Origin of the sequence: Haloplanus sp. C73 (genome assembly GCF_051195115.1) — an archaeon.
Lineage (GTDB): Archaea > Halobacteriota > Halobacteria > Halobacteriales > Haloferacaceae > Haloplanus.
The window spans coordinates 223,810-272,251 of sequence record NZ_JBNTJZ010000004.1; the positions used below are offsets into that span (position 1 = coordinate 223,810).

The following is a 48,442-nucleotide window of genomic DNA, read 5'->3' on the forward strand; positions in this document are numbered from 1 at the left end:
TCACCTCGAATGTGTTGACGAACAGTGCGTCTCTCCGGTGGACGAGATTAGTAGGTAGGCGTAACAGGCTGAGAAAAATAGTTGTCGAACGCGTCTATTCTCCCCTGCTAGCGTTGCGGAGGTGTCATCACTGTCGGGTTTCGGTGACGACAGATCGGCAGTCTTCCGTCGAACGCTTCGTGAGCATCAGGAGGATACGGCGGTCACACCTAAGGTGGGTTGCTCCGTTGTGGGGACATCTCCGTCAGCCTCTACACGATTCCTTCGGTGAGCAACCTTCACCCGGATTATGATGATGAGGTCTAAGCAGGACGGCTGACAACTGAGCCACCAATGACAGAGTCTGGCGACCAAGACGATGAGGAAGAGGTCGCATCAGCCGAGGAGCTGATGGAACATATCGAAGAGAACTGGCAAGAGAAGGTCGAAAAGGCCTCACTCGACGACTGCAGGCAAATTCGCACAGCGGGCGAGTATGTCCGAGCGGCGGACAGTTGGCAGGACGCCGTCGACCGGGTTGCCGACGGACTAGACATCCCAGACGAACGGGCAGAATGGCTCGTCGGACTCTACATCAAGATATTCACTGACCCGTCGAAGAGCATCACGGGATACGGCCTCAACATCGGCGGACGCTACTTCAGCACGGAGAAATCCGTGGAGGAACTCCAACCGAATACGAAGATAGACTCCGTGGAGGAGGCCGAGGAATACCTCCGGGAGTACGTCGGGGCACACGCCGAAGAGGTAGACATAGTCGAGTTGACGTTCACCGACGACTTACCAGATGAACCTCCGTACCCCTCCATCGATCTCGACATCGAAATCCCGACTCCGCAACTCACAGGCCTCTCGGAGGCGTTAGAGACCATCACCAAATCGTACCAGCAGCAATTGGCCACCCAAATCGCCACATCGTTCGACTTCAGCAGCTACTTTAACTCGTTCCTGCGCGACGCATTAGAGCCGCTCTCAGACCTCACCGAGCAGTACCGTGAGATCGAGGAGTCGGAGTTCGAGTTCAAGTGGCTCTCCAACGTCAAGCACGGCGCCTTCATGCAGCTCTACCGCGAGTACCGCGAGGAGGGAAACGAGGCCGCAGCCGAACTCCTCGCTGCTCAGCTCCGGGACGAGGAGGACATCGAGGGCTTCAAAGAGTATTTCCAGTCGTTCGACGAGTACGAACAAAGGCAGGCAATCATTGACGAGGCCCTTGACGCCCACGCCGAAGGCCGGTATGCCCTCAGTATTCCTACCCTCCTTACCCAACTTGACGGCGTCTTCATCGACACCGCTCTCGACATCGGCCTCTGGCGTCCCGACGCCGACGTGACCGGCGTCGCAGTCGTCGGAAAAGGTGAAGGAAGCCCACGCCACATATCCGAGATCGACGAGGAGTTCCGGGACTACTACCGGAGCCGTCTCTGGCCGAACCGCGTCGACATCCTTCACGGGAAACGCGCGGACTACGCCGACGACGAACTCCTCTCGGCGAAGCTCATCTGGCTCCTCTTCCAGACTCTCCACACAGTCGAGAACATCCGTTCAGCTGAGGACTTCGGAGACTATCACATCCTGCACGCAGTCGAGAGCGACGTACAATCCATCACGGCAGTCGCCGACCACCTCGACTACCAAGTGGACTATGTCGAAGATCGATGTGAGTCACTTGAAGAGCAGGATGCACTCAGCGTCGCGGAGGACGGTAAGGTATCTATCACCGAGACCGGTCACGAGTACCTCGAAGGCGAACGAAGTCTCACGGACTAAGACAAAAAGGTGATGCCCGGTATCTCCCAGCTTCGCAGCGTGACTGCCTACGAGCCAACCAAATCGACTTGAGGATTGTCGGGCGTGACGTGGCAGGAGAGCGAATGGATAGTCGTCTCCGGGTTTGCGGCGAGGATGTCCGCGACGGCGTTGGTGTCAGGCACGTATTCGAGAGCGAAGACGAGTTCCCGCATACGATGGTATTTCTATACCACTGGGGAAAAGATCTGTAGGACTGGCCACTCGACTATCGATGCCAGCCGTTAACAATCAAGTATCTCATTTCTCGATCTCGACTGCCGGGCACGCTGGAAGATGCTCAGAGTATCCACGAATAGTCTCTCCACACCAATCACACGTCTGTTGTTGCTCAACCGTCGCTTCCTTAGTGAGGTGTTGGCGACAGTGAATGCAGTTTTGTTTCTCGCGTGGCGTTTTCTGGTGACATCGAGGACACTCAATAGGAGCAGTTGGGTCTGGTTCTTCATCTGCATCAACGTCAATTCCGTGGATCCTAGCAACTTCCCGATCGGTGTCTTCGGCGAACACCGAAACGTATCGCGAGGCGACATCGCTCCCACGCGTCCATCCATGGTGATCTTCGATGTGTGCCTGATTCATCCCTCGGGAAGCCAGATGAGACGCGCTTGATTTCCGGAAGTTCGTGAATGTGACTGGCTTATTGATGTCTGCACGTTCGGCTGCGTCCTTGATTGCCGTCCGAAGAGCGTTGTAAGTCGGTGCCGTCGGTTCCTCCAACTTACTCCACAGCGGATCATCGAGTGCATCACCGGGGTGGGCCTCCAGCCACCGCTGAAGGAACGGAACGCTTGGAACTAACCCGACCGACCGCTGTCCCATTTTCCCACGTACCGTTACCTGATAGCCGTGTTCGTAATCTGTGACGTCTCCAAGCGTGAGGCTTCGAAGCTCTCCTGAGCGAGGGCCAGCATCCCATGCAACAGCGACCAAAGCCGCATCACGTGGATTTCGTGTTTCCTCGATCAGAGGGAGGACATCGTCTTCCCATTTCAGCATATCACTAGGCTCAGGAGCCGGATCATACGTACTGGGAGTGTTTGACGGAATCCACTCCATGGTCTCCGGTGGAGAATCGCCATTTACCTCTGTAGCTCGCCGGCCGAATTGCTTCAAAGCTACTCGGTAATCTCGATTTGTCTCTGGATTATCGTAGGTTCGATGAATCCACCGAACGATCTCTTTCGCTTCGTCTTCATCTTCTAAAGCATCAACCAGACTTCCAGCGTGTTCCGCCATTCGGACATTGTGACGAAGAAGTTTGAGATGCCGATGATCGCCGACTTGACTCGGGATGAGCATCAGCTCATCGCTAAATTTCAGCAATGCATCTCGATTCGCTTTGTCTACCTCTCGGAAGCCGTTCTGTATCTTATTGCGGAGGGTCTCCAATTGTTGGCTGATGTCCTTCGTCATATCGGATTTTAGCCCAGTTATAGAATGCTGTTTGGCGAGTTTTTCTATCTTCGCCGTCTTGAGGATACCTCGAGGGTTTTGGGACTTGATGATCCCAATAGATTGTCGCGGATGAGATGGGGAGATTCGCGCCGAGATCGAACGACGTGTGGCAGAATTGTTTGACGAGGTGATCGCTCGATAGCGACTACCACAACGCACAGATGTCTGGCAGCAAACTCGTTTAACCTTAAGAATAAGGATAACCATATGATTAACACAGAGAATGACCGACCAGTTCACCGCGGTGCTGGACGAGACCGAGTCGGCACAGCGGGCGTACGCGGAGCAGCTCGGAGTTGAGTCCGAGCGCATCCCGTTCACCGCCGAGACGCTTCCTGATGCTCGTATCGCCGTCCGCGCCAACCAAGACCTCTTGCAAGAGGTCGCGAGTCACCTCATTAACCGCGCTGGCCACGTCTCGATCATCGACGAGCGCGGTGCAGGGAAGAGCCACTTCCGCGACCTTGTCTACAACGCACTCTCCGACGGCCCGCGAAGCGACGAGTTCTACATCGCCCGCATCCGCGAGGTTGAGAGCCTGACCACGCGCCGGGCCTATGTCCGGCTTCTCGACGCGTTGGCCGAGTACGACGACTTCGACATTCCCGACGAGTACCCCCACGCGACCGACGACGTGCGCCAACTCGTCGAGGATGTCGCCGAGCAACTTGAGGCGCAGAACAAGGCGTGTGTTGTGCAGGTCGACCAGCTCGAGGACGCCGCCCGCAACACGCGGACGTTCCGACAACTCCTCGCGGCGCTACAGTCCGTGGGCGATCTCGGAGACTCCCAGCCCGTGTTCGTCCTCTTCCTGTTTGGAACGCCGCTGGCCAGCGAGCGTATCGACGAGCTGCGGGAGACACTCTCCTCGCGGCTCGTCGCGAAGAATCGGTCGCTGGAGCGGTTCGGATTCGCGGAGACCGACGAGCTGATCGCTCGCTGGCTGGCATGGGCGCGGGACGAGGAGTACGAGGAGGGATACCCGTCCGACCCGTTCGCGGCGTCGGCGATCGAGCGGATCGTCAAACGGAGCGACGGCACGCCCCGGAGCATCCGGCAGAAGTGCTACCACGCTTTCCGTGCCGGTACCCACCAGTTCGCGGACGGTGCGGGCGTCGAGATCACCGCTGAAACGATCGAAGAGTACACCGAAGACTAATCTTAACATTATCCTCAATCTTAACACACAACGATGAGCGAGAATCCATTCAACGACGCCATGGACGAGGCCGAAGGAGATGCGGACGACAGCGGCGACACGGAGTCCGAGTTCGATCTCGACCGGTATTACGACGCGCTTGACGCTGGGCCGAAGGAGAAGACCATCGGGATCGCAGTGAACGAGGAGATGCACGCCTTGTATCACGAGCTACAGGACGCCGACGAGGTCGAGGTCGACGTCTCGCAGTCCATCCGCGACCACATCGAGAAGCTCGCCCATCGCCACGAGCAGGTCTTTGAGCGGGCGATGCGCAAGCTCGAGATCGAGAGGGAGTACTGAAAATGGAGTGCCAGCGCCTGCTCGTTATGGGCGACAACCACGGCGACACGGAGTCACTTGAAACGGTGGTCGAAGAGACTGAGGGCACCGAGTTCGACTACATCGTTCACACTGGGGACATCACGGACGCACACCGGCGTGGTGTCGGAACTGCAGCCGACCAGCTTCGAGCAATCGAACCCCTGTTCGCGGATCTAGCCGAGCGCGGCGAGTTGGTCTACATCTACGGCAACCGGGATAGCGAGCGCGGCGGCAACAAGCACGTCACCGACCGGTATGAGCTGTCCCCCGGCACCCAACTTCCGAAGGGTGGTGCCGTCGAGGTCGCCGGTCAGCGGTTTACGGCCGATCCCGACGATGTCGGCAACGACGACGTGCTAATCACGCACGGCCAGCTTCCGGAGCCATTCTACTCATTCGACGGTCGAGCCTACTTCTGCGGGCACACGCACCGTGGCTGGCACCGGGGCCGGGCGCTCAACTCCGCCCACCTGAAGAAGGTGCGGAAGGGGTACTTGGGGGCCTACTTCATCGTCGAACTGAACGGGGATGATCTGGAGGTCGAGTGCCGAGGAATCGACGAGCCGTGGACGGCGATTGAGTGTCCCGATCACGGCTGGTACGGGACGCAGTTCCAGCCCGAGAAGTTCGGCTGCCGGCTCTGCAAGTTCGGGCCCGCAGAGGCGCTTCGAGAGGTGGCGTGGACGGCGTACGCGTCTCACGTCGACGAACCGGGTGAGGACGTAATCGACGCGACCGATCTCGTGTCTGGTGTCCTTGCGCTCCTCGAGGGTGCGGACGACGCCGAGGAGCAGTTCCGCGCGTACCTTGATAACCTGTTGGAGCAGCCCGGCCCGCACGACCCGCTCCAGCCATCCGACGGAAACCCGACGACACTTGTCCCGCGGTGAACGGTTAGCCGTAGATGTGGTGCTTCCACTGTCGCTACGCTCGGTGCCACCGCCACGCAATCGAGATGGCCCCAACGCCTGTCACGACCGAGACAAGCATCGAAAGGCTGAGGAACCCGAACAGGTCAGGCGCGACGAACCGGAAGACGAAGGCGAGGTCGCTGACCATCGCGTAGTCCATCACGAGGAGAAGGAGCCCGTACCCCGCAGCCTGTAAGAACTGGACAGGGCGGACGACTCCCAGATGGGCGAGTCCGCCCAGCAGGAGGAGCCCTGCGAGGATCGCGGTCGTCAGCACTCGAACGCCGTGAACGAAGGCCGCAGACTTGTTGTGGCGGTAGTCCCCCACCGCCTTCCGGAGGAGACTCGAGAGGCTCACGTACGGCCACAATCTCGTCCGATTGATAATCTGCTTTGCGGTGGTTGCAGTGGATCACCGACTGGCCATTATGATCCCACAGACCGCGGTGCTTCAAACGGACTCTGGTGGATGCAGAGATGGAGTGGGTGCCGCTCAACATGGTAACGTCGGAGTAAGCCGTTTACGCCGCTCCATCCCGTTCTTCTGAGCTATTGGCGTCGAGACAACCCTGTAGCCTGTCGTCCGTTCTTCGTTCGCGTCGTTCGGTGGATTTCCCGCGCAGATACCGTATTTCTCTAAGATTTTTCTAAATAGGGAAATCTATGTCTCTAATCAGAGCAAGATTTATGGGCGTATATCCTCAATACAGAGTTGAAGGTTGGACGCGGAAGAGATGAGACGACGCACAAGAAAGAACGGAGGTTACCAGAATGACGTACTACCCTGACCGCAACGACGAGATCGAGGAGAAGAGAGAACTGGCCAAGGCATTCCTTGAGAGCCCGACGCGCGACGCCTTCGCAGAGCTGGTCGCCCACGACGGCTTCTGGGCGACCGAGCCTCGCCGAAGCATCGACTACTACGTCGACGACATCGTCTTCGACGACCAGACGCCCGACGAGGTCGCCGCCGCGGTCGAGCAGGCTCTGGATGACACCGACGCGCTCGAGGAGGTGCTGGAACTCGACGGCTTCGGCTGGGCCACCGCGACCGAGCTGCTCCACGTCCTCGCCCCGGACACCTACGCGATTCTCAACAAGCGGGCCGTGCTCGGAATGGAGGCGCTTGGCTACGATGCTCCCAACAAGCAGACGGCGTCTGTCGAGGAGTACTGGGACTTCGTCGACGACGTGCGTGACGCGTACGAGGAGTACAACCTTCGTGCGGTGGTCAACGAGGCCGAGTCGACGCCGGACATTCCTGACGATCACACCGACCTCGAGGCGGCCGACGCCGCATTCAACGCCCACTACGACGAGGACGCGTACGACATCGATCTCGAGGCGCTGCAGGAGGCGCGGACGGGCGGCCGACAGGTCGAGGTGCCGGAAGACCTGTGGCAGATGATCGAGGAGGAGGTCGAAGGCGACCCGATGTACCGGGACGCGGAGGACTTCCTCTACTCGGCGGTGCGGAACGAGTTGGACAGGTAAGCGTCCGGTCTGACACTCATTCTAACGGCGAGCCGAACCCTGACCGCCCCGCGTCGTGAATGAAAACCGATGGCCAGAGGAACGCTCGAACGGTGGCATCGTGGATTTACCTTTGCGATTTCACCGCGAGGTGAGAATCACCTCTGAGACTCGCATCATATCCTCGTTCCGCGTAGCGACTCGCCCGGCGACCGTCGACGCAGTCGAGACTGGGTTGTGCTTGAGGTCATCGACGAAGTCGCGCATATCCGAGGGCTCTCGCACGCCGCGATCGATGAACTCCGCGATGGCCTCTGCGAACCCACACGTCAGCGACTCCTCAACCACGGATGCGTCGACATCGTCCACGTCGTACTCCCCGATGAGCGCGGATGCGATGGTCTCCATCTCCTCGAACAGCTCGTCAACGAGGTTCTGGGGGACATCGTACTCCTCGACGAGTAGCGTCTCGGCTTCGTCGGTGTTCTCCACTCGTGTCATACTCTGAGAGCGCCGTTTCAGTCAGATAAATGCCGGCGTGCAGCCGGTCTCAGATAGTCCTACTACACTTCATCGAGGAGCACGGGGTCGCGCTCGACCACGCCGAGGTCGACCAACCGGCGGTGGAGTTCGCGCTCTTCCTCGGTGATCGGGCCGTCGGTGTAGGTGCCCTGCTTGCGGTGTTCTTCCTTCGCCTCCTGCTGGAGCTTCTCGGCGGTCGCTTGGGCCACGAACTCGTTGACGGTGTCGAACTGGTCGTAGTCGGCGATCTGTTCCTCGATGAGATCGCTGAACTCCTGTGGGAGCTCGATGGATGCTAGCGACATCGCGATGGGCCCCGCAGCAGCGGACGTCCTAATAACCATCGGATAGTTGATGTATCTCGACATTTCCCACCCCCCTCGGTTCCGATGAACTGGCACCTCGTCGGGAATGTCGACGAGTGGCGGGATTTGGAGGAGAACCTGAAGCGTTCGTGCGGCGGACGCAGCCCCCAGATCGTGTCTTTATCACGGATGATTGAATACCGGGGAGTTGACGATGGATACGTCAACTGATGACGCCACGGAAAAACAGCAGAACAACGTGTTTAGCCCCGTGGAACCCGAACACTTGTTCCGACTCTGCGAGCGTGACCGCATCCGTGTCCGGACGGAGTACTTCACTCTCGACGGTTACGCGACCGAGGAGGGCGATTTGGAGAAGTCTAAGGAGGGTGAGACCTACTCCAAAGTCCGTGTCCGAATTGCGACGAGGGATGGTGATGAGCGGTACGCTACGCTGTTCTGTTACATCGATCCTGAACTTGAGGACTACACCGACCCGTCCGAGGAGGGGATAGTGGTGGACGTTCTTGGAGCCGAGTTGACGGTCGCGCGGAAACGTCGTTTCTCGAGGTGGTCAACGGCGGCGAGTCGGCGGTAGACTGTCAGTAGATCCACGTTCGAGTTCGGTACCCAAGATATAGCACTTCTTCGCCGAGGTCTGGTTCTCGGACGAGTGCTTCTGCTAGGGAGTTGTTGACGTTCGCAAAGAAAGACACCGCCAGAGTTGGTGGGATTAACCCACCCGTTTAAACAGAATTTTAATCTGATCCAAACATCTGGCGCATCATCGGATGCATCTCCATCAACTGCTCTTCTGCAATCTCCTCGTAGAGCTTGTAGGTGATGGAGACAGTTAGCAGGAGGCCGGTACCGGACACCTGCCCGATGGTACCGAGCATGTTGGCGCCGACGGCGAGGAGACCGACGAGCGCACCGCCGATGACGGTCACTTGCGGGATGTACCGCTCCATGACCTTCTCGATGACCTGCGGGTTCCGCCGGAACCCGGGAATCTGCATCCCGGAGTTCTGAATCTGCTGGGCAGTCGCCTCCGGCCCCATGCCGGTGGTTTCGACCCAGAAGATGGCGAAGATGGCGCCGCCGACGACCATGATGGTGAGGTCGAGCCCCACCCGAATCATGATTTGCCACGGCTCCGCGGAGGTGCCCGCGAGCCACCACATCCAGTCGTTTCGCGTCTGGATGGGCGCCAGATAGTAGAACAGCCCGGAGATGGGCTGGCCGTTGCTGTACGCGCCGAGCCATCCCGGCATCTGATTCCACGTGCTGTTGAGGATGCGCCCCGCGAACTGGATGTTCGCCTGCAGGGCGCGCACGAGAATCATGGGCAGGACGCTGGCGTAGATGAGTTTCACCGGGAAGCGACCGCGGGCGCCCTTGACGCGGGCGTGTGAGAGGGGAATCTCGATGCGGACGCTCTCGGCGTAGACGACGATGGAGAAGATGAGCACCGTCGTCACGAGCGCGAGCAACTGCCCCTGACCGAGCAAGAGCGCCTGCAGCCCTTCAGCGGTGAGCGGCGAGGCGATGTCCTGTGCGCCGGTCAGGATGGCGAACCACGTCGGGAAAAAGCCCGCCGTGCCGCCGAGTCCTTCCCACGCGAACAGGCCACCGACGAGTTGCTGGCTCACGCCGGCGATGATGAACAGCCCAACACCGGACCCGACGCCCCACTTGCTGACGATCTCGTCCATGAACAGGATGAGGATTCCGCCGACAGCAATCTGGAGGAAGAGCAGGCTCTGCACACCGGTGAGACCGATGCCGAGCGCCTGCCCGACCGCCGGGTCGGCCGGAAGGAAGTTCCCTGCAAACACCATCGGTAGCCCCGTCAGGCAAATCATCGCGACCACCAGCAGCTTCTGGAGGCCCTGATACAGCACCTGATCTCGGGGGTCGTCGGTGTCCAAGCCGAGCAGGTCAGCCCCACCCAGCAGCTGCAGGACGATGCTCGCCGTGACGATTGGCCCAATCCCCAGCTGGAGAATCGAGCCACTCGACCCGGCGAGAATCGACCGGAAGCGACCGAACAGGTCGCTCTGTGTCCCAGCGTCCAGCCCGAACAGCTGGACGTTCGTCAGGAAGAAATACAACACGAGGACGCCTGCGGTCCAGCCAAGCTTTCGCCGGAAGGGGACGTGCCCCTCCGGCCGCCTGACTGTCGGCATCCGCGTCAGCACCGGTTCGGCGGTCTCCTTCCATCCCATGGGTTTACTCCTCGTCGGTCTCTTCGGTGTCGTCCGCCTCGTCGGCTTCGGCCTCCTCGGCTCGCTCCGAGAGGTCCGCGCTGCCGCCGGCGGATTCGATCTTTTCGACGGCGCTCCCGGTGAACGCGTCGGCAACGACCGAGAGGTCGTTGCGGACCTGCCCGTCACCGAGCACCTTCACGACGTCCGCCTCGTAGCCGTCGTCGGCCACGTCGCGGGCGTCGATGTGGTAGCCGTCGTCAGTCTCCTCGGCGAGTCCCTCCGCCACGTACAGGGCGGCGTTCTCGTCGAGTTCTTGGACCGTCACTTCGCGCACGTCGTCCTGAACGGAGTCGGGGCGCGTGAAGCCGTGTTTGCCGAGCGGTTCGTAGTTGTGGAACTCGTGTTTGTCGCGGCCGGCGCGACCACGACCCCCACGGTGTCCGGCGCCGCGCCGGTTCTTGTGCGTGCCGCCGCCGTGCGTTCGCGAACCACGCTGGCGATTTTTCTTGCTCGTCATCGCATGGCCTCCAGCAGTTCGTCTATCTGCTCGGTCGAGTGCTTGCCCAGCTGCCCGCTCTCGATGGTCGGGTGCTTGATGCCGTCGTGACCGCCACGCGGCGGGTGCAGTCGAATCGAGGGCGCAAGCCCCACGTCGCTGAGCGTCGTCTCCTCGTCGACCAGCGCTTCGGCCAGCGCGTCGACGTCGGCGTAGTCGGTGTTGTCAGCGACCCACTCGTCGTCGATGTCGGCCGACCCCGTCTCGGGCTCGGCGCGACTCCGGATGAGCGTCGCGACGACGTCTGCCGACGGCTCGCCGTGGGCAACGTAGTCGTTGACCTTCGTAATCATGCCGCGGTAGGTGTCCGTCTCGGGCACCAGCGTACACTGGTTGACGGCGTGCAGGTTGAGCATGTTGAGCGTGTCCTGCACGTCGCCCGAGATGTTCACCTCACCGCGAATCTGAACGAGTGCTTCCATTACTCGTTCACCTCCGCTTCGTTCTCGCGTCGCTTGCGACGCGCCCGCTGGGGCGTCCGCGACTGCGAGGCGTTCTGTAGCGCGTTGTACGTCGCTTTCGCGAGGTTGACCGTCGTTCGAGTGTTCCCCGTCGACTTCGTCCAGGCGTCCTGCACGCCGGCGAGTTCGAGGATGTTTCGAACGGTCGGGGCCGCGGCCAGACCCAGCCCCTGCGGGGCGGGGATGACCTCGACGGTCACCGAGCCGGCCTTGCCCGTCGCCTTCCGCGTCAGGGAGTTGACGCCGCCGGCGCGGTCCTCCCAAGACCCGGAGCCACGGTCGACCTCGATGATGTTCAGCTTGGCCACGTCGATGGCCTTCTGGATAGCCGAACCAACCTGGTCGTCGCGGCCCTCGGCGTAGCCGAGGTAGCCGTCGCGGTTCCCCACCGCGACGACACACCGGAACTTCACCCGGCGACCGGAGTCGGTCATCCGCTGGACCATGTTGATGTCGAGCACCTCGTCGTCCAGCCCCGGAAGGAGCTGGTCGACGAGCTCTGCCTCTTTCAGCGGCAGCCCGGATTCGAGCGCCGCCTTCATCGACGTGATGTCGCCGTCCTGTACCTTGCGGCCGAGCCGCGTGCGCGGTTCCCAGCCGTCGCCGTAATCGTTACTGCTCATTGTCCTCCATCAGTCGTTCGCGCACTTCGTCGAAGTGCTCGGGGAGGTCCGTCGCGTCGAAGTCGCCGCTGTACAGCGGTTCGTCCAGCTGTGCAGCGTAGTCGGCGATGTGCTCGCCGCGGTTACGCGACCAGTCCGCGAGGACGCTCTCGCTGTGCGGGATTTCGAGTCCCGCGTCGATTGCGCCTTCCTGTACTGCGAACACCTTGTTGCCCGGTGTCGCGGTGTTGAGACCGATGTCGAGGACGGCCTCCGTGAGGCCAGCCTCGATAGCCCGCATCCCCGCGAGATACCCCGTGAGATACGCGCTGGGAAGGTTGCCCGTGGGGGCGTCCCAGCCGTACTCTGCGAGGTCCTCGGAGGAGGCGGCCACGTGCGTCTCGTCACCGTCGGGACCGGGTGTGATCAGCTGCGCCCTGACGTGTCGGTTGCTCACGCGAGCAACCAGACGCGGCTTACCGGATTTCAGCAGGCGCAACCTCTGGTGGTAGTCGGTTCGGTCCTCGCGGCGACGCCGCATCGGGACCTTGTATCGTGGGCCTGTAGCCATTAGTCGCTCACCTCAACGTCGTAGTTGTTCTCGATGTACGCTTCGAGTCGCGCCACGCTGTCGAACTCCCCACCGCCAGCCTTGTTGTAAAGCTCGCGGTACTGGGTGCGGTCGAGCGGGCCGTCGTCGCGCAGCTCGCGCAGACGTCGGCGCTGGGCGCGGATGCGACTCGTCCAATCCTCCTTGCTGTCCTTCCGGGCGCCGGCGGTCCCACGGCGGGAGCCGGCACCGGTCTGGTGACCGTACGCTCGCTTGTCGGCCCGTTCGCGGGCGCGACCACGCGAGTTACCCGAGACGTCTTTCTGCTGAATCGTGCCCTGGTCGATCAGGTCACGGATGTCCTCCCGGGTGATTGCGTCCGAGATTTCATCCTGCGCCTCCGGGTCGAACCACACGCGGTCCTTGCCCACGTCGAGGACGTCGGCAGCGAGCCGCTTCTGTGCGCTCAAGTCAGTCATTCGGCATCCTCCTCGACTTCGACTTCGATGTACGTCGGGTTGAGGACGCGGATTTCGCGGTCCTCACAGACGTCTTCGATACGTTCGCGCTTGCGCCCGCCCACGCCGCTCGCGATGCGGACGGCCTCGGTGTCGGGGTCGACCCCCTCGAGGTCGTCCGTGTTGTGGACGCGCACCTCTTCGAAGCCGCTCGGGTGCAGGCCGCGAGCCGCCGTCGGCGAGCGGTAGCCCGCCTCGACGACTGCGCCCTTGCCCTTGATACCGCGGCGCTGCTTCGAGAGCGTCCCCCGCGGCTTGCGCCACGACGGGTCGACGCGCTTTTTCTTGTGGTGGTCCTGCCGGTTGAACTTCGGCTTGCCCTCACGGCGCTTCTGGACCAGTGCACGCGCGGCTTCGTCGTCGAGGTCCGGGGTCTTGTCGGCGTGGCCGCGGGGACGGAGCTCCGTCTCCACTTCCTCGCTCTCTTCGACTTCCTCGGTCTCCTCTTCGACTTCGGCCTCGGTCTCTTCGCTGACTTCGAGGCCACCGACGTCGGCCTTGATTCGCGCGGCGAGCGCGTTGCCGACGCCGTCGATGTCGGCCAGTTCCGACTGGCTCGCGGCCTTGAGGTCCTCGATGGACTCGTAGCCGGCCGCTCGGATTGCTTCCGCTTTCGACGGGCCGACGCCACCGATGTCTTCGATGTCTTGAATTTCGTCGTCGCTCATCTACGCCCCACCTACCTGCGGTTTCTGCGTGATGTAGACGCCGTCCTGGAAGACGCGGTTGTCTTTGTCGTTGACCCGCGTCAACTGCTCGATGTCGGCGGCGGTCTGTCCGACGGCCTCCTTGTCGGAGCCGGAGAGGGTAATCTCCTCGCCGTCGACCTGTACCTCAGTGTCGCCGCGAATCTGCACCGTTCGCGGCGCGCGTTCGCCGAGGAAGTTCTCGATGACGACTTCGTCGCCCTCGACGGTGACCTGCATCGGGAAGTGGGCGTAGAAGATTTCCATCTGGTACTCCCACCCCTCGGTCACGCCGTGGAACATGTTTCTGACGTGGCTCTCGAAGGTGCCGAGCGTTGCGCGCGTGTTGGCGTCGTCGGCCTCGCTCTCGATAACCACGTGCTCGTCGTCGACGCTCACCGACACGTCGGGGTACCAGAGGCGTCGCGTGACGCTTCCGTTCGGTCCCTCGACGGTCAGATCCAGGTGGTCCACCTCGGCGGACACGTCGTCCGGAATCTGGAGTTCTGTTCGATTCATTGTTAGTAGACGTACGCGATCACTTGGCCACCGATGCCCTGTTCGCGGGCCTCGTAGTGGCTCATGACGCCGTGGCTGGTCGTGACGACGAGTGCCCCGTAGTCACGGGCGGGGAGATACCGTTTCTCCCACTTTTCGAACTCGTCGGCACCCGCAGAGTAGCGGGGCTTGACGACTCCACAGCGGTTGATCGCACCTTTCAGTTCGACGTCGAAGTGTCCGGACTTACCGTCATCGACGAACTCGAAGCCGTCGATGTACCCGCGGTCGTAGAAGACCTCGAGTACCGATCCGATGACGTTCGACGCGGGCTGTACCGTGTAGGACAGATGTCCTACGCTTTCGGCGTTGTCGAGTCCCGAAAGCGCGTTCGAGAGGGGATCGTTCCCTGCCATTGTTATCGATACTTCTTGAAGCCCATGTCGCGCGCGACCTCTCGGAAGCACTGCCGACACAGGAAGATGTCGTACTTGCCGACGAGTCCCTGTTCGCGGTCACATCGACGACACTGGTGTCGGTCGTCGGTCCGCGGCGAGGCGTGCTCACCGGTCACGTCGCGCTCATCCTGGGTTGATTCACTTTCGCTCATTGCGTTACCTCCACGTCGAACGCGGATTCGACGAAGGCGACTGCGTCGTCTGCGTCGAGTCGGTGGGACGACGGAATCTTACGCGACACCTTGTCACGCTTCGTGACGCGGTAGCCCGGTCGAACCAGGTTGACGGTCACGTCGAGTCCGTAGATACCGATGTTCGGGTCGTACTCCTGGCTCGGGAACTCCGTGTGTTCCTCGACGCCGAAGCTGAAGTTACCCGTGTCGTCGAACTGCTGGGGCGAGATGTCGGCCACCGCGAGCGCCGTTTCGAGGAACTCGACTGCGTCCTCGCCACGGAGCGTCACCTTGGCACCGATGGGATCGCCCTCGCGGATGTTGAACTCCTGAACCGTCCGCTGGGCCTGCGTCCGCACGCTCTGCTGGCCCGTGACGTCTTCCAGGATGTCCTCGGCGTCCGCGAGTTCGCGACCACCTTCGCCGACGCCCATGTGGACGACGACTTTCTCGATACGCGGTTCGCGCATCTCGTGGAACGACTCAGTCTCGCTCATTCGTCATCACCCTCGGTGAAGTTCTCGTCGATAACGACGACGTAGTTCTCGATGGTTTCGAAGCCATCACCGTCGTCTTGGGAGACGGTGACGACGTTGTCGCCGCTCCCCGGCGTGACGGTTATCGTGTCGATTTCGCCGATTTCGCCGGCGTGGCTGCCAGCGACGGCGGTCACGAGTGCGCCCTCTTCGTAGACGAAGTGGGCCACGATGTCCTTGCTCTCGTTGTCGATGACGAGCGAGTCACCGGTGGCGTAGTCCGTGCCCTCGTCGACGCGAATGTTCGCGCCGTCGTGGAGCGTCAACTGGACGTCGCCGCCGGAAACCTGCGTCTTGCGAGCGATTTTGCCGAGGCGGCTGTCTGCCGCGTCGGCGTCGATGGGGGTCAGCGAGAGCCGACCGCCCTCGTCCGGGAACACGCGGTAGTGCTCGTCGCGCTCGACAAAGGAGAGGATGTCGAACATCCCGATGGGGCGCTCGACGTCAGACGGGGCGTCCCCGTTGACGAGCACGCCGTTCTCGTTGAGCGCGTAGTTGGCTTCCTTCCGCGAGTCGACGTAGCCGAGCACGTCCCGCAGGACGATGAGCAGGGGAACCCCTGCCTCGCCGTGCGGACCGGCACCGGCCTTGACCGTCCACGTCGCGGTCTTCCGTTCGACCGGCCAGGACTTCGGTACTGAGAGTCGCTTCTGATGTCGCGTCATTCGCTACCTCCTTCGAGGCGCGCCTGCCGGCGCTCGTCCTCCAGGTCGAGTTCGGTCACGCGAAGGTTGCTCGCGTCGAGTGGCCGGGGCACCTCTTCGCCGTCGGCCTTCTCGACGGTCACGTCCTCGACGTGGACGACTTCGTCCGCGAGGTCCACCGCGACCACGTCGGCTTCCTCGCCGGCGTGGTCGCCGCGGAGCACCTCGACGGTGTCGCCCGCGTTGACGCGGACCGAGCGCTGGTCGTACTCCTCGCGGAGGTCGTCGGCCAGCGTGGCTCGAACCTGGTCGTGTCGCTCGTGCAGGGGCGCGTTCCGCTTCTGTGTGCGCTGTTTGTGTGGCTGTCGAGTCATACGATCATCGTCGCCGTGGATGCGATGCTCCCGAAGCGTTCAGCGACTTCGCGCGCGACAGGACCCTTGATTTCGGTCCCGCGAGGCTCTTCCATGTCGTCGATGACGACGGCGGCGTTGTCCTCGAACTTGACGCGCGTTCCGCTGGGACGGCGAATGGGCTTGCGCTGGCGGACGACGACCGCCTCCAGCACCTGCCGGCGCATTTCCGGCGTGCCCTTGGTGACCGAGACGGTCACCTTGTCGCCAATCCCCGCTTTGGGGTGTCGGTTCTTCGTTCCGGAGTATCCCGCGACACTGATAACTTTCAGTTCGCGAGCCCCGGTGTTGTCTGCGCAGTTGATGAGCGACCCCTTAGCGAGGCCACGGGTGACGTCGGCTTTCAGCGCCTCCATCACTCGTCACCTCCCAGTCGCTCGACGACCACGTGTGATTTGGTCTTCGAGAGGGGTCGCGTCTCCGCGATACGGACCGTGTCGCCTTCCTCGAGACCCAGGCACGGGGGTGCGTGGGCCGGAATGCGACTCCGGCGTTTCATGTATCGGTCGTACTTCGGAACGCGAACGTCGTATTCGCGCTCGACGACGACCGTCTTTTCCATTGCTGTGGAGGCGACCGTACCCTCCAGCGTCTGACCGCGCACGGACAGTGCGCCGTGGAACGGGCAGTGCTGGTCGGTACAGGCGTCCTCCGGTTCGGTTACGTTCAGTCCTATCGCCATGTGGATACACCTGCCTTCTCGGTTCGCAAGGCGGGTCGTGAGAGCAGTCGTGTGCCATCCACCGTAACGTAGGCCACGCCCTCGCAACCGCCAGACTGACCGGCCCGGAGGCCGGCAGTTTCCGACGGAAGTTCGAACGCGGTCCCCGACGCCTTCTCGGCGCCGGCGGCTTCATCTGTGCACGGAATCGTAAATTCGAAGGTCGTCCCCGATTTGGGGAGGCGTCGCACCCGAGACCCGTCCGACAGGCAGAGCGTCCGCATCGTCTCGCTGACGACGCGGCCGCTAATCCCGACTGCGTCGGGGTTTGCCGACTCGGCGACCCGCGCGTGCAGGCCGACGAGTTCGTGTCGGAGCAGGGTTTCGGGTGTGAGTGCCATCAGATATCGCCTTCTTCGCGCTGAATCGTCTTGATTCGCGCGATTGTCTTTTTCAGTTCGCCGACTCGGGACGGGTTGTCGGGCATCCCACCAGCGGCCTGCACGGCCTTGGCGTTCAGCAGTTCCGTCTCGAGCTCTTCGAGTTCCGCCTCGCGTTCGGCGGGCGTCATGTCACGAATCTCTGCGGAGTGTAGAATCGCCATCTACGTGTCCTCCTCGTCGACGTCGACGTTCGGTTTGTCTTCGGCGGTCTCTTCCATCTCCTCGACGAGGTCCGCGGCCTCCTCAGCCAAGTCCTCGTCGAGTTCTTCCTCGTCCTCGATGCCCTCCTCGGGCGTCGCGGTGTCGACCGGTTCCTCGGGGGAGACGTCGGTCGGCGTCTCGCCGACTGCCGTGTCCTCCGTCTGGGACTGGGTCTCTTCCACGACTTCCTCGACGATTTCCTCGTCGATTTCCTCGTCGATGACGTCCTCGGGACCCTCGGTGGGCACCTCGACGTCCTCGCCTTCGCCGACGTCCGGAATCTCCTCCGGTTCCTCCTCGAGGAGGTCCTCGACGCCGTCGCCCGTCTCCGCGGCCTGCTCGACCGGTTCGACGTCGGCGTCCTCGGCGATTTCGAAGTCGTCGGGGAGTTCGGCGCCCGGCGGGATGATTTTCACCGTCACGCCGATGGTGCCGAGCTTCATCACGGCGACGCCCTGCCCCTCGTCCACGATGGATTCGGCGGGTTCGCCGTTGTGCTTGATGTAGCCGCGGTTGAACTTCTCGACGCGCGAGCGAGCGCCCGTAACCTTCCCGGAGAGGACGATTTCGGCGCCGAGGGCGCCGGCTTCCATAATCCGGTCGATGGTCGTGTGGCCCGCTTTGCGGAAGTACCAGCCACGCTCGAGGGCGTTGGCCAGTCGGTCCGCGACGATGCGGGCGTTGAGGTCCGGCTCGTCGACCTCCTGAACGTCTATCTGGGGGTCGTCGAGGTTGAACCGCTCTTCGAGTTCCGTGGTCACCTTGCGGATGTTCTTCCCACCCTTGCCGATGACCATGCCGGGCTTCTCGGCCTTGAGGACAATCTGGGTCCCCATCGGGGTCTTGGCGACGTCCATGCCGCCGTAGCCCGCGCGGCCGAGTTCGTCCGCGAAGAACTCGTCAATCTGCGAGCGCTGAAGTCCGTTCTCGATGAACTGGTGTTCGTCAGCCATTAGTTGTCATCCTCCTCGATGATGAGTTCGACGTCACAGAGCGTGGTGTTCCACGGGTCTGCACGACCGAACGCACGGGGCTTGCGGCCCTGTCGCTCGCCGACCTTGTGGGCGGCGACGTGCGAGATGGTCATGGATTCGCCGTCGAACCCCTGCTCGTCGGCGTTGTTTCGAGCGTTCTCCAGCAGCTTCAGGAAGTCCTCGCTGGCCTTCTCGGGGTAGCGACCGGCGTCCCAGCCGTCGATGTCGCTCCGGTGACCGACACCGGAGTTGTGCTGTTTGAACGGAACCGACTGCTTCTCGTCGACGACGTCCTGAAGGTAGTCCTCGGCGTCACCGACGACCATACCCTTGATTTCGCGGGCGATGGCCTTGCTGTGCTTGATGCTGATGGGCCGCTCTCGGAGCATCGCCTTGGCGGTCGTCTCCGGGTCGGCCTCGACGCTGTAGTTGATTCCCATGTGTTACTTGAGTGGCACGAACTTCGAGGACCGGGTCGCGCCGATGCCGGCCTGCCCGTGCTCGACCGAGGTCCGCGTAAGCTGGAACTCGCCGAGGTAGTGGCCTATCATCTCGGGTTCGACCTCGACGCGCTGGAACGCCTGGCCGTTGTAGACCGAGAAGGTCAGGCCCACGAACTCGGGCACGATTGGCATGTCTCGGAGATGCGTTCGGAGCGGGTCGTTGGCCGTCTCCTCTTCGCCGGCCTCTCGTGCGGCTTCGAGCAGTTTCTCCTGCTCGGCCGTGAGTCCTCGAGTGATGGTTCGCCGCTGTCGAGCGGGGAGCAGTTCCGCAACCTCGTCGAGCGACATGGACTGCAACTCGTCGAGCGTGTGGCCGCGGTAGGTGAACTCACCTTCACGGCCGGTTCGGTATTCGGAACTCATTATTTGTTGCCTCCGCGTCCGGTTCGTTTCGAGGCGATGTCACCGACCTTCCGTCCCGGCGGGGCGTCCCGCGAGACGGACTTGGGCTGGCCCGGATGCTGTCGACCGCCGCCACCGAACGGGTGGTCGACGGCGTTCATCGCGACACCACGAACGCGCGGCCACTTCGTGCCACGCGATTTCATCTTGTGGTGCTTGTTGCCGGCCTTGACGAAGGGCTTCTCCGTCCGACCGCCGCCCGCGACCACGCCGACCGTGGCGCGACACTGCGGGTTGAGGCGCTTGACCTGCCCGCTCGGCAGCTTCACGACCGCCACGCGCTTGTCGTGGGTCATGAGCTGTGCGCTCGTCCCAGACGCGCGGGCGAACTTGCCGCCGTCACCGGGGCTGCTCTCGACGTTACAGACCGGGACCCCTTCCGGAATCTCGGCCAGCGGGAGCGTGTTCCCCGGCTTGATTTCTGCGGAAACGCCGACCTGAATCGTCTCACCGACCGTCACGCCCTCGGGGGCGAGAATGAGTCGCTGGTCCCCGTCTTCGAACTCGACCGACGCAATCGGCGCCGAGCGAGCGGGGTCGTGTTCGATGTCGACGATTTCGCCGCTAATCGTATCGCGCTCTTCGTCCTTCTTGTGTTCGAGTTCGGCCTTGTAACGGTGGCTGGGGGCACGGAACGTCGGCCCACCGCGACCACGTCGCTGGCCTTGAATTCGTCGTCCCATCTTAGAACACCCCGATTCGCGAGGCGATTTCCTGTGCGTCGTCGTCGTCCGAGAGCCGCACGACCGCCTTCTTCTCGCCCTGAGCGGTAATCTGCGTGTTCACCTTCGTGATGGTCACGTCGTAGCGCGACTCGATAGCCTCGGTGATGTCGTCTTTGGTGGCGTCGATGTCGACGATGAACTGGAGCTTGTTGCCGAAGTCCATCTGGTCCATCGCCTTCTCGGTCACGAGCGGGTGCTCGATGACTGAGCTCATCGGTCGCTCACCTCCGCGAGGGCGCTCTCGGTCCACAGCGTCAGTCGACCGGCGTGCGTGCCGGGCGCGAGGTCCTCCGCGTTGACCTCTTTGGCCGTCGTCACGTCCGCGCCGGCGAGGTTGCGCGCCGCCTTCGACGGCTCCTCGCTCGTCACGAACAGAATCGACTTCGGCTCGCGGTACTTTCGGCCGCGGGTCTTCCCCTGACCGGCCTTGATGCTTCGGCCCTCGTCGGCGCGCTCGATGTCCGCGTGGACGTCGAGGGCTTCGAGCAGGTCGACGACCTCGCGGGTCTTGACCAGGTCCTCGAAGTCGTCGCTGACGACGAGCGGCAGTTCGAGGTCCGAATCGAACTCGTGCCCGCGCTCGGCCACGAGTTCGGCGTCCGCCGTCGCGGCGACCGCAGAGCGGACCGCGAGTTTGCGCTCCTTGTCGTTGATTCCCTTGCCCTGGTCCTTCTCGGCTTTCGGCGGGTGCGCTTTGCGCCCGCCGACCGTCTGGGGCACGCGGCGACCCTGCCCGTTCGAACGGGGCACGTGGGCCATACCGCGGCCGCTACCGAAGGACTCTGCCGGGGTTCGCAGCCCGGCGTAGGGGTCGGCACCGTACGCCTGTTTTCGGTTCGCCTGTGCGGCCAGGACGGCACGCTTGATGAGGTCCGGCCGGTAGGCCGTCTCGAAGACCTCGGGGAGGTCCACCGTGCCCGCATCCTCGCCGCTCAGATCGCGTACTGTTGCTTGCATTGGTTATCCCTGGTTGGATGCGGTTGAAACGTACCGCACCTCGGGGTCGAGGCGCGGTTGGTCGGTCGGTCGGATGGCGGGTCGGAAGCGCAGGAGGCGCTGGTCCGGGCCCGGCAGCGAGCCCTTGACGAGCGCGTACGGCCCGTCGACCTCGCCGTAGTTGACGAAGCCGCCGTCGACGGTGGCTTCGTCGTCGTCGCCCATGTCGATGAGGCGCTTGTTGAGCTCCGTCCGCTGGTGGTAGCCCATCTGGCCCTGCTGGGGGACGGTCGAGCGCACACGGGACGGGTTCCACGGCCCGAGGTTCCCGATGCGTCGCCGCCAGCCCTGACGGGCGTGTTTGCCCTTCCGCTTCTGGACGCCCCAGCGCTTGACGGGGCCCTGAGTACCTTTCCCTTTCGTGATACCGCTTGCGTCCATGTACTCGCCCGCGCGGAACACGTCAGACATGGCGTGTTCCCCGCCCTCCTCGAGGAGGTCGAGGGCGAAGTCGATGCGCTCGTCGACCGAGCCACCGCCGACGCGCGTCTCCATCACGTCGGGCTTTTTCTTCGGGACGTTGGCGAGTTCGCTCGGCACCGTGTGCGTAATCATCCGCAGGTCGTCGACCGAACCGTCGGCGACGGCCTCGCGGAGCGCCTCACTGTCGTCCTCGAAGCTATCTTCCGCCGGCAGGTCGAGCGTGCGGTCGAGTTCCGGATGGAACTCGTCGGTCCACACTTCGGTTGTCGGCTTCAGTCCGTACGACGTCTGTTCGTAGGCTCGGAGAGCAACGGCGCGCATCGGTGGCGTCTCGACGACGGTCACCGGCACCGACTCCTCCATCCCTTCGCGGGGGGAGTTGGATTCGTCGTTGACCATGACGACGTGGGTCATGCCGGCCTTGTAGCCAGCGAAGCCCTGCAGCGCGGGTGCGCCGTCGTCGTCGGGCCACGAGCGAATGCGCGGGACTTCGTCAGTCGCGCGCTTGCGCGGGCCGAAGCCCATCGAGCCTTTTCGTGGTCTGCTTGGTTGTGGCATGGATTTACTCCGTGAGTGTCAGGGGCGCGAGCGACGCGAACATCGCTTCTTCGGTTCGCACCGTCTTGCTTCCCTGTCGCGGAATCGTATTCAGCCAGAGGTCGAACCCCGGATCGGGTTCGACGGTCTCGCCGCCGGCGTCGGCGACGTCCTCGACGTCCAGGTCGAGGATGGCTGGAAGCCCTCGCCCGGGCGCTCCGAACGCGACGGTCAGATCGCCGTCGTCGATTCGCCCGACGAGATTCGTCAGGCGACCGGTCGACAGCGGCGCCCCGTGACGGGACGCGGCGATCCGAACCCCGGCGTCGGGGCGGGCCAGCACTTCCGGCAGGTCCGCGCGTTGGACCTCGAACCCCGGCAAGGGGTCGTCGACAATCCGTGCGCGGACGGGTTCTCTCGAAGAGATCCTGATGGCGACGCGCTCTCCTTCCGACACCTCCATCCCATCCGGGAGGAGGAGGGAGACTGGGTGTTGCAGTCCGCAATTGACCCGGACGCGGCCGTCAGGTCCGACCTCGGTCACGATTCCCTCTTGTAACGACTCCGGACTTTCACATCCGGAGCCGGTCCGTGACGAGACGCGGAGGGGCGGCAACACGCCGACGTACTCCAGTTCGTCCCGCGTCCCCCACACCTCCTTGCGAAGATAGGGTGGGGTCGCGGCGTACCGAAGGACGGTTTCGACGAACCCGCCTCCCCAGCGCCGTTCGCCTTCCCCATCGGGGAAGACGACCAGGCGGTCCGCCCGGAACACCGTCGCCGCGCGGGCGACGTAACCGAGTTTGCGAGTTGCCTCGCGTTTGTCCTCGGCTTCCCGGACGAGGGAAGACGGCACGAGTACGGTGAACGTCATGCCGAGCCTTTCCGCGTCACGTCACTAGACTGTAACGGTGCTACCGCATCCTCCGGTAAAAGGGTAGCGAAACTCACGAGGGGCTGTGAGCGCCTCACACGCCTCAAAACGCCGATTCGTGGGGTTCGGTCACACGGTAGTTGCCCCCACGCCATCGGTCAGTTCCCGACGATTTCGGAACCCTTAATTATCCATCCCGGCTTGGTGTGAATGCGAAGGGCGCTGGTAGTGTAGTGGTATCACGTGACCTTGCCATGGTCACAACCTGGGTTCAAATCCCAGCCAGCGCATTTTTCCCGAACATTACGAACGAGGAGCGAAGCGACGAGTGAGCCGTGAGGGAAAAATCGTTCCTGCGGATTTGAAGTAGAGAAACGCGAGCGGAGCGAGCGTTTCGCGTGGTTCAAATCCCAGCCAGCTACGAGCCGCCGCTTCCGCTACTGCCGCCGCTCCCCGAGCCCGCGTTCGTCGCGAAGACGGCGACGACTTCCCTCGAACGAACCCTTTTGCCCGTGACCCCACACCGGCAACTATGGACCGACGTGCGTTGCTGGCCGCCACGGGAACCGCTCTCGCCGGCCTCGCGGGGTGTGGCGCCGATGGGTCGTCCGAGACGCCGACGGCGACAACCGAACCGACCCGGACACCCACCGCCACGGCGACGGCGCAGCCGACGCTTTCGCCCCCCGACCAGAACTATCGCCCGCAGTTGCTCGACGTGGCGCTCGTCTCGACGTGGTCGGAAGCGGGCGATTTGGAGGCGAACCGGACCGAGCAGGTTCGGCGCGGACAGCCGGCGGTCATCGCCTTCCGCTATCGCATCCGAATTCCGGAGGGGACGGTCAACCTGAAGGAGGGTATCGACATCATCCACGACGGCGAGTTGGTGGTGCGAGAAAACACCGAAGTCGACCGCTACGTCGACAGCGCGGGGCTACACACGTGGGAAACCGCCATGACCCTCGAAACGGGTGACTGGCCGACCGGTGAGGTGACGGCCTCCGTCGCCATCGGCGAACTCCAGTTACACCGCACCTCCAACACGGTGGCGACGAGGTTCGAAGTTACGGCCGAGTGAGGCGGGCCAGTGGCCTTTTGCTCGCTGGGCGCTAGAGATGCGTATGCACAGACGGTTGGTGCGCCGTGACGAATGAGCCGTCGGGTGGCGTCTGCGAGCCAGCGCCTCTCGACTCGATTTTCGACCGCGTGACCGACGGCGTGTTCGCCCTCGACACCGAGTGGACGTTTACGTATCTGAACGACCGGGCTCGCGACGTCGTTCGTGACGCGAGCGACGGCGCCGGCAACGAACTCGTCGGGCAGCATATCTGGGAGTGTCTCCCCGACGCGCGCGGCACGCCGTTCGAAACCGAATCGCGAGCGGCGATGGAGCGACAGGAGCCGACGACGTTCGAGATGCACTCCGACTCGCTCGACCAATGGTTCGAGATTCGACTCTACCCCTCGGAGACGGGGCTGACGGTGTGGTTCTGCGACATCACCGAGCGCCGACAGAAGCGTGCCCGCCTCGAAGCACGGGAGGCGGTCCTCCGAGAGATGTACGACGTAATCTCGGACCAAGACGCCTCGTTCGAGGAGCGGGTGGACGACCTGCTTCGCATCGGCCAAGAGGTCCTCGGGACGGAGTACGGAACCCTCTCACGCGTGCGCGATGACGAATACGTCTTCGAAGTCGTCCGCTCGCCGGGCACCCTCGAAGCGGGCGACGTCGTCGACCTCTCGGCGACCAACTGCGAACGGGTCGTCCTCACGGAGGAGACGCTCACCCTCGCCAACCTCGCCACGGAAGCGCCCGAACTCACCGACCGGGCAGGCTTTACCGAGTGGGGGATTCGCTGTTATCTCGGCACCCCCGTGACCGTCGAGGACGAGGTGTACGGGACGTTCTGCTTCTACGACACCGAGCCTCGCGAGGACCCCTTCTCGGACTGGGAAGTGACGCTCGTCGACCTGATGGGCCGGTGGGTGAGCACCGCGCTCGAACGCGAACTGGTCGAGGAGCGCCTCCGTCGGCAGAACGACCGGCTCGAAGAGTTCGCCACGCTGGTCTCACACGACCTGCGCAACCCGCTCAACGTCGCCGACGGATGGCTCGACATAGCCCGCGAGGAGGGCGACAGCGAGGCGCTCGAAAAGATAGCCGATTCCCACGAGCGCCTGCGGGCTATCATCGACGACGTGCTAACACTCGCGCGGGCGGGACGCACCATCGACGACCCCAGCCCGCTCGACGTGGCGCAGGTGGCGACCGACGCGTGGACGCAGGTCCAGACCGGCGACACGACACTGGCCGTCGATGTCGACCCGGCGTTCGACGCACACGGCGACCCGCAGCGCCTCCAACAACTGTTCGAGAACCTGTTTCGAAACTGCGTGGAACACGGCGCGAGCGAGGACGGCACCCTCGCGGTCCGCGTCGGCACCGTCTCCGGCGGCTTCTACGTCGAGGACGACGGCGTGGGGATTCCCACCGCCGACCGCGAACACGTCCTCGACTTCGGCTACACGACGGCCGAGGACGGCACCGGTCTCGGGCTCGGCGCCGTCGAAGACATCGCGTCCGCACACGGCTGGTCGGTCGCCGTCACCGAGAGCGCGGCCGGTGGCGCTCGCTTCGAATTCACGAACGTGAGCTGAAACGACGCGACCGAAAGAGACGGATTTATCAATAGCCCTCTCTTGCTTTCAGATGCGACGCTCGGTTGGTGTAGTCCGGCCAATCATGTTGGCCTTTCGAGCCGACGACCAGGGTTCGAATCCCTGACCGAGCATGATTCTGAACGAGCGTAGTGAGTGAAGAAACACACAGGGAAGGGATTCGAATCAGGGAGCGGCATCGCCGCGACCGTGGTTCGAATCCCTGACCGAGCATTACAGTTCTCACCTGCGCAGTCGACACTCTCCGAACCGAAGCTAGTTTCTACACACCGCCCGAATCGACTCGAAATGGACGCGAAGGACTGGCTCCAGCGGCGGCAAGTCGTCGTGTACGCCGTCGCCGTCGCGCTGGCGCTCGGTATCGGCGTGGGCCGCCCCGCGTCGGCGCCGGTCCTCGAAGGCTTCATCGGCCCCGTGCTGGCCGTGTTGCTGTACGTGACCTTCCTCGAAATCCCGTTCGTCCGGCTTCGTCGGGCGTTCACGAACGGCCGGTTCGTCGCGGCCACGCTCGGGCTGAACTTCCTCGTCGTTCCCGTCGTCGTGTGGGTTCTCATCCAGTTGCTTCCGCCCGAGCCGGCCGTTCTCGTCGGCGTGTGTCTGGTACTGCTGACGCCGTGTATCGACTACGTCATCACGTTCACCGATATCGCGGGCGGCGACGCCGAGCAGGTACTTGCGACGACACCGGTGTTACTGCTCGTCCAACTCCTCGTGCTCCCGGTGTATCTCTGGCTGTTTCTGGGACGCGAGATAGCGAGCGCCGTCGAAGCCGGGCCGTTCGTCGAGGCGTTTCTGACGCTCATCGCCCTCCCGCTGACGCTCGCGTGGCTCACCGAACTGTGGGCGGGGCGGTCGGCGAGCGGCCGGACGTGGCAGGCGACGATGGGGTGGCTCCCCGTTCCGATGCTGGGCGTGACCCTGTTCGTCGTCATCGCCTCACAGCTCCCCCGCGTCAGGGAATCCATCGACCAGATAGCGGCCGTCGTCCCCGTCTACGTGGCCTTTCTCGTCGTCATGCCGCTGCTCGGGCGGCTGGTGGCCGACCGGGCCGGGATGGACGCCGGCGAGGGACGCGCGCTGGTGTTTACCGGCGTCACGCGGAACTCGTTGGTCGTGCTCCCGCTTGCGCTGGCACTCCCGGCGGGCTACGAGTTGGCCCCCGCCGTCGTCGTGACACAGACGCTCGTGGAACTGAGTGGTATGGTGGTGCTCACCCGAGTCGTGCCGGCGTGGCTGCTCCCGCCCGGGCGAACGAATGACTTTATGCCGTGACCCATCCTTTCTCTGCGTACGTTGTCGGCGTTGATACTGTCGTTACGTTCGCTGCGGCGACTCCACCATGTCGACTCACGCACCATCTGCTTCGGACACCGAAGCCCTGTCGAAAGACACGGTGTTCTCCCTGCTGAGCAATCAGCGGCGGCGCTACGTCATTCACTATCTACACCGAACCCCGGAACCGGCGTCGCTGCGTGACCTCACCGAACAGGTCGCGGCGTGGGAGAACGGGGTGACCGTCGAGGACTTGGAGTACAAACAGCGCAAGCGCGTGTACACGTCACTCCACCAGACGCACCTCCCGAAACTTGTCGAAGCGGGCATCGTCGAGTACGACCGCGACGAGGGCACCGTGGCCCTCACCGACCGAGCCGCCGCCCTCGATACGTATCTCGAACTCGGAGACGGCCCGTCCGTTCCGTGGGGGACGGTCTATCTCACCCTGTCGACGGTGACGGCAGGGTTCGTCGCCGGCGGGTGGCTCGGCGTGGCGCCGCTCTCGTCGCTACCCGAGTTGGTGTTTGCTGGCGGTGTCGTCGCGCTGTTCGCCACGGCGGCGGGCACCCACTACTATCTCGACCGCCAGCGACACCGCGGCGACATCGACACACCGCCGGACGACTAGTCGTCAGGCCAGCCAGTCATCCGGCTTCGTGTCGTAGTCGATGTCGTCGGCCACGATTCGGGCTTCGAGGTCCGGGTCGAGGTCGTGAGTCTCGAAGTTGTCGCCGTCGTACCGGATGCGCGTCCCTACCTCCGTCGGCGTCGGCTCGCGGTTGCGTCGCCGGGCTATCTCCAGTTCGTGGTCGTCGTACTCGGTGACGATGGTCATCAGGTTGACCGGTCGTCCCCAGAGTTCGTAGGTCCGTTCGAGGACGCGCTTTGCCTGTTCGAGGTCGAGGTCGATACCGTTGTACTGGTGGCCGAGCAGGAGCTCGTTCCGGTTGCCGAAGTTGCCGTCGTACACCGCGACGGTGGGCTTGCCGAAGTTGGTGAACTGTAAGAGCAGTTTCTTCTTCACGTCGTCGGGGTCGGTCGAAGCGGCGCGGAAGTCGCCGGTCGCCTCCGAGAACTCGTAGGTGAAGTAGTCGTTGGCCTCGACGAACTCCGCGGAGAGGAAGGCGTCGATGAAGGTCACGTCGTTGTGGCTCTCGCGGAGTTCGCGCATCCGTCGCCACCCCGCGCCGTACTCGACGTCCGCGAGCGCCGCGGCGACCGACTCGTACTGCTCGTCGTCGAACATGTAGCGCGCGAGGCGTTCGAGTTCCGACCGGCGAATTCGACGGACGAACCCGCGGTTCTGTGGCTTGCACAGCGAGAAGTGTCGCTCCGCCAGCCCCTCGGTCGTGAGCACCTTCCACGGGTACCGCGTCACGTCGATATCGCCCGCCCGCGCCCGTTCGAGCGCCTCGGCGTCGATGCGGGGGTCCGAGGGGTCGAGGTCCGCGAGCGTGTCCGGGGTGATGGACGCGATTTCGGGGTCCGCGGCCAGCAGGGACTGAACTTCCTCGAAGTCGACGACGTCGTGGAAGTTCCGCCACGTCACGCCCTCGACCCGGAGGAGTCGGTCGACGACTTCGCGCCGATTGGTCAGGTTCTCGACGTACTCCCAGAGCTCCAGCCCCAGTTTGTACGGGTTGAGCCCCGGGGACCCGAGGACGCGAGCCATGTGGTCGGCGTAGGTGACGAACTCGTCGGCGTCGGCGAAGGCTTCGTCGCCCATCATCGTCGACTCCCAGTACGAGTTGTGATTCACAAATCCAGCGCCGGCGTATCGATGTGTTTCCTCAACCGAGATATCGTACACCGTGCCCGTATCGACTTGTATGTCGACGATTTCGTCAGTCCACTGCTCGGTTTCGAACCACTCGAGTTCATCGAGATACGCCGTCAGGCTTGCCTCCTTCGATGCGTACCCGTAGCCGATTTCCTCGTGGAAGCGCTTCGCAGACGTACCGGTCAGATGGACGTGTTGACAGCCGTCATTCTGTTCGCGCCGTCGGGAGAGGATTCCGAAGTTCGTCAACAGGAGCTGCACCGTTCGACCGACGTCTTCACTTTTCGTGCTCAGTATGACTCCCTGCTCACCCGCGTAACCGTCTGCATCGAATAGTCCCTGAAGGAACGCGGCGACGACTGACTTCGGCGACCGCTGAATGGCCGTCGGAACCGACTTGTTTTCGGCACCGACCGTCGCGTCGAGGGTATCGGTAAGGAGACGAACGAGATTCGTCGAGTAGACGTACGCCCGCCACCGACCGCCATCCTCACTTACTGTCGTGGAGACGCCGAACAGTTCCTCTACCAAGCCGGCGAACTCCTCGGCTTTCGCCGCCGTATTCGCAGTGAATCCGACCTGATTCGAGGCCGTCGATACATGGCCGTCGCCGACGAGGAGACCGAGGAACCGGCCGAAAGACTCGGTAATGGCGTCCGGAACGAGTATTGGCTCGCTCTGTGCCTCACTCTGCGGTTCACCGTCGTATCGTTTCAGCGCTTGCTCGATAGCGTCGTCCTTATCCGCTCGTCCGAGCTTCCGATACCGCATCACCGTCGATACCGAGACGCCAGCCGCGTCCGCAACATCGTCAAGTGTCACACACTCCGGAGATTCCCACTCGATGGCAGCGTACTCCGCTGGCCAGACGCCACCGCCGCCGCTGATTTCGATTTCGTCGCCCGGAGTCAACTCACTGAGTTCCACCCACGAGCCATCTGGGCGCCGAATCCGGTGATTGTCGGAGCCGGTCAGTTCGAATCCACGACGGGTTTCTATGGTGACGGTGTCGTGGTTCTCGATGACGTTCGTGTCGTACACCGACTGCTGTTTCTCGCCGTCTGACACCACGGGACGTTCCTCAACGACCTCATGCATCGGCATCAATCCCGAACCCGTGAATACCGGCGTTTCCGGGTCTACACAGGCCCAGCCTTCATTCATCACCTTCGTCATTTTCTGCCCCGCGAAGTAGTAGGCCTCCGTCCGGAGCAGTTCGAGGACGTCCTGTTGCCACGGTTCGAACTCGACGGCCCTGCCCGACTCCTCGTCGTACTGCCGGCCGTGTTCGAGGAGGTACGCGAGGACGTCGGTGTGGGGAGTTTCGAGATGGGCGCTCGCGTCCGCCGAGTCGGCGGCGTCGTCCAGCCACGCCTCGTCGAACGCGTGGCGACGAACGTCATCCGAGACGTCGAGTTCGTCGAGTCGGTCCCGGAGGTCCGCCGGCGCGTCGCGTTCGGGTCGGTCGCCGGCGCGGGCGAAGGCGCGATGCTGGTCGATTGTATCCTCCAAGCAGAGGACGGCGTCGATGAAGCGCTCGACCTCCTCGCGGTCGATATCCGGGTCCTCCATGTACCCCTTGATGGTCTCGGCGTGGCGTTCGAGCATGGCGGCGGCGTCGAGCGCCGCCCGGTCGTCGCCCTGCCCGTCGCCGAACAGGCCGAACCACTCGTTGTTGGCGAAGAAGTCGGCGTGGGCTTCGACGTGCGTGATGACCGCCTTCTGGTCCGCAAGGGAGTTCGACTCTTGGAGGAAGGCGTGGGCGGGGTTGTCGTTGTTGACGATTTCGAAGGCTTTGCCCATGCCGAATTGGTCTTGCTTGCGCTGGCGGTCGTAGGCCATCCCCCATCGCCAGTGCGGGTAGCGCCGCTGGAACCCGCCGTACGCGATGAGTTCGTTCATCTCGTCGTGGTCGACTATCCAGTAGTTGACCGGATAGGGGTCGAGGCCCAGTTTCTGTGCCAGATTCGCCGCCTCCGTGACGGGTTCGGTGAGTCGGGTCGCTTCTCGTCGGGCGTCGATACGGTCGTCTCTCATTCTGTTGCCTCCGTGTGCAGGATGTCGTAGATGGCGTCGGTCACGTCCGCCGGTGCGCCGACTGAGGTGACGACGACGCTTTCGTCGTCGTCGAACGCGCGTTCGACCTCTTCGGCGTGGGTGGCGTTGATGGCCGCGCCGCCCGGCTGTGTCTCCACGTAGGCGTGGCGATTCGCCGAAATCGACTCCATCAGCGGGACGACGTTCTCCCGGGTGTCGTTACTGGAGTTCTCGCTGTCGCCGGCGGCGAAGACGTAGCGGTTCCACTCACTCCACGGGTAGCGTTCCTCTAGCACCTCGGCGGCAAGTTCGTACGCCGAGGAGATGCGGGTGCCGCCCCCGGAGCGGATGCCGAAGAAGTCCTCGCGGTCCACCTCCCACGCCTCCGCGTCGTGGGCGATGTAGACAAATTCGGCCCGGTCGTACTTCCCGGTGAGATACCAGTCCAGCGGCGTGAACGTCCGCTCGACGAGTTCGCGTTTCGCCTCGCGCATGCTCCCCGAGACGTCGCGGATGTTGACCACGACGACGTTTTTCTCCGTCTGCTCGGTCACCTCGGGGTGGCGGTAGCGCTCGTCTTCGCGCCGGAAGGGCACGTTTCGCAACCCGTCGCGACGGATGCGTTCGAGTGTCGTCGTCCGCTCGACGGTTTCGGCCATCTCCTCGAAACTCGCCCACCGGCCGCGCTCGTCGTCCGGAACCGTCTCCCACTGGTCGTCTATCCACGCCCGCGAGACGTGGATGTTCTCGCCGCGACACCAGCGAAACACCTCGTCGGGCGTCGCGCCCGCGACGCGCATCGCCTCGCGGACGTACTCCTCGTCGAAGTCCATCGCTAGCTTTCGCTTCAGGCCCCGCTTGAACAGCCGCTCGAAATCGAGCGTGCTATTCGGGCCGGCGCGCGTGAGTTCGGTGAAATCGCCCTCCACCTCCTCGACGACGGTCTTTCCCTTCGGCTCCAAGTCGAGGCCGAGTTCCTCGTCGAGTTCCTGTGCGAACTCCTCGGGGTCCATCTCGTAGTACTCGTGGTCGCCGCCCTCGCCGCCGGGGTCACCCTCCTCGTCGCCGTCGTCGGGTTGGGGTTGCCCGACGGGTTGGCCCACGTCGGGCGTGCCGTCCTGTCCCTGTCCGACGCCGCCGCGGTCCTGCGGGTCGTACTCGAACTCGGGCAGGTCGACAACCTTGATTGGAATCTGGATGCTGTCGGCGTCGCTCCCGCCGAGGGTGCCGTGGCGGATGAACTCCGTCAAGTCCTGCCGGCGGCGCTCGCCCACCTCACGGAATCGGTCGAGGTCCTCTCTCAGTCCCATCGGTAGCTCACCTCCCGCATCACCTTGCGGCTGGTCAGTTCGGCCGAGGCGGGCGAGTAGCCCTGCGATTCGAGGTGTGCAAGCGTTCGCTCCTTGCATCGCTCGGTTTCGGTCCCCGAGGGCGGGTCGGTCCACTGCGTGGGGTCGAGTTCCTCGAACAGCCGCTTCACGTCGCGCCAGTCGTGAGCGTCGAGCACCGCGCGGATGACCGGAATCTCGCTCACGTCGACGTTCTCGATGGCGAAGTCCTCGTCACGGTTCTCCCACGCGTACCGGTTGATGGCGGTGATGACCTTCTCGCGACGGAACTCCTCGACGCGCTCGGTCGGGTCCGCGCCCCGGTAGGCGTCGTCGTCGAACCGACCCAGATGCTCCGTCTCGAACACCTTCAACAGGAGCGGGTCGGGGTCGACCGGGCCGCGGTCGGTCGTCACGCGCTCGTCGTTCGCCCACGCGAAGACGTGTTCGACGTACTCCGCGACCGTCTCCTCGTCGACGCCTTTCTCCGCCAGCAACGCGTCGAGGACGTCGGCCTCCTGCCGGTCGTAGATGTGGCTCTTGACGACGGCGAGACGGTTCTCGTACTCCGCGGCCTCGGCCCGAGAGAAGACGGGGGCGTCCGACAGGCCGTCCGCCATCGCGTCGAGGACGTCGTCGGGGGTGACGACACGCTCCACCGGAAGGTCCGGATGCTGGCGGTCGGCGTCCGTCTGCAGCAGGTCGGCGACGATATCGCGCGTGTAAGTGACGGGGATGCCATGACTGCCGTCGTCGCCGTCGAAGTCGAAGGCGTCGGCCTCGATGCGCTCGTCACCCTCCTGCAGGTAGCCCCGGTCGAACAGGAGCGCCTTGTCGACGAGGCCCCGGTCGCCCGGCGTGTCCTCGCCGTCGAGGCGAGTGACGACGCTGTACAGCGCCGCCGCCTCGACGGTGTGGGGCGCGAGTTCGCGCTCGGTCACGCCGTCCCGGCCGTCCCGCATCGACAGCGTCACGCCCTCTCGGACGCGGGATTCGAGGTCGGCGTACCCCTCGGCCTCCCAGACGGCCGTCTCGTTCGTCAGTTCGCGACGCAGTAGCTCCGCCTCCAGCGAGAGGTTGGTGAGATAGCCGAACTCGTGTTTGTCGAGGCGGCGTTTGAGCGCCTTCAGCGGGTCGCGCCCGTTGCGGTCGGCGTACTTGTCGAGTTCGACGTCGAGGTCGGGGTTCGAGATGATGAGCAACTGCGTGTCGATGTCCATCCCGATGCCCTTGTCCAGTTTCACCCGCCCCTCGTCGGGGACGTTCAGGAGTTTGCGAAGCAGGTCCGCGTGCTGGGAGGCGTCCTCGACGATTGTCAACAGCCCGTTGCCCTGCGAGAGCACGCCGTCGTAGGAGAACGCCTGCGGGTTCTTTCGCCCCCGCGAATCGAGTTCGCGGAGCATCCCGGGCATCCACGAGCCCACCAATCGCTCTTTGGGCGAGCCGTCGTCCTCCGAGTGGAGGACGCCGATACCCCGGCCCACGTCGACGACGTAGTTTTTCACCCGGAGATGGCGGGAGTCGGTGATGGCGGAAAACAGGTTCGCTCGGCCGGCGCGCCGGTAGCGCTCTTCGAGGAGGTCGTACGCCTCCCGGCAGAACGGGTCGAGGTCCGCCGTCACCCGCGTCGGCACGTTCGTCTCGTCGCCGAGGTCGGCGAGAATCCGCTCGCGCACCGCCTCGGGGAACACGGAGAGCGGATGCGACTGGACGGGACTCTCGTACCAGTCATCCTCGTCGTCGACGTCGCCCCCGTAGCTCAGACCCCGCTCCTCCGTCGCGCTGGTGACGTTCCACTCGACGGTGTATCGCCGGCCCGCGTCGGTCTTCGAATATTCGCGAAGCCCGTTGATGAGACAGCGCTTGAGTTCGGACTTTCCGGTCGCCGTCGGCCCGTCGAACCAGAGTATCTTCTCGCGCTTGCCGCGGTCGGCCGCGATTGTCCGAAGGTCGTCGACGAAGCCGTTGAGGACGGCCGTGTTGCCGAGGATGGCGTGTTCGCCGTCGTTGGCGGGGTCGTCGAAAAACCGGTAGCGCTCGCGCTCCTCGCCCTCCTCGATGACCGTTCGCGTGCCCATCGACTCGATGGCTTCGAGGAGGTACTTCGGAGCGTGGGCGGCAATCGAGGGGCGTTCGAGCGCCGCGTCGACGTACTCGGCGAGGCTCATCGGCTCCTCGTACGCCCCGGCGAGCGCCTCGTCGCCGGCGGCGATGTAGTCTTGTGTCATCCTTCCAGTTCGCTCTTTGCAACCTCCGCGCCGGCGAACTCGAGGACCTCAGTGGCCCCGTCTCGGGAGTAACCCTGCTCTATCAGCGCGTCGACCCACGCGCTCCGCTCGTCGTCGTCGAGTTCGTTCGCCGACACCAGCGCCGAGAAGTTGATGTTGTGTTTCTTGTCCTCCCAGAGTTTGCGCTCCAGCGCTCGGCGAAGCCGGTCGTTGTCCTGCGGGTCGAACCCCTCGCCCTCACGGGCGCGTCGGCTCACCCAGTTCGACACCTCCTGTCGGAAGTCGTCCTTGCGGTCGCTCGGGATTTCCAGTTTCTCCTCGACGGAGCGCAGGAACGTCTCGTCCGGTTCCTGTTCGCGCCCCGTCAGGTCGTCCGTGACGGTGGCGTCGTCGATGTACGCCATCACGTGGTCCATGTACTTCTCGCCCTGCCGCTGAATCTCGTCGACGTCGTAGGCGAGAGCGTGGCGGACGTCCTCGATGGCTCGCTCCTTGTACTCCTCGCGGACGAGTTCGAGATAGCGATGGTAGCGGTCGATGTTCTCCTCGGGTATCGAGCCGTGGTTTTCGAGGTTGCGCTCGAAGTGGGTGAAGACGGAGAGCGGGGAGAGGTAGGACCGGCCGCGGTGGGTGGCGTCCATGATTGCCTCCGCGATTTCGTCGCCGATGAACCGGGCGGAGACGCCGTCCATCCCCTCCGCGATGTCGGCCTGCTGTTCGCCCTCCTCGCGCAACTTCTTCACGTCGACGTCGTCGGACTCGTCGATTTCGCCGTTGTACGCCTTGGCCTTCTGGACGAGCGTCACCGTCTCGCCGTCGGGTTCGGTGATGCGGGTGAGGACGCCGAACAGCCCCGCCATCTCCATGGCGTGGGGCTCGATGTGCATGTCGGGCACGTCGGCGTTCCGGAGCATCTTCCGGTAGATTTCGGCCTCCTCGCTGTATTCGAGGACGTACGGGAAGTCGATGCGCTTGGTGCGGTCGTTGAACGCCTCCATCTTCTCGTCGCCTTTCTTGTCCCGATATTCGGGCATGTTCGTCCGCCCGACGATGACTTGGTCGATGTCGATTCGGGGGTTGTTCTTCGGCTTAATCGTCTGCTCCTGTGAGGCGTGCAGGAAGTCGTAGAGGAACTCTCGCTGGAGTTTGAGCAACTCCTCGCCGGAGAACAGCCCTCGGTTGGCGTTACAGAAGGCGCCGGAGTAATCGAAGGCTCGCGGGTCGCTCTCGCCGTAGACGGCGATTTTCGAGTAGTTGACGTCGCCAGTCAACTCCGTCTCGTCCTGATTTTTCTTGTCCTTGGGCTCGAACGTCTCGACGCACTGGCGCTTGTTCTCGCTCGCGACGAGGCGGACGATTTCGACGTGGTTGTCGAGGACGGACTTCAGGTCGTCGTCGTAGTGAGCGAGCAGGCGGTCCATGTAGAACTCGCTCGCTGGGTCGAGCGACTGCTCGTTGCGGACGGTGTAGGGAGCGTCGAGCGCGTCGTTCAGTCGTTCGAGCACGCGGTCCCGCTGTTCCTGTGGTAACAGGACGAGTGGGTCCTGATTCATGGGCGAGACGACGGTGTCGTCGGCGGGGTCTTGGTCCCGGACGATGTCACAGAGGTTCACCCACCGGAAGGTGTACATCCGCCCCTCGGCCTGCATGGTGTAGTCCTCGAAGTAGCGTCGGACCATCCAGTCGAAGTGTGACTTCCCGGAGCCGACTGGGCCGAGCAGGAGTTTGATGCGTTTCTCCGGGCCGAGACCGCGGGCGCCGCTTTTCACCTTGTTGACGAACTCGTGAATCGACTCGTGGACTTCGCGCCCGTAGAAGGTGTTTTCCCCGTCGTGTAACGGGTCCTCCGAAGCCATGCGGTACTCGACGACGCCGGCGTCTTCGTCGTACTCCGTCCCGTAGTAGTCGAACATGTCGGCGACGCGTTGGTGGGCGTTGCGGGCAATCCGTGGCTCGTCGTACACCTCGTCCAGATACCAGTCGAAGCGCTTCGCTTCACGGAGGTCCGCTGGAACCGATTCCTTGTAGTCCTGGCTGAGGTCTTCGAGGGTTTCCTTCGTCATTGTTCGGAGCCTCGGCCCCGACGCCGCCGGGGTGCCCTGCTACCACGTGCCGTGCGAACACGTACCACCCATCGAGCGCGACCGCGGGATGGTCGTCGGTGACATCGAGAGCGGTGAGGGCAACCGACCGTCGACGACCCGGTTCGCTGAACCGAGGCTATAAACACTATCGGAATTAGACACGTATAAGCCTTTGGCAGATCCGGCTCGTTTTCGTTTCGTCGATATCGCTCAAAACCCGGAGCCAGCCCTCGAATTCGTCGATATCGACACCAGTCGAACCACAGGTAAGTCGAGAGACGAACAGCGGCGGCGTCGCGCGAGTCTTATGTGCCCGCCGCGGCGAGCTAAGGCATGAGCTTCGAGACGCTCCCCGACGGGTGGACCGTCTGGCACGAGGAGTCGGGCGGGCGGGCGATTCTCGCCTACCGTCCCGACGTGTTCGACACGGAGGCGTTCCCGGCGGCCTGTCTCCCGACGATTTATCTCTCGCCCGGTTCGCCGCGTCGGCGCCCCGGGACGGGAGAAAGCGACGGGTGGACGGTCACGCTGTATCTGGAACCGGAGGTCGACGCGCGGGTCGAGACGGCCGAGACGCGAGAGGCGGGCATCGAGACGGCCATCGACGTCGCGAGCGAGTTCGCCCGCGGCGCGGTGGACTACCGGGCCGCCTATCAGGTGCCTCGCGAGGACTACTTCGACCGCCTCGACGAACTCGTCGGTCGCGAGGCTTAACCACCCGGCCCGAGAACGCCCGTCTATGTCGGAGGTCACACTCATCGGGACCCGCCTCGCCGAGGTCGGCCGCGAGTTCGTCTTCCGGGGCGAGTCCAGCGCGTGCGAGGGCTGTCCGTACCGTAGTCAGTGTCTCGACCTCGACGCCGGGACCCGGTATCGAATCACGGACGTTCGCGAGAACGCCCAGACACTCGACTGTGCGGTCCACGACAGCGGCGTTCGCGCCGTCGAAGTCGAACCGGCGTCGATTCCCGCGAACGTCCCGTCGAAAACGGCCTACGCCGGGAGTAAAGCGACGCTCGCGGGGTCGTGTCCGTACACCGACTGTCCGAGTCACACGTACTGCGTCCCCGACGGCGCCGACTTCGACACCGAGTATCGAATCGAGGAGGTCGTCGGGGACCCGCCCCACGACTACTGCATGCTCGACCGCGACCTCACGCTCGTCGAACTCGCGCCGCCGGAGTCCTGACTCGCGTCAGGTTCGAACTCCGCCAGCCGACCGACGCGCTCGCCCGCGTACCCGAAGACGTTCTCGTATCCCTCCGCAGACATCAAAATCGGATAGAACGGCTCCTGTGCGACGTGTTCCGTCTCGTCCGCCGAAGCGAAGGGCACGCCCGGTTCGACGCGCTCGAAGTTCTCGACGAACACCTCGTGAGTCGACGCGGGTGCCTTCGACACCTTCCCCGTGAGCCGGAAGACCGGCACGTCGTCGTGGTCGTGCCCTTCGTCTGCGGGGAGCACGCCCGTCGCGGCGAGAAACGCCGTGATGAGTTCGCGGGCGTTCGCCGCCGCCGTCTCCGACCACTGGAGGCCACACTCGACTTCGATGGTGCCGGGGTAGGAGATGAGGCGCCCGTCGGCGTAGTCCGCCGTCTCGACGACGGCGTCCACGGGGAGCGCGGCACAGCCCTCCGCCGTCTCGGGGGTGACGGTGTCGACCAGCGCGAACGGATGGGGGTACGACTGCGTGGAGTGGAGGGCAAGCGTCGTACAGCCGTCGAGTTCGGCCAGAAGTCGGTGAGCCAACCGCCGCTCGTGGCTCTCGGCTTCGGGGTCGCCGGGGAACGCCCGGTTGAGGTCCTCGTCGACGTACCTCACGCCGCGTTCGAGAGCGCGCTCGTTGGCGATGATGAACTTCACCGGGCGCTGGAAGTCGGGTGGGTCGTCAAGTAACGCTTCGACCGCATCCGGGCCACAGGGTTCGTCCCCGTGGATGCCGGCGACCACCGCCACGTCAGGGGCGTCGCCGAACTCTCGAACTCTCATTGTCTGTCTCTAGCCGTCGGCGTTGAAGTGCGTTCCGTGTCACTCCGCCTCGTGAACGCCTCGTACACCCGCTCGAAGTAGGCATCCCCCGTCGGCACCGCAATCGTGACCGACTCGTACGGCGCGTCGACCGGCCGCCGGTCGGCGTGTGACTGGCCGAATTTGAGTCGCAGCGTGGCGTCGTCGGTCGTCAACTCGTAGGCGTCGTACTCGGCCGGCAGTTTCGAGAACACCGTCCCCGGAAACCGGCGTTTGAGCGCCGATAGCTCGCTGTCGACGTAACACGTCGCCGTCTGCAGGGTGTCGACGCCGCGCGCGACGTCGGCATACGTCTCCTCCGCAATCTCCAGCGTGAGCGAGTCCTCGTACCGCCGACAGATGCTGTCCAGTTCCGCGAACGCGTCGTCGACGGGACTCGTCGTGACGGCCGCGCGGACGGCGTCGGGATCGGGGGCGTCCACGGACACGCGAACTGGTACGAACGCCCCGAACTTGGGTTTGGGGGCACCGCAGACGTTACGCCGGTGGGTCGGCTAACGCCTGCATGGACGACCACACCCGCGACTACTCCGTCGGCCCGCCGTCGTCGGGCGACCCGACCGGGTGGCGGGCAGACCGCGGCGCCTCGAACGGCTGGGAGCACGGAACCCTTCGGCGGGCCGTCGTCCACGGCGTCCGCCTCTACAACGCGGGCGCGTTCCACGAATCACACGACTGTTTCGAAGACGAGTGGTACAACTACGGCAGCGGGTCGACGGAGAGCGCCTTCCTCCACGGAATGGTGCAGGTGGCGGCGGGCGCGTACAAGCACTTCGACTTCGAGAACGACGACGGCATGCGCTCGCTGTTCGAGACGGCGCTCCAGTATCTCCACGGCGTCCCCGACGACTACTACGGCGTCGACGTTCGGGACGTGAAAGCCACCCTCGACGCCGCACTCGACGACCCGGCGGTGCTGGAGGGGTGGCGAATCGAACTCGACGGGGAGCGACCGGACGCCCTCGACGCCGATTTCGCGTACGCCGAGACGCTGGAGTGACCGCCGTCAGCCGAGGAAATACTAGCCACGGGTTCGACTGCACGAGGTCCAGTCGTTCGAGATAGGCGTCGACGCCGAGAATCCGTCCGGCGCCGAACGCACCGAGGCCGAACAGGAAGACGGCGTACACCATGTGGTCGTCGACGACCCACCCGTGGGCGACGGGCAACCCGGCCGTCAGCCCGCCCGTTAGCGAGGCCAGCCAGTAAAACAGCATCATCACTGCGACCCAGAACGCGCTCCAACGGACGAACGCGCCGAGGATGAGTGCCAATCCGGTCAGGGTCAGCCCCCACATGTTCAGCGCGTCGATGAGCGGGTTGCCGGCGAAGTTCCCCCACACGCCCATCAGCAGGTTGCCCGCGGGGACGTTCATCAGATAGCCCGCGGCCGTCCAGTCGTTTGCCGGGTTGGCGTCCAGATGCGTGATGACCTTCGTGATGCCGCCCTGAAAGAGCGTCCAGCCCATCACCAGCCGCAGGAGAAAGAGCGAGTAGCCGACCCAGTGCTCGGCGTAGTCGAACCGGACCGACCGAGTATCTCCGTTTCGAGCGTGTTTCGTTGTGGCATACCCCGCGAGACGCGGGACAGGATTATGATTGTTGTGGCGACAGGTTGGGCCTACGCCGACGCCTCGTAACCCGCGTCCTCGACGGCGGCGACGAGGCTGTCGGCATCCGCCTCGCCGTCGACTGTCACCGTCCCGGACTCGTGGTCGGCGCTCGCGCCGGTGACGCCCGCGACGTCTTCGAGTGCCGTTTCGACCGTCTCCTCGCAGTGCGAACAGGACATCCCAGTAACGGTGAGCGTCCGTGACATACGGTCCACGATACGGGACACGCCTTTCTGTGCGTTTCTGTTTGGATTCCGAATCTCGCGGCCACCCGACTTCGGAATCGAAAGTCGGCGCCGGACGAATTTTGCCCGTCCAGTCGGTACGGACACGTATGCACGACTTCGACGAGACGGACGTCGAGATTCTGTCGCTCCTCGCCGAGGACGCGCGCCGCCCGTTCAGCGCCATCGGGGACGAAGTCGGTCTCTCCGGTCCCGCCGTCTCCGCTCGCGTGACGCGACTCGAAGAAGCCGGCATCATCGAGGGGTTCACCGTCGACGTCGACCGGTCGGTGCTTCGCGCCGGCGTGCCGGTGTTCGTCCGACTGTCGAACGACGGGGACGCCGTCGAGGACCTCCGGGACCGACTCGCCGACGCCGACGGCGTCGAACACGTGTTCGTGACCGCCGAGGGCGCAGTCTGGTTCTATGGACGCGCCGAGAGTCAGCGCGTCCGACAGTGGGTGGAGTCGCTCGTCGGCGACATCGACTACGATGTGACGCTCGTCGACGACACCGAGTGGACGCCCTCGCTCGACGGCACGTCGTTCGCGGTCACCTGCGTCGAGTGTGGCAACACCGTCGACAGCGAAGGGGAGTCCGAACGCATCGACGGCGACATCTACCACTTCTGTTGCCCCTCCTGTCGAAGCCAGTTCGAAGAGCGGTACGAGCGCCTGTCGGAGGGAGCGTAATTGACTTTCGAATCGAACGTATGCGAACCCGCAGACACCGGCTCTCGAAGGCGCAAGCGAACTAAACGAGGGACCCGTATCAACACGCAATGAGCACCCGAACCATCCACCTCGACGTCACGGGGATGTCCTGTGCCAACTGCTCGGCGACGGTTGGCGAGGCGCTGGAAGCCCTCGACGGCGTCGACGGGGCGGAGGTGAACTACGCCACCGACGAGGCGAGCGTCGAGTACGACCCCGACGCCGTGTCGGTCGGTGCGCTGGTCGACGCCATCGAGGACGCCGGCTACGGCGTCGTCACCGAGACGGCGAGCATCGCCATCACCGACATGTCGTGTGCGAACTGCGCCGACACCACCGAGACGGCGCTCGAAGGGACGGCGGGCGTCGTCGACGCGGAGGTGAACTACGCCACCGACGAGGCACAGGTCACCTACGTGCCCGCGGCCACGACAGTCGAACGGCTGTACGACGCCATCGAGGACGCCGGGTACTCGCCGGTCCGCGAACGCGACGGGGGCGGGGCGGACGCTCGCGACGCCGCTCGGGCCGAGGAGATTCGGCGGCATCGACGCTTGACGCTGTTCGGGGCCGCACTCGCCGCGCCCCTGCTGGTCTTTCTCGCCGACACGTTCCTGTTCGGAGGAACCGCCGTCCCCGATAGCCTCTTTGGCGTCGATTTGGAGTGGGTCGAGTTCGCCCTCGCGACGCCGGTACAGGTCGTCCTCGGCTGGCCGTTCTACAAGAACGCCTACACGGCGTTGGCGAAGAACCGCCGCGCCAACATGGACGTCCTCATCGCGCTGGGGTCGTCGACGGCGTACGTCTACTCCGTGGCCGTCCTCTTCGACCTGATAGCCGGGGGCCGCTACTTCGACACGGCGGCGCTCATCCTCGTGTTCATCACGCTCGGAAACTACCTCGAAGCCCGGTCGAAGGGGCAGGCCGGCGAGGCGCTTCGGAAACTGCTGGAGATGGAGGCCGAGACGGCGACTGTCGTCCGTGACGACGGCACCGAGGAGGAGATTCCGCTCGAAGACGTCGCCGTCGGCGACCGACTGAAGGTCCGGCCGGGCGAGAAGGTGCCGACCGACGGCGTCGTCGTCGACGGGCGGTCGGCAGTCGACGAATCGATGGTCACCGGCGAGTCCGTCCCCGTCGAGAAGGAATCGGGCGACGAGGTGGTCGGCTCGACCATCAACGAGAACGGCGTCCTCGTAATCGAGGCGACGAAGGTCGGCGAGGACACGGCGCTCCAGCAAATCGTCCGGACGGTCAAGGAGGCCCAGTCCCGCCAGCCCGACATCCAGAACCTCGCCGACCGCATCTCCGCGTACTTCGTCCCCGCGGTCATCGCGAACGCCCTGTTCTGGGGCGTCGTCTGGTATCTCGTTCCCGAACTCCTCGCGGGCGCCGTCTCGTGGGTACCGGCGCTCGGACTGGTCGCGGGCGGCCCCGTCGTCGCCGGCGGTACAGTCTCCGTCTTCGAGTTCGCCGTCATCGTCTTCGCCTCGGCCGTCCTCATCGCCTGCCCCTGCGCGCTGGGGCTGGCGACGCCCGCCGCGACGATGGTGGGCACGACCATCGGCGCCCAACACGGCGTCCTGTTCAAGGGAGGCGACGTTCTCGAACGCGCGAAAGACGTCGACACCGTCGTCTTCGACAAGACGGGGACGCTGACGCGAGGCGAGATGGAGTTGACCGACGTGGTCGCTCTGGGCGACCGGGCGGCCGCGGACGGTGGCCGACTGGTCGACGCTGACACCGCGACGGACGAGTCCGACGTCCTCCGCCTCGCGGCGACGGCGGAGCGCGGGAGCGAGCACCCACTCGCCCGCGCCATCGTCGACGGCGCCGAAGACCGCGGCCTCGACGTGGGCGACCCCACCGACTTCGAGAACGTCCCCGGCCACGGCGTTCGGGCGACGGTTGCGGACGGAGAGGTTCTCGTCGGCAACCGGAAACTCCTCCGCGACAACGGCATCGACCCCGCGCCCGCCGCCGAGACGATGGAACGACTGGAACGCGAGGGGAAGACGGCGATGCTGGTGGGTCGCGTGCCCAGTGAGACAGGGAGCGACGGCGAACTCCTCGGCGTCGTCGCCACCGCCGACACGGTGAAAGAGAGCGCCGAGGCGGCCGTGAGCGCGCTCCGCGAGCGAGGTATCGAGGTCATGCTACTCACCGGCGACAACGAGCGAACGGCCCGCGCCGTCGCCGAACGGGTCGGCATCGATCCCGAGAACGTCCGCGCTGAGGTGTTGCCCGAAGACAAGTCCGACGCCGTCGAAGCGATTCAAGCGGAGGGTCGGCAGGCGATGATGGTCGGCGACGGCGTCAACGACGCGCCCGCGCTCGCGGTGGCGTACGTGGGCTGTGCAATCGGGAGCGGGACGGACGTCGCCATCGAGGCGGCGGACGTAACGCTGATGCGTGACGACCCGCTGGACGTGGTGAAGGCCATCCGGATTTCGGCGGCGACGCTCGCGAAGATTCGGCAGAATCTCGTGTGGGCGCTCGGTTACAACACCGCGATGATACCGCTGGCCTCGCTCGGCCTGCTCCAGCCGGTCCTCGCCGCGGGCGCGATGGCGATTTCCAGCGTCTCCGTCCTGACCAACAGCCTCCTCTTCCGGCGGTACACGCCGGACCACGACTACCGACTGCTGGACCGCCTGCGCTGACCGCCCGCAGTCCCTTTATCCCCCTGTTGCGAAACCGCGCGCATGGTGCTCAGAGCCGTCGGTGGCATGGAACCGACCGTTCACGAGGACGCCTACGTCGACCCCGCGGCGGTCGTCATCGGCGACGTGACCATCGAACGCGACGCGTCGGTCTGGCCGAACGTCACCCTCCGCGGCGACCACTACCCCATCGTCGTTCGCGAGGGGGCGAACGTCCAAGACAACGCCGTCTGTCACGAGGATGCGGTCCTCGGCCGGCGGGCGACGGTCGGCCACTCGGCCATCGTCCACGCCGCGACGGTCGAAGAGGAGGCGCTGGTCGGGATGGGCGCCGTCGTCCTCGACGACGCGACTATCGGCGAACGCGCCGTCGTCGCCGCGGGAAGTGTCGTAACTGAAGGGACAGATGTCCCGCCCGAAACGCTCGTGGCGGGGACGCCCGCCGAGGTAGTGAAAGAACTGGACGACCCCGAACTCGGGGCCGACGCCGCCGACGAGTACGTCATGCGCGGCAGCCAGTACGCCGACTCGTCGCGAGTGGTCGACGAGCGTTAGGGCGCGCCGGCGATGACGAACAGCGACGACTCCTCGGTGTCTATCTGCCGGGTCGTCTCGGGGTCGACGCGGAGCGCGTCGCCCGCCAACATCCGTACCGTCTCGTCGCCGACGGTGACGGTCGCCGCCCCCTCGATGAGAACGTACACTTCCTCTTGGCCGTCGTCGGCGTGGTCGTGTGGTTTCCCGCTCCAGCCGGCGTCGACGTCCAGCACCGACACGCCGAGGTTCGAGCAGTCGAGCGCGTCACGCAGGAAGTGCAGTCCGCCACCGACCGAGTCGACGTCGTGGTAGTCGACGAGCGCGTGTGACATACTCCGAGGCTGTGTCGGCGCGGGCAAAAAGGCTCGGCTCCCAGTCGTCGTTCGCACGCGCGAGTAACTATAATAAGGGGACGGCGTCAGAACCAGTCGGTGTGTTGCTGGTAGGTGTACGCGGCACGGAGGACACTCGCCTCGTCGAAGTGGTCGCCGACGAGCATCAGACCCACCGGCCTGTCGCCAGCGTTCCCACAGGGAACCGAGATGGCCGGATGGTGTGTGAGGTCGAACGGCGCCGTGTTCAGCGAGGTGACCAGCGACCGTCTGATGCGTTCGACACGGGAGAGGTCAGCGTCGATTTCGAACGGCTTGATGGGCACCGTCGGCATCGCGATGAGGTCGGCGTCGTCGAGTATCTCGTCGTAGGCCTGTCGCATCGCGAGCGTGATGTTCTGGCCCTTGCCGTAGAGGGCGCTCCCCTGATACTCGCGGTCGACGTACTCGATGGCCAGCCACGTCGCCTTGACCGACGGCGGGAAGTCGTGTCCCTGACTCTTCCGGAACTTGTCGTAGGCGGTCGCGAGACCGGTGTCGTACCAGCCGTCGAGTAGCGAGCCGATGCCGCCCTGCTTGAGGGTCTGAATCCCGCCGTAGCCCGCGATGGCCATCCAGAGCGCGAGGGAGTCAAGATGCCGAGGGACGGAGGCAGAGACCGTCTCCGCACCGAGGTGTTCGAGCGTCTCGATGGCGTTGCGAACCGTCGCGTCCACCTCGGGGTCGCTCTCCTCGCGGTCGAACCCCTCGTCGAGGACGGCGACGGTCAGCCCCTCGATGTCGTCGACGAGCGCTTGGGTGTACGGCTCGGTGTCGAGGCCCGCCGGCTGTCGGGGGTCGAGGCCGTCCGGCCCGGCCATCACTTCCAGCGCGGCCGCCACCTCGTCGACCGTTTCGGCCATCGGACCCGTGTGGTCGAGCGTGCTGTCGATGGGGAAAATCCCCGTGTAGGGCACGAGTCCCGTCGTGGGCTTGATGCCGACAATCCCACAGCAGGACGACGGAATGCGAATCGAGCCGCCTTGGTCGCCGCCGATGGCGATGTCGACGTCGCCGGCGGCGACGGCCGCCCCGCTGCCACTCGACGAGCCACCGGCGATGTAGTCCGGCGCTCGCGGGTTCGTGACGGTTCCGAAGTCGGAGGTGTCGCTCGACCCCGAGAACGCGAAACTCTCCATGTTGAGTTTGCCCTCGATGGTCGCACCCGCATCCAGCAGCCGGGTCACGATGGTCGCGTCGATTTCGGGGACGTAGCCCTCCAGCAGCCGCGACCCGTTCGTCATCTCGACGCCCGCGAGCGCGATGTTGTCCTTCAGACCGACCGTCGTGTCCGCGAGTGGGCCAGTGGCCGCACCGTCGACGTCGACTTTGGTAATCCACGCGTTGTGCGGGTTCGCCTCCGGTGCCGGTCGGCGAGCGTTTCGGCGGTCGGGATACGCGATGTCGTGGGGGTCGAACTGCGGTTCGGCCATCTCCTCGACCGTTTCCAGTATGTCGAGCGTATCCGCGACGAGCGTCGCGTAGTCGTCGAGTTCGCTCTCGTTGAGCGGTATGTGTGCGTCTGCTGCAATCTCTAGCAACTCGTCGCGAGATGGGTATCTGTATGACACGCTATTTCGAGATAATAGCTGTATTTGTCCAATAAATTGCTTTCGATAGAAACGTTCGTTTGGATTATTTCAGTTCATCTGTAACTGTCGTCTCTCAAACGGTCGTTTGTGTCTCCATGACACATTTACTGGCGGCGAGAGAGACGTCGAGCGTGATGCAACGACAGACTGCAATCGCAGTCGGCGTCGCCGTCCTGCTCGTGATTGCCGGCTGTTCGGCGACCACGGGACAGTCACCCGCGGCGTCGACTGGAGAATCGGCAGCGAACGAGTCGAGCACCATCCGCGTCGCCGGGAGCGGGAGCGCGGACGCCGAGCCGAATCAGGCAGTCGTTCGCGTGGCCGCCGTCGCCATCGGTCCCGACGCGGCGACGGCCCGGGAGCGACTCGCCGAGAACACGTCGCGGATGCGCACCGCGCTCGAAGACATCGGCGTCGACGACGACCAGATTACGACCGTCCGCTACGACATCTATCAGGACCGCCGTCCGCCCCGCGAGGACGGCGAGGAGCCACCCGTGCGATACCGCGCCTCGCACGACTTCGAAATCACGGTGTCTAACCCCGACCGCGCCGGCGCAATCGTCGACACGGCAGTCCAGAACGGAGCGACCGAGGTCAACGACGTGTCCTTCAGACTCTCGACCGACCGCCGACGCCAACTCGAAGACCGGGCGCGGCGTGCCGCGATGGCGGACGCTCGCTCGAAGGCACGGGGGCTCGCCGGCGCCGCGAACCTGACCGTGACCGGCGTGCGAGTGATTCAGACGAGCGATAGCGGCGCACCGCGGCCCGCCGACGAGCGCTACGCTACCGAGACGGCGACGCCCATGTCGACCGGTGCCCCCGACTCGGACTTCGAATCGGGCTCCGTCACCGTCACGACGAGAGTGCAGGTAGTCTACGAAGCCGAACCGACGAACGAGACGGCGTCAGCGTAACGGCGGCCATCTCGAATTCGACCCGCTTTTTCCATGTTGACAAATACCACGCGTTAGGGCTTGATATCCGGTCCGAGAGACGAGTTGAAAGTGTGATTAGACACAAAGTATTTGCCGGGGTCGCACGTTGGGTTCGATGTACCCCTACCTGTGGCTGGATAGTCCAGACCACGAATCGACAGGAAAGAGGAGCGACCTCGGGAATGTCACTGCGAACATAGCAACAAACATGACAGACTATAACGATAAAGCGCGCGCAGTAATCCTTGCAGCGCTCATGGTGTTCAGCGTCTTCGCTGGCACCGTGGCGTTCACGGGCACTGCTGCCGCGGCAACTGGCGTCTCCAACACCAGCCTGTCCCCAAGTGGGTCGGTTGATGAAGGGACGACAGTCACGCATCAAGCGAACTTCACGGCAGACGAACTGAACGACAACAACTCTGGGCAGACCGTCACGTTCACGGTCTACTTCACGAGCACTACTGATGGAACGCCGCAGATTCAGAGCACGAGCGGCGTCAGCAGCAACATCAGTAGTAGCAACGTGAACGTCCAGAACGGTAACCTGACGTTCACGGCCAGCCCGAGTAGTTCCAACAAGTCGGCGTACTTCGACATCTCCGACCTCGAAGTGTCCTACCCGACGGTCTCCGCGGACCGAACCACTAACCTGAACGTCAAGATCGAAGACAGCGGTGGCCAGAACATCAACACGGCCATCGCATCGGGTATCACCATCACCGACACCGGCACGTTCACTCGTGCGGGTCCGGGCGGTACGGGTCCGTTCGACACGCAGGACGGTGACGGTGTCGTCTACGACGGCGCAACCGTCTTCCAGGGCGAATCCAGCATCGAGCTGGCTGGCAACATCTCCGGTGGCGTCGTGAAGACCGCCGGTGACGCCGAGGGCGTCCCCCTCGAAACGCCGGACATCCCGCAGGACCAGGCAACTGGTCGCTACACGACTAACGGCAGCGCCGGCGCACCCGGCGTGACCGTCCAGACGCCGCGAGTCACCACGCTCGACATCGAGAACCAGTACGGTGAGGACATCGCCGGCGGGTCCGTCCCGCAGGGCGACGACTCCTCCGGCTCCGGCAACCTCACGGTCGTCGGTGCTTGGAACTACGAGAACGCCGAAAACCTCGAACTCACCGTCGAGAACGAGGACGGTCTCGACGTGACCGGCACCGCCGTCACGAACGGTGACACGCGCACCGCGGGCGACGTCGGTAGCGACAATGAGGTCACCTACGACGTGGACCTCTCGGACCTCAACACCGGGACCTTCACGTTCACGCTCGAAGGGACGGACGACCTCGA

General features: G+C 64.1%; 56 protein-coding genes, 2 tRNA genes and 2 pseudogenes. 20 read left to right on the forward strand and 40 right to left on the reverse strand.

The features are described from left to right. Positions 1 to 333 precede the first annotated feature (333 nt). Entirely contained in the window at positions 334 to 1,770 is a 1,437-nt protein-coding gene (locus ACQUSQ_RS09485) for a hypothetical protein (protein WP_435068583.1), read from the forward strand. A gap of 47 nt (positions 1,771 to 1,817) precedes the next feature. Here ACQUSQ_RS09485 and ACQUSQ_RS09490 read toward each other — a convergent pair whose 3' ends face one another. After that, complete coding sequence (locus ACQUSQ_RS09490) at positions 1,818 to 1,964, reverse strand: hypothetical protein (RefSeq protein WP_435068585.1); 147 nt, start codon at positions 1,962 to 1,964, stop codon at positions 1,818 to 1,820. Between the two features lie 85 nt (positions 1,965 to 2,049). Then, complete coding sequence (locus ACQUSQ_RS09495; RefSeq protein WP_435068588.1) at positions 2,050 to 3,225, reverse strand: tyrosine-type recombinase/integrase; 1,176 nt, start codon at positions 3,223 to 3,225, stop codon at positions 2,050 to 2,052. Positions 3,226 to 3,490: 265 nt separating this feature from the next. On the opposite strand from ACQUSQ_RS09495, the gene ACQUSQ_RS09500 reads away from it, so the two are divergent. Genes ACQUSQ_RS09500 through ACQUSQ_RS09510 form a run of 3 tightly spaced genes read left to right on the forward strand, consistent with a single transcriptional unit; the run spans position 3,491 to position 5,679 of the window. Next, a complete protein-coding gene (locus tag ACQUSQ_RS09500; RefSeq protein WP_435068590.1) occupies positions 3,491 to 4,426 on the forward strand; it encodes a hypothetical protein in 936 nt (311 codons plus the stop codon). A gap of 33 nt (positions 4,427 to 4,459) precedes the next feature. Next, complete coding sequence (locus tag ACQUSQ_RS09505) at positions 4,460 to 4,768, forward strand: hypothetical protein (protein ID WP_090620907.1); 309 nt, start codon at positions 4,460 to 4,462, stop codon at positions 4,766 to 4,768. Between the two features lie 2 nt (positions 4,769 to 4,770). After that, positions 4,771 to 5,679 (forward strand): metallophosphoesterase family protein, encoded by a 909-nt coding sequence (locus ACQUSQ_RS09510; protein WP_435068592.1) that lies wholly within the window; start codon positions 4,771 to 4,773, stop codon positions 5,677 to 5,679. Between the two features lie 34 nt (positions 5,680 to 5,713). On the opposite strand, the gene ACQUSQ_RS09515 is transcribed toward ACQUSQ_RS09510, so the two are convergent. Next, positions 5,714 to 6,058 carry a hypothetical protein gene (locus tag ACQUSQ_RS09515; RefSeq protein WP_435068594.1) on the reverse strand — a complete coding sequence of 115 codons (345 nt, stop codon included), beginning with the start codon at positions 6,056 to 6,058 and terminating at the stop codon, positions 5,714 to 5,716. Positions 6,059 to 6,471: 413 nt separating this feature from the next. Between ACQUSQ_RS09515 and ACQUSQ_RS09520 the strand changes: the two genes are divergently transcribed. Next, positions 6,472 to 7,194 carry a hypothetical protein gene (locus ACQUSQ_RS09520; protein ID WP_435068596.1) on the forward strand — a complete coding sequence of 241 codons (723 nt, stop codon included), beginning with the start codon at positions 6,472 to 6,474 and terminating at the stop codon, positions 7,192 to 7,194. Between the two features lie 120 nt (positions 7,195 to 7,314). Here the strand turns inward: ACQUSQ_RS09520 and ACQUSQ_RS09525 are convergent, their stop codons facing one another. Both ACQUSQ_RS09525 and ACQUSQ_RS09530 read right to left on the reverse strand, forming a co-directional pair. Then, positions 7,315 to 7,674 (reverse strand): hypothetical protein, encoded by a 360-nt coding sequence (locus ACQUSQ_RS09525; RefSeq protein ID WP_435068598.1) that lies wholly within the window; start codon positions 7,672 to 7,674, stop codon positions 7,315 to 7,317. Between the two features lie 62 nt (positions 7,675 to 7,736). Further along, a complete protein-coding gene (locus tag ACQUSQ_RS09530) occupies positions 7,737 to 8,000 on the reverse strand; it encodes a hypothetical protein (RefSeq protein WP_435068600.1) in 264 nt (87 codons plus the stop codon). Positions 8,001 to 8,214: 214 nt separating this feature from the next. On the opposite strand from ACQUSQ_RS09530, the gene ACQUSQ_RS09535 reads away from it, so the two are divergent. Next, positions 8,215 to 8,598 (forward strand): hypothetical protein, encoded by a 384-nt coding sequence (locus ACQUSQ_RS09535; protein WP_435068601.1) that lies wholly within the window; start codon positions 8,215 to 8,217, stop codon positions 8,596 to 8,598. A gap of 160 nt (positions 8,599 to 8,758) precedes the next feature. Here ACQUSQ_RS09535 and secY read toward each other — a convergent pair whose 3' ends face one another. From secY to ACQUSQ_RS09660, 25 genes are read right to left on the reverse strand one after another with little or no spacing between them, the layout of a single operon-like run. Beyond that, a complete protein-coding gene (secY, locus tag ACQUSQ_RS09540; protein ID WP_435068603.1) occupies positions 8,759 to 10,228 on the reverse strand; it encodes a preprotein translocase subunit SecY in 1,470 nt (489 codons plus the stop codon). 4 nt (positions 10,229 to 10,232) lie between these two features. Further along, positions 10,233 to 10,727 (reverse strand): uL15m family ribosomal protein, encoded by a 495-nt coding sequence (locus tag ACQUSQ_RS09545; RefSeq protein WP_435068606.1) that lies wholly within the window; start codon positions 10,725 to 10,727, stop codon positions 10,233 to 10,235. Beyond that, positions 10,724 to 11,188, reverse strand: a complete 465-nt coding sequence (gene rpmD / locus ACQUSQ_RS09550; protein ID WP_435068608.1) for a 50S ribosomal protein L30 — start codon at positions 11,186 to 11,188, stop codon at positions 10,724 to 10,726. The genes ACQUSQ_RS09545 and rpmD overlap by 4 nt, the downstream gene beginning before the upstream one ends. Next, entirely contained in the window at positions 11,188 to 11,850 is a 663-nt protein-coding gene (locus ACQUSQ_RS09555) for a 30S ribosomal protein S5 (protein ID WP_435068610.1), read from the reverse strand. Before ACQUSQ_RS09555 ends, rpmD begins: the two co-directional genes overlap by 1 nt. Beyond that, positions 11,840 to 12,400, reverse strand: coding sequence for a 50S ribosomal protein L18 (locus ACQUSQ_RS09560; RefSeq protein ID WP_435068611.1), 561 nt, complete (start codon positions 12,398 to 12,400; stop codon positions 11,840 to 11,842). Before ACQUSQ_RS09560 ends, ACQUSQ_RS09555 begins: the two co-directional genes overlap by 11 nt. Further along, the gene (locus ACQUSQ_RS09565; protein ID WP_435068612.1) at positions 12,400 to 12,858 is read right to left on the reverse strand and encodes a 50S ribosomal protein L19e; all 459 of its coding nucleotides are present in this window, start codon (positions 12,856 to 12,858) and stop codon (positions 12,400 to 12,402) included. The genes ACQUSQ_RS09560 and ACQUSQ_RS09565 overlap by 1 nt, the downstream gene beginning before the upstream one ends. After that, complete coding sequence (locus ACQUSQ_RS09570; protein WP_435068613.1) at positions 12,855 to 13,565, reverse strand: 50S ribosomal protein L32e; 711 nt, start codon at positions 13,563 to 13,565, stop codon at positions 12,855 to 12,857. Before ACQUSQ_RS09570 ends, ACQUSQ_RS09565 begins: the two co-directional genes overlap by 4 nt. Then, positions 13,566 to 14,102: a 50S ribosomal protein L6 gene (locus ACQUSQ_RS09575; protein WP_435068614.1), complete on the reverse strand. Its 537-nt coding sequence runs from the start codon at positions 14,100 to 14,102 to the stop codon at positions 13,566 to 13,568. It lies immediately after the preceding gene. A 2-nt stretch (positions 14,103 to 14,104) separates the two neighbouring features. Beyond that, on the reverse strand, positions 14,105 to 14,497 hold the full coding sequence (locus ACQUSQ_RS09580) for a 30S ribosomal protein S8 (RefSeq protein WP_435068615.1): 393 nt from the start codon (positions 14,495 to 14,497) through the stop codon (positions 14,105 to 14,107). A gap of 2 nt (positions 14,498 to 14,499) precedes the next feature. Beyond that, positions 14,500 to 14,691 (reverse strand): 30S ribosomal protein S14, encoded by a 192-nt coding sequence (locus tag ACQUSQ_RS09585; RefSeq protein WP_092634464.1) that lies wholly within the window; start codon positions 14,689 to 14,691, stop codon positions 14,500 to 14,502. Beyond that, on the reverse strand, positions 14,688 to 15,209 hold the full coding sequence (locus ACQUSQ_RS09590) for a 50S ribosomal protein L5 (protein ID WP_435068618.1): 522 nt from the start codon (positions 15,207 to 15,209) through the stop codon (positions 14,688 to 14,690). Before ACQUSQ_RS09590 ends, ACQUSQ_RS09585 begins: the two co-directional genes overlap by 4 nt. After that, positions 15,206 to 15,913 (reverse strand): 30S ribosomal protein S4e, encoded by a 708-nt coding sequence (locus ACQUSQ_RS09595; protein ID WP_435068620.1) that lies wholly within the window; start codon positions 15,911 to 15,913, stop codon positions 15,206 to 15,208. The genes ACQUSQ_RS09590 and ACQUSQ_RS09595 overlap by 4 nt, the downstream gene beginning before the upstream one ends. Further along, complete coding sequence (rplX, locus tag ACQUSQ_RS09600) at positions 15,910 to 16,266, reverse strand: 50S ribosomal protein L24 (RefSeq protein ID WP_435068622.1); 357 nt, start codon at positions 16,264 to 16,266, stop codon at positions 15,910 to 15,912. Before rplX ends, ACQUSQ_RS09595 begins: the two co-directional genes overlap by 4 nt. Next, on the reverse strand, positions 16,263 to 16,661 hold the full coding sequence (locus ACQUSQ_RS09605) for a 50S ribosomal protein L14 (protein WP_092634472.1): 399 nt from the start codon (positions 16,659 to 16,661) through the stop codon (positions 16,263 to 16,265). The genes rplX and ACQUSQ_RS09605 overlap by 4 nt, the downstream gene beginning before the upstream one ends. Further along, positions 16,661 to 16,987 (reverse strand): 30S ribosomal protein S17, encoded by a 327-nt coding sequence (locus ACQUSQ_RS09610; protein ID WP_435068624.1) that lies wholly within the window; start codon positions 16,985 to 16,987, stop codon positions 16,661 to 16,663. Before ACQUSQ_RS09610 ends, ACQUSQ_RS09605 begins: the two co-directional genes overlap by 1 nt. Continuing rightward, complete coding sequence (locus ACQUSQ_RS09615; protein ID WP_435068625.1) at positions 16,978 to 17,367, reverse strand: ribonuclease P protein component 1; 390 nt, start codon at positions 17,365 to 17,367, stop codon at positions 16,978 to 16,980. Before ACQUSQ_RS09615 ends, ACQUSQ_RS09610 begins: the two co-directional genes overlap by 10 nt. Next, positions 17,367 to 17,570, reverse strand: a complete 204-nt coding sequence (gene rpmC, locus ACQUSQ_RS09620) for a 50S ribosomal protein L29 (RefSeq protein ID WP_435068627.1) — start codon at positions 17,568 to 17,570, stop codon at positions 17,367 to 17,369. The genes ACQUSQ_RS09615 and rpmC overlap by 1 nt, the downstream gene beginning before the upstream one ends. Further along, positions 17,571 to 18,563 carry a 30S ribosomal protein S3 gene (locus ACQUSQ_RS09625; protein WP_435068629.1) on the reverse strand — a complete coding sequence of 331 codons (993 nt, stop codon included), beginning with the start codon at positions 18,561 to 18,563 and terminating at the stop codon, positions 17,571 to 17,573. Then, the gene (locus tag ACQUSQ_RS09630) at positions 18,563 to 19,024 is read right to left on the reverse strand and encodes a 50S ribosomal protein L22 (protein WP_435068630.1); all 462 of its coding nucleotides are present in this window, start codon (positions 19,022 to 19,024) and stop codon (positions 18,563 to 18,565) included. Before ACQUSQ_RS09630 ends, ACQUSQ_RS09625 begins: the two co-directional genes overlap by 1 nt. Before the next feature lie 3 nt (positions 19,025 to 19,027). After that, complete coding sequence (locus ACQUSQ_RS09635) at positions 19,028 to 19,450, reverse strand: 30S ribosomal protein S19 (RefSeq protein ID WP_435068631.1); 423 nt, start codon at positions 19,448 to 19,450, stop codon at positions 19,028 to 19,030. Further along, the gene (locus ACQUSQ_RS09640; RefSeq protein ID WP_435068633.1) at positions 19,450 to 20,172 is read right to left on the reverse strand and encodes a 50S ribosomal protein L2; all 723 of its coding nucleotides are present in this window, start codon (positions 20,170 to 20,172) and stop codon (positions 19,450 to 19,452) included. Before ACQUSQ_RS09640 ends, ACQUSQ_RS09635 begins: the two co-directional genes overlap by 1 nt. 1 nt (position 20,173) lies before the next feature. Continuing rightward, positions 20,174 to 20,428 (reverse strand): 50S ribosomal protein L23, encoded by a 255-nt coding sequence (locus tag ACQUSQ_RS09645; protein ID WP_435068635.1) that lies wholly within the window; start codon positions 20,426 to 20,428, stop codon positions 20,174 to 20,176. Further along, the gene (gene rpl4p, locus ACQUSQ_RS09650; protein ID WP_435068637.1) at positions 20,425 to 21,171 is read right to left on the reverse strand and encodes a 50S ribosomal protein L4; all 747 of its coding nucleotides are present in this window, start codon (positions 21,169 to 21,171) and stop codon (positions 20,425 to 20,427) included. Before rpl4p ends, ACQUSQ_RS09645 begins: the two co-directional genes overlap by 4 nt. 3 nt (positions 21,172 to 21,174) lie before the next feature. Beyond that, complete coding sequence (locus tag ACQUSQ_RS09655; RefSeq protein WP_435068638.1) at positions 21,175 to 22,191, reverse strand: 50S ribosomal protein L3; 1,017 nt, start codon at positions 22,189 to 22,191, stop codon at positions 21,175 to 21,177. Between the two features lie 4 nt (positions 22,192 to 22,195). Further along, a complete protein-coding gene (locus ACQUSQ_RS09660) occupies positions 22,196 to 23,044 on the reverse strand; it encodes a putative RNA uridine N3 methyltransferase (RefSeq protein ID WP_435068641.1) in 849 nt (282 codons plus the stop codon). Positions 23,045 to 23,263: 219 nt separating this feature from the next. Here ACQUSQ_RS09660 and ACQUSQ_RS09665 point away from each other — a divergent pair. The 6 genes from ACQUSQ_RS09665 to ACQUSQ_RS09690 all read left to right on the forward strand — a co-directional run bounded on the left by ACQUSQ_RS09665 (position 23,264) and on the right by ACQUSQ_RS09690 (position 27,626). Continuing rightward, positions 23,264 to 23,334: transfer RNA gene (locus ACQUSQ_RS09665), tRNA-Gly, on the forward strand. 242 nt (positions 23,335 to 23,576) lie between these two features. Then, the gene (locus tag ACQUSQ_RS09670; RefSeq protein ID WP_435068643.1) at positions 23,577 to 24,122 is read left to right on the forward strand and encodes a hypothetical protein; all 546 of its coding nucleotides are present in this window, start codon (positions 23,577 to 23,579) and stop codon (positions 24,120 to 24,122) included. Between the two features lie 65 nt (positions 24,123 to 24,187). Further along, a complete protein-coding gene (locus ACQUSQ_RS09675; protein ID WP_435068645.1) occupies positions 24,188 to 25,702 on the forward strand; it encodes an ATP-binding protein in 1,515 nt (504 codons plus the stop codon). 59 nt (positions 25,703 to 25,761) lie between these two features. After that, positions 25,762 to 25,836, forward strand: a tRNA-Glu gene (locus ACQUSQ_RS09680). Between the two features lie 175 nt (positions 25,837 to 26,011). Further along, on the forward strand, positions 26,012 to 26,995 hold the full coding sequence (locus tag ACQUSQ_RS09685) for an arsenic resistance protein (protein ID WP_435068647.1): 984 nt from the start codon (positions 26,012 to 26,014) through the stop codon (positions 26,993 to 26,995). 67 nt (positions 26,996 to 27,062) lie between these two features. Continuing rightward, complete coding sequence (locus ACQUSQ_RS09690) at positions 27,063 to 27,626, forward strand: DUF7344 domain-containing protein (RefSeq protein WP_435068649.1); 564 nt, start codon at positions 27,063 to 27,065, stop codon at positions 27,624 to 27,626. 3 nt (positions 27,627 to 27,629) lie between these two features. On the opposite strand, the gene ACQUSQ_RS09695 is transcribed toward ACQUSQ_RS09690, so the two are convergent. From ACQUSQ_RS09695 to ACQUSQ_RS09710, 4 genes are read right to left on the reverse strand one after another with little or no spacing between them, the layout of a single operon-like run. Next, positions 27,630 to 30,815, reverse strand: coding sequence for a SpoVR family protein (locus tag ACQUSQ_RS09695; protein ID WP_435068651.1), 3,186 nt, complete (start codon positions 30,813 to 30,815; stop codon positions 27,630 to 27,632). Then, positions 30,812 to 32,125, reverse strand: coding sequence for a YeaH/YhbH family protein (locus ACQUSQ_RS09700; protein WP_435068653.1), 1,314 nt, complete (start codon positions 32,123 to 32,125; stop codon positions 30,812 to 30,814). Before ACQUSQ_RS09700 ends, ACQUSQ_RS09695 begins: the two co-directional genes overlap by 4 nt. Beyond that, positions 32,116 to 34,371, reverse strand: coding sequence for a PrkA family serine protein kinase (locus ACQUSQ_RS09705; protein WP_435068655.1), 2,256 nt, complete (start codon positions 34,369 to 34,371; stop codon positions 32,116 to 32,118). Before ACQUSQ_RS09705 ends, ACQUSQ_RS09700 begins: the two co-directional genes overlap by 10 nt. Further along, positions 34,368 to 36,434 (reverse strand): PrkA family serine protein kinase, encoded by a 2,067-nt coding sequence (locus ACQUSQ_RS09710; RefSeq protein ID WP_435068657.1) that lies wholly within the window; start codon positions 36,432 to 36,434, stop codon positions 34,368 to 34,370. The genes ACQUSQ_RS09705 and ACQUSQ_RS09710 overlap by 4 nt, the downstream gene beginning before the upstream one ends. Positions 36,435 to 36,788: 354 nt before the next feature. Between ACQUSQ_RS09710 and ACQUSQ_RS09715 the strand changes: the two genes are divergently transcribed. Both ACQUSQ_RS09715 and ACQUSQ_RS09720 read left to right on the forward strand, forming a co-directional pair. Then, positions 36,789 to 37,169 carry a DUF5820 family protein gene (locus tag ACQUSQ_RS09715; RefSeq protein ID WP_435068659.1) on the forward strand — a complete coding sequence of 127 codons (381 nt, stop codon included), beginning with the start codon at positions 36,789 to 36,791 and terminating at the stop codon, positions 37,167 to 37,169. A gap of 25 nt (positions 37,170 to 37,194) precedes the next feature. Then, a complete protein-coding gene (locus ACQUSQ_RS09720; RefSeq protein ID WP_435068661.1) occupies positions 37,195 to 37,644 on the forward strand; it encodes a UPF0179 family protein in 450 nt (149 codons plus the stop codon). On the opposite strand, the gene ACQUSQ_RS09725 is transcribed toward ACQUSQ_RS09720, so the two are convergent. Both ACQUSQ_RS09725 and ACQUSQ_RS09730 read right to left on the reverse strand, forming a co-directional pair. Then, a complete protein-coding gene (locus ACQUSQ_RS09725; RefSeq protein WP_435068663.1) occupies positions 37,587 to 38,444 on the reverse strand; it encodes a succinylglutamate desuccinylase in 858 nt (285 codons plus the stop codon). The two genes, ACQUSQ_RS09720 and ACQUSQ_RS09725, sit on opposite strands and share 58 nt — an antisense overlap. Then, on the reverse strand, positions 38,441 to 38,905 hold the full coding sequence (locus ACQUSQ_RS09730) for a hypothetical protein (protein WP_435068665.1): 465 nt from the start codon (positions 38,903 to 38,905) through the stop codon (positions 38,441 to 38,443). The genes ACQUSQ_RS09725 and ACQUSQ_RS09730 overlap by 4 nt, the downstream gene beginning before the upstream one ends. Positions 38,906 to 38,988: 83 nt before the next feature. Between ACQUSQ_RS09730 and ACQUSQ_RS09735 the strand changes: the two genes are divergently transcribed. Next, positions 38,989 to 39,483: a DUF309 domain-containing protein gene (locus tag ACQUSQ_RS09735; RefSeq protein ID WP_435068667.1), complete on the forward strand. Its 495-nt coding sequence runs from the start codon at positions 38,989 to 38,991 to the stop codon at positions 39,481 to 39,483. Between the two features lie 22 nt (positions 39,484 to 39,505). Here the strand turns inward: ACQUSQ_RS09735 and ACQUSQ_RS09740 are convergent. Continuing rightward, positions 39,506 to 39,952 (reverse strand): annotated as a pseudogene (locus ACQUSQ_RS09740) (hypothetical protein); the annotation flags it as partial. A 152-nt stretch (positions 39,953 to 40,104) separates the two neighbouring features. Next, positions 40,105 to 40,302, reverse strand: a complete 198-nt coding sequence (locus tag ACQUSQ_RS09745) for a heavy-metal-associated domain-containing protein (RefSeq protein ID WP_435068669.1) — start codon at positions 40,300 to 40,302, stop codon at positions 40,105 to 40,107. Between the two features lie 128 nt (positions 40,303 to 40,430). Between ACQUSQ_RS09745 and ACQUSQ_RS09750 the strand changes: the two genes are divergently transcribed. From ACQUSQ_RS09750 to ACQUSQ_RS09760, 3 genes are all read left to right on the forward strand, one after another. Next, positions 40,431 to 41,012: an AsnC family transcriptional regulator gene (locus tag ACQUSQ_RS09750; protein ID WP_435068671.1), complete on the forward strand. Its 582-nt coding sequence runs from the start codon at positions 40,431 to 40,433 to the stop codon at positions 41,010 to 41,012. A gap of 89 nt (positions 41,013 to 41,101) precedes the next feature. Beyond that, complete coding sequence (locus ACQUSQ_RS09755) at positions 41,102 to 43,696, forward strand: heavy metal translocating P-type ATPase (RefSeq protein ID WP_435068673.1); 2,595 nt, start codon at positions 41,102 to 41,104, stop codon at positions 43,694 to 43,696. A gap of 42 nt (positions 43,697 to 43,738) precedes the next feature. Next, the gene (locus tag ACQUSQ_RS09760) at positions 43,739 to 44,251 is read left to right on the forward strand and encodes a gamma carbonic anhydrase family protein (RefSeq protein WP_435068676.1); all 513 of its coding nucleotides are present in this window, start codon (positions 43,739 to 43,741) and stop codon (positions 44,249 to 44,251) included. Here the strand turns inward: ACQUSQ_RS09760 and ACQUSQ_RS09765 are convergent. Then, a complete protein-coding gene (locus ACQUSQ_RS09765) occupies positions 44,248 to 44,565 on the reverse strand; it encodes a cupin domain-containing protein (protein WP_435068677.1) in 318 nt (105 codons plus the stop codon). The genes ACQUSQ_RS09760 and ACQUSQ_RS09765 overlap by 4 nt on opposite strands. Positions 44,566 to 44,651: 86 nt before the next feature. Next, complete coding sequence (locus ACQUSQ_RS09770) at positions 44,652 to 46,175, reverse strand: amidase (protein WP_435068679.1); 1,524 nt, start codon at positions 46,173 to 46,175, stop codon at positions 44,652 to 44,654. 155 nt (positions 46,176 to 46,330) lie between these two features. On the opposite strand from ACQUSQ_RS09770, the gene ACQUSQ_RS09775 reads away from it, so the two are divergent. Both ACQUSQ_RS09775 and ACQUSQ_RS09780 read left to right on the forward strand, forming a co-directional pair. Then, entirely contained in the window at positions 46,331 to 47,116 is a 786-nt protein-coding gene (locus tag ACQUSQ_RS09775; protein ID WP_435068681.1) for an SIMPL domain-containing protein, read from the forward strand. Between the two features lie 277 nt (positions 47,117 to 47,393). Beyond that, positions 47,394 to 48,442 (forward strand): annotated as a pseudogene (locus ACQUSQ_RS09780) (hypothetical protein); the annotation flags it as partial.

Excerpts from the sequence above, each read along its gene's own strand:
- ACQUSQ_RS09485 (WP_435068583.1), top strand. The coding sequence starts at position 334 with ATGACAGAGTCTGGCGACCAAGACGATGAGGAAGAGGTCGCATCAGCC.
- ACQUSQ_RS09490 (WP_435068585.1), bottom strand. The coding sequence starts at position 1,964 with ATGCGGGAACTCGTCTTCGCTCTCGAATACGTGCCTGACACCAACGCC.
- ACQUSQ_RS09495 (WP_435068588.1), bottom strand. The coding sequence starts at position 3,225 with ATGACGAAGGACATCAGCCAACAATTGGAGACCCTCCGCAATAAGATA.
- ACQUSQ_RS09500 (WP_435068590.1), top strand. The coding sequence starts at position 3,491 with ATGACCGACCAGTTCACCGCGGTGCTGGACGAGACCGAGTCGGCACAG.
- ACQUSQ_RS09505 (WP_090620907.1), top strand. The coding sequence starts at position 4,460 with ATGAGCGAGAATCCATTCAACGACGCCATGGACGAGGCCGAAGGAGAT.
- ACQUSQ_RS09510 (WP_435068592.1), top strand. The coding sequence starts at position 4,771 with ATGGAGTGCCAGCGCCTGCTCGTTATGGGCGACAACCACGGCGACACG.
- ACQUSQ_RS09520 (WP_435068596.1), top strand. The coding sequence starts at position 6,472 with ATGACGTACTACCCTGACCGCAACGACGAGATCGAGGAGAAGAGAGAA.
- ACQUSQ_RS09525 (WP_435068598.1), bottom strand. The coding sequence starts at position 7,674 with ATGACACGAGTGGAGAACACCGACGAAGCCGAGACGCTACTCGTCGAG.
- ACQUSQ_RS09530 (WP_435068600.1), bottom strand. The coding sequence starts at position 8,000 with ATGTCGCTAGCATCCATCGAGCTCCCACAGGAGTTCAGCGATCTCATC.
- ACQUSQ_RS09535 (WP_435068601.1), top strand. The coding sequence starts at position 8,215 with ATGGATACGTCAACTGATGACGCCACGGAAAAACAGCAGAACAACGTG.
- secY (WP_435068603.1), bottom strand. The coding sequence starts at position 10,228 with ATGGGATGGAAGGAGACCGCCGAACCGGTGCTGACGCGGATGCCGACA.
- ACQUSQ_RS09545 (WP_435068606.1), bottom strand. The coding sequence starts at position 10,727 with ATGACGAGCAAGAAAAATCGCCAGCGTGGTTCGCGAACGCACGGCGGC.
- rpmD (WP_435068608.1), bottom strand. The coding sequence starts at position 11,188 with ATGGAAGCACTCGTTCAGATTCGCGGTGAGGTGAACATCTCGGGCGAC.
- ACQUSQ_RS09555 (WP_435068610.1), bottom strand. The coding sequence starts at position 11,850 with ATGAGCAGTAACGATTACGGCGACGGCTGGGAACCGCGCACGCGGCTC.
- ACQUSQ_RS09560 (WP_435068611.1), bottom strand. The coding sequence starts at position 12,400 with ATGGCTACAGGCCCACGATACAAGGTCCCGATGCGGCGTCGCCGCGAG.
- ACQUSQ_RS09565 (WP_435068612.1), bottom strand. The coding sequence starts at position 12,858 with ATGACTGACTTGAGCGCACAGAAGCGGCTCGCTGCCGACGTCCTCGAC.
- ACQUSQ_RS09570 (WP_435068613.1), bottom strand. The coding sequence starts at position 13,565 with ATGAGCGACGACGAAATTCAAGACATCGAAGACATCGGTGGCGTCGGC.
- ACQUSQ_RS09575 (WP_435068614.1), bottom strand. The coding sequence starts at position 14,102 with ATGAATCGAACAGAACTCCAGATTCCGGACGACGTGTCCGCCGAGGTG.
- ACQUSQ_RS09580 (WP_435068615.1), bottom strand. The coding sequence starts at position 14,497 with ATGGCAGGGAACGATCCCCTCTCGAACGCGCTTTCGGGACTCGACAAC.
- ACQUSQ_RS09585 (WP_092634464.1), bottom strand. The coding sequence starts at position 14,691 with ATGAGCGAAAGTGAATCAACCCAGGATGAGCGCGACGTGACCGGTGAG.
- ACQUSQ_RS09590 (WP_435068618.1), bottom strand. The coding sequence starts at position 15,209 with ATGAGCGAGACTGAGTCGTTCCACGAGATGCGCGAACCGCGTATCGAG.
- ACQUSQ_RS09595 (WP_435068620.1), bottom strand. The coding sequence starts at position 15,913 with ATGACGCGACATCAGAAGCGACTCTCAGTACCGAAGTCCTGGCCGGTC.
- rplX (WP_435068622.1), bottom strand. The coding sequence starts at position 16,266 with ATGACTCGACAGCCACACAAACAGCGCACACAGAAGCGGAACGCGCCC.
- ACQUSQ_RS09605 (WP_092634472.1), bottom strand. The coding sequence starts at position 16,661 with ATGGAGGCGCTGAAAGCCGACGTCACCCGTGGCCTCGCTAAGGGGTCG.
- ACQUSQ_RS09610 (WP_435068624.1), bottom strand. The coding sequence starts at position 16,987 with ATGGCGATAGGACTGAACGTAACCGAACCGGAGGACGCCTGTACCGAC.
- ACQUSQ_RS09615 (WP_435068625.1), bottom strand. The coding sequence starts at position 17,367 with ATGGCACTCACACCCGAAACCCTGCTCCGACACGAACTCGTCGGCCTG.
- rpmC (WP_435068627.1), bottom strand. The coding sequence starts at position 17,570 with ATGGCGATTCTACACTCCGCAGAGATTCGTGACATGACGCCCGCCGAA.
- ACQUSQ_RS09625 (WP_435068629.1), bottom strand. The coding sequence starts at position 18,563 with ATGGCTGACGAACACCAGTTCATCGAGAACGGACTTCAGCGCTCGCAG.
- ACQUSQ_RS09630 (WP_435068630.1), bottom strand. The coding sequence starts at position 19,024 with ATGGGAATCAACTACAGCGTCGAGGCCGACCCGGAGACGACCGCCAAG.
- ACQUSQ_RS09635 (WP_435068631.1), bottom strand. The coding sequence starts at position 19,450 with ATGAGTTCCGAATACCGAACCGGCCGTGAAGGTGAGTTCACCTACCGC.
- ACQUSQ_RS09640 (WP_435068633.1), bottom strand. The coding sequence starts at position 20,172 with ATGGGACGACGAATTCAAGGCCAGCGACGTGGTCGCGGTGGGCCGACG.
- ACQUSQ_RS09645 (WP_435068635.1), bottom strand. The coding sequence starts at position 20,428 with ATGAGCTCAGTCATCGAGCACCCGCTCGTGACCGAGAAGGCGATGGAC.
- rpl4p (WP_435068637.1), bottom strand. The coding sequence starts at position 21,171 with ATGCAAGCAACAGTACGCGATCTGAGCGGCGAGGATGCGGGCACGGTG.
- ACQUSQ_RS09655 (WP_435068638.1), bottom strand. The coding sequence starts at position 22,191 with ATGCCACAACCAAGCAGACCACGAAAAGGCTCGATGGGCTTCGGCCCG.
- ACQUSQ_RS09660 (WP_435068641.1), bottom strand. The coding sequence starts at position 23,044 with ATGACGTTCACCGTACTCGTGCCGTCTTCCCTCGTCCGGGAAGCCGAG.
- ACQUSQ_RS09670 (WP_435068643.1), top strand. The coding sequence starts at position 23,577 with ATGGACCGACGTGCGTTGCTGGCCGCCACGGGAACCGCTCTCGCCGGC.
- ACQUSQ_RS09685 (WP_435068647.1), top strand. The coding sequence starts at position 26,012 with ATGGACGCGAAGGACTGGCTCCAGCGGCGGCAAGTCGTCGTGTACGCC.
- ACQUSQ_RS09690 (WP_435068649.1), top strand. The coding sequence starts at position 27,063 with ATGTCGACTCACGCACCATCTGCTTCGGACACCGAAGCCCTGTCGAAA.
- ACQUSQ_RS09695 (WP_435068651.1), bottom strand. The coding sequence starts at position 30,815 with ATGAGAGACGACCGTATCGACGCCCGACGAGAAGCGACCCGACTCACC.
- ACQUSQ_RS09700 (WP_435068653.1), bottom strand. The coding sequence starts at position 32,125 with ATGGGACTGAGAGAGGACCTCGACCGATTCCGTGAGGTGGGCGAGCGC.
- ACQUSQ_RS09705 (WP_435068655.1), bottom strand. The coding sequence starts at position 34,371 with ATGACACAAGACTACATCGCCGCCGGCGACGAGGCGCTCGCCGGGGCG.
- ACQUSQ_RS09710 (WP_435068657.1), bottom strand. The coding sequence starts at position 36,434 with ATGACGAAGGAAACCCTCGAAGACCTCAGCCAGGACTACAAGGAATCG.
- ACQUSQ_RS09715 (WP_435068659.1), top strand. The coding sequence starts at position 36,789 with ATGAGCTTCGAGACGCTCCCCGACGGGTGGACCGTCTGGCACGAGGAG.
- ACQUSQ_RS09720 (WP_435068661.1), top strand. The coding sequence starts at position 37,195 with ATGTCGGAGGTCACACTCATCGGGACCCGCCTCGCCGAGGTCGGCCGC.
- ACQUSQ_RS09725 (WP_435068663.1), bottom strand. The coding sequence starts at position 38,444 with ATGAGAGTTCGAGAGTTCGGCGACGCCCCTGACGTGGCGGTGGTCGCC.
- ACQUSQ_RS09735 (WP_435068667.1), top strand. The coding sequence starts at position 38,989 with ATGGACGACCACACCCGCGACTACTCCGTCGGCCCGCCGTCGTCGGGC.
- ACQUSQ_RS09745 (WP_435068669.1), bottom strand. The coding sequence starts at position 40,302 with ATGTCACGGACGCTCACCGTTACTGGGATGTCCTGTTCGCACTGCGAG.
- ACQUSQ_RS09750 (WP_435068671.1), top strand. The coding sequence starts at position 40,431 with ATGCACGACTTCGACGAGACGGACGTCGAGATTCTGTCGCTCCTCGCC.
- ACQUSQ_RS09755 (WP_435068673.1), top strand. The coding sequence starts at position 41,102 with ATGAGCACCCGAACCATCCACCTCGACGTCACGGGGATGTCCTGTGCC.
- ACQUSQ_RS09760 (WP_435068676.1), top strand. The coding sequence starts at position 43,739 with ATGGTGCTCAGAGCCGTCGGTGGCATGGAACCGACCGTTCACGAGGAC.
- ACQUSQ_RS09765 (WP_435068677.1), bottom strand. The coding sequence starts at position 44,565 with ATGTCACACGCGCTCGTCGACTACCACGACGTCGACTCGGTCGGTGGC.
- ACQUSQ_RS09775 (WP_435068681.1), top strand. The coding sequence starts at position 46,331 with ATGCAACGACAGACTGCAATCGCAGTCGGCGTCGCCGTCCTGCTCGTG.